Origin of the sequence: Streptomyces sp. NPDC048392 (assembly GCF_043200575.1) — a bacterium.
Classification (GTDB): Bacteria; Actinomycetota; Actinomycetes; order Streptomycetales; family Streptomycetaceae; genus Streptomyces.
Genome location: NZ_JBICYB010000008.1, coordinates 171,662 through 227,670 on the forward strand (window position 1 = coordinate 171,662; position 56,009 = coordinate 227,670).

The following is a 56,009-nucleotide window of genomic DNA, read 5'->3' on the forward strand; positions in this document are numbered from 1 at the left end:
AGGTGGCGGGCCGGTCGTACTGGACGAAGTGCGCGGCCCACATCTGGTGCTGGCCGACGCCGGCCGCGAAGATCGTGCCCTCGGGTGCCAGTTGTCCGACGCGCTCGATGACCTGCTGCGGGGAGAGCGAGCCGTCCTCGGGCTGGTCGTAGCCGAGGGGGTACGTGTCGCGCCAGCGGCTGAGGTCCTTCCACCAGGCGGTGTAGTCGCCCTTGTTGCCCTCGGCGTGCTCCTTCTGGACGGCCTGCACGAGGTCGGCGATGACCTCGCGGGCGTCGCCGACGATCGGGACGTCGGCGGTGCGGTTCTTGCCGATCTCCGCCGGGTCGATGTCGGCGTGGACGATCTTGGCGAACGGGGCGAAGCTGTCCAGCCTGCCGGTGACGCGGTCGTCGAAGCGGGCTCCGAGAGCGACGATCAGGTCGGCCTTCTGCAGCGCGGTGACGGCGGTGACCGCACCGTGCATGCCCGGCATTCCCACGTGCAGCGGGTGGCTGTCGGGGAATGCGCCGAGCGCCATCAGGGTGGTGGTGACGGGCGCTCCGGTGAGTTCGGCGAGGACCTTCAGCTCCGCGGTGGCCTGCGCCTTGAGCACGCCGCCGCCGACGTAGAGCACGGGGCGCTTCGCGGCGGTGACGAGCTTGGCCGCCTCGCGGATCTGCTTGGCGTGCGGCTTGGTGACCGGGCGGTAGCCGGGCAGGTCCATGACCGGCGGCCAGGAGAAGGTGGTCTTCTTCTGGAGGATGTCCTTGGGGATGTCGACCAGGACCGGTCCTGGGCGTCCGGTGGAGGCGATGTGGAACGCCTGCGCGATCACCCGGGGGATGTCCTCGGCCTTGGTGACCAGGAAGCTGTGTTTGGTGATCGGCATGGTGATGCCGACGATGTCCGCTTCCTGGAAGGCGTCCGTGCCGATCGAGGAGGACACCACCTGGCCGGTGATCGCGACCAGCGGCACGGAGTCCAGGTTGGCGTCGGCGATCGGGGTCACCAGGTTGGTGGCGCCGGGTCCGGAGGTCGCCATGCAGACACCGACCTTGCCGGTGGCCTGCGCGTAGCCGGTGGCCGCGTGGCCGGCGCCCTGCTCGTGGCGGACCAGGACGTGACGCACCCGGGTGGAGTCCATCAGCGGGTCGTAGGCCGGAAGGATCGTGCCACCGGGAATGCCGAATACCGTGTCGGCGCCGACCTCCTCGAGCGAGCGGATGAGGGACTGCGCACCCGTGACGTGCTCGGGGGCGGGCTGTCCTCCGGATCGGGGCCGGGGCTGCGGGTGGGCCCCGGTGGCCTGCTCGGTCATCGGCATTCTCTTCTCGATGCTGAGGGTTTTTGCGAGGTTTGTGGCGGTGTGCGGCTGCTGCTCGTCAGGTGCCCGTGCAACAAAAAACCCCTCGTGCCGTAAGGCAAGCGAGGGGAGCGCGCCGGGTGTGGGTCGCGGGGAGTCCGAGTCGGTCCGGACGTCACCAGCTTCAGCCGACGCGCTTTCCAAGTACGAGAATTCGGGTGCGCATGGCACTGACCCTCCCCCCGGCGCGCACTCACTGTCAAGTGGGTGGGACGGGAGTCTCATTATGTGAGCGGAGAGCCGTGCCGCCACTCAGGACGACCGGCAGCCCGGGGGGCATCCCGCCGCCGGCCTGACCGGCGGCGGGGCCGCCGACGGCTTTGGTGTACACCCCGGCGCCACCGGCCGCGAAGGCCGGTTCGGCCGGTCCGTGCGGCACCGGGTAGTGGCCGGTGCCGAGCGCTCTGCGCAACCGGTACTCGTCCAGCGCGCCGGAGAACGCCATGCCCTGTCCGTGCGTACAGCCCATCGCCCGCAGGGCGACGATCTGCTCGGGCAGGTCGACGCCGTCGGCCACGGACTTCAGTCCCAGGTCGGTGGCGATGCGCAGCAGACCACTGGTGATCTTGTGCAGTCGCGCGGACTCCACGACGCCCTCGATCAGACCCCGGTCGAGCTTGAGGACGTCCACGGGCAGCCTCCGCAGCGCGGTGATCGCCGCGTAGCCGCCGCCGAAGCCGTCCAGCGCGATCCGGACACCGACCCTCCGCAGGGCGTTGAGCCGGCGGTCCAGCTCGTCGAGGCCGACCCGTGGATCGATGTCCGACAGCTCGATCACAAGGGAGCCGGGTGGCAGTCCGTGCCGGGTCAGCAGGGCCTCCACGGAACCCAGCGGCATGGAGCGGTCCAGCAGGCGGCGGGCGCCGATGCGTATGGCCACGGTCACGGACAGCCCGGCCGCCGCGCGTTCGGCGGCCTGTTCGACGGCCTCGCGCAACACCCAGCGGTCCAGCTCGGCGGTCCGGTCGCCGTCCTCGGTCACCCGCAGGAACTCGGCGGGGGTGAACAGCACGCCCTGCGAGGAGCGCCATCGCGCCTGGGCGCAGACCGACGTGATCCGGCCGTCGGTGAGGGAGACCACCGGCTGGTGCAGCAGCGCGAACTCCCCGTCGTGCAGCGCGGCCCTCAACCGGGTGGCCAGCTCGGCCTTGCGTACGACGTCCTGCTGCATCTGCGGCCGGTACAGCTCGACGCGCCCCTTGCCGCCCGCCTTGGCCCGGTACATGGCGAGGTCGGCGTTGCGCAGCAACTCGCCCGCGCCCAGGCCGGGTTCGGCGAAGGCGACGCCGATGGAGGCGTTGACACGGACATCGTTGCCGTCGATGACGTAGGGCTGCGAGAGCGTCAGCCTCAGCCGGTCGGCGAGTTCCCGGATGTGACCCTCCCGGGCGGTCCGGTCCCGGGCGCCGTCCCCGACGATCAGGGCCGCGAACTCGTCGCCGCCCAGCCTGGAGGCGGTGTCCCCCTTGCGGACGGCCTCCTGGAGTCTGCGCGCGGCCTGGACGAGCAGCTCGTCCCCGGCCTGATGCCCGATGGTGTCGTTGACGCCCTTGAAGCCGTCGAGGTCGATGAAGAGCACCGCCGTACCGCGCAGGGCGGCGCCGCGGTCGGAGGCACGGCGGCCGGACAGGGCCTGCTGGACACGCCGGGTGAACAGGGCGCGGTTGGGCAGGTCGGTGAGCGGGTCGTGTTCGGCGTTGTGCTGGAGCTGCGCCTGCAGGCGCACTCTTTCGGTCACGTCCCGGCTGTTGAAGATGAGGCCGCCGTGGTGCCGGTTGACGGTCGACTCGACGTTGAGCCAGCCGCCCTCCCCGGAACGGAAGCGGCATTCGATGCGCGTGGTGGGTTCCTCGACCGGACTGGCGGCCAGGAACCGGCGCACCTCGTGCACCACGCAGCCGAGGTCCTCGGGGTGGATGAGCCCGGCCAGTTCGCTGCCCACCAGCTCCTCCGCGGGGCGTCCGTACACCCCGGCGGCGGCCGGGGAGACGTAGCGGAGGATGCCGTTGGGCGCGGCGATCATGATGACGTCGCTGGAGCCCTGCACCAGGGAACGGAAGTGGTTCTCCTTCTGGGCCAGTTCCTGGGTGAGGACGATGTTGTCGAGCAGCATGATGCCCTGCCGGACGACGAGGGCGAGCACGACGGTGCCGCCGGTCAGCAGCACCACGCGGTCGACGCTGCGGCCGTTGAGCACGTTGTAGAGGATGCCCAGGGTGCAGACCGCGGCCGCGAGGTACGGCGTGAGCGCGGCCAGGGACCCGGCGATGGGCCGGGCGGCCGGATAGCGGCCCCGTTCGCCGCCCTGCGCGGGTCCGGGCGGGCTCTCGTGCACGGCGGGGTGCGCGGGCCGGTGAGCGGTGCCGCGCTGCCCGGGCAGGTGTTCGCGCACCACGCGGGTGTGGCCGCCGGAGCCCTGCTCCTCCGACGAGGGACGCCCGCGCCTGGACGCGGCCCAGGGGGCGTACGCGAGCAGCAGGGAACCGGCGAACCAGCCCGCGTCGAGCAACTGTCCGGAGCGGTAGCTGTTGTGCAGCAGCGGCGAGGTGAACAGGGCGTCGCACATGACCGTCAGGGCGAGCGCGCCGACGGCGGTGTTGACGGCGGACCTGCACACCGGCGACCGTCTGAAGTGCAGCGCGAGCACCATGCTGACGAGGGCGATGTCGAGCAGCGGGTACGCCACCGAGAGCGCGGAGTGCGCCACGCTGGAACCGCCCTCGGCCTTCGCCGCCTGGGCGAGCGCCAGGCTCCAGGCCAGGGTCAGCAGCGAACCGCCGATCAGCCAGGCGTCCAGGCCCAGGCAGATCCAGCCGGCCTTGGTCACCGGCCGCTTGGCCAGCACCAGCAGCCCCACGATGGCGGGCGGCGCGAAGCACAGGAAGAACAGGTCCGCGTAGCTGGGGCTGGGCACCGGCTCCCGCAGCACGACCTCGTACCACCCCCAGATCAGGTTGCCCAGGGACGCCATCGCCGAGGAGAGGGCGAAGAGCAGCCAGGCGGGCCGGAAACGGACGCGGCGCCCGCGGGCGTGGAGGAAGCAGGAGACGGCGGCGGCGCCCGCGGCGGCGCTCAGCCCGAAGTCACCCATGATCTTGGCGACGTACGGCGAACCCCAGCCGAGCGCGGCACCGACGGCGTATGCCGCGCAACACAGGGCCAGCACGAGTTGGCGGACGAGGGGCGGGCCGCCGAGGGCGGCCGCCGGCCGGGGCGGCAGCGGCCCGGACGGGGGTTGGGTGCGCAGCGCTCCGTCCAGCGTGGGCGCGGGGGGCGGACTCACCGGGGCCTCCCGGTCCGCACCGCTCCCGTGTCCCGCGGGCACCGGTGGACCGACTGGGCCTGCCTCCCGCGGCCGTCCGGCCGGCGCGGGTGAGGGCCGTACCGACCGGCACGGCCACCGCGGTGGCCGTGCCGGTCCCGTCCGCGCGCGGTCGTGGTCGCGGTCGTGCGCCAGGGTCGCCGGCGGCGGCTCCGCCGCGTCGGATCGTTGGTCCATAGGCCGTGCATCGCCCGTAGCCCCCCTCACAGTCTGATCACAGTCTGAGATGTCCATCCCCGGCGCCGTACGGTGCGCGGCGCATCCCCTGTCGGACGATACACCAGTCTCGTCACTCAGGGACATAGGTTCTCTACGCTCCGTGACGACCAGCGGATATACGCGTACCCACCGCGTCCGGGGAGTTGCGGAGGGCACCCGAAACGGATTACGCGCCCGTCGTCAGGATCACGTTGCGCAGCGGCTCCTGGTTCACGAAGCGGTTCAACTGGCCCACCAGCAGCCGCTTGGCGCGCGGCAGGAAGGCGGAGGTCGGCCCGCCCGCGTGCGGGCTGACGACTATGCCGGGAGCATGCCACAGCGGATGGCCCGGCGGCAGCGGTTCGGGGTCGGTCACGTCGAGGGCCGCGGTGAGGCGTCCGCTCTCCAGTTCGGCGAGCAACGCCTTCGTGTCCACGACCGGTCCGCGCGCGACGTTGACGAGCAGGGCACCGTCCTTCATCCGGCCCAGGAACTCGGCGTCGACCAGGCCGCGGGTGGATTCGGTGAGCGGAGTGGACAGAATGACGACGTCCGCCCGCGGGAGCAGGGCGGGGAGTTCGGTGAACGGGTGCACGGGACCGCGCTCCGTGGCGCGTGCGGAGCGCGCGACGCGCACCACCGGCGCGACCTCGAACGGTACGAGCCGGTCCTCGATCGCGGCGCCGATCGACCCGTACCCGACGATCAGAACCGTCCGGTCCGCGAGCGCGGGCCGGAACCCGCCGAGCCACTCGCCGCGGTCCTGCGCCCGCACGAAGTCCGGGATGCCGCGCAGCGACGCGAGGATGAGGGCCAGGGTCAGCTCCGCGGTGCTGGCCTCGTGCACACCGCGCGCGTTGCACAGCCGTACGCCCGCGGGCAGGTGCCGCAGGCCGGGCTCCACGTGGTCGATGCCCGCGGAGAGGGTCTGGACGACCTGGACCGAGCGCATCTCCGGCAGCGGGCGTACGCCGATCCCGCTGGGCTTCATGTAGGGGACGACGTAGTACGCGCAGTCGGCCGGGTCGGCGGGGAAGGTCTCCTCACCGTTCCAGTAGCGGTAGGCGGGGCCCTCCGGGAGGCCCTCGATCTCGTCCGGTGGGATGGGCAGCCACACGTCAGCAGTCATGGTCAGGAGGCTATGTCAGGGGGCGAGGAGGCAGAGGTTAGGTTGGGTGGCCTGACGAGGGAGGGTCACGACCAGGTGGAGCGCAGGACGATCGGCGCGACGGCACTCGCGGTGGGGGCCGTCGGACTGGGGTGCATGCCGATGAACTGGGCGTACAGCGCCTCGCGGCAGCGGGGCGACGAGTCCGTCAGGGCGGTGCACCGGGCCCTCGACCTGGGTGCCTCCCTGCTGGACACGGCGGACATGTACGGCCCGTTCACCAACGAGCTGCTGCTGGGGCGGGTGTTGAGGGAGCGGCGGTCCGACGCCTTCGTGTCGACCAAGGTCGGTCTGCTGGTGGGCGAGCAGCACATCGTGGCCAACGGCCGCCCCGGATACGTGAAACGTGCCTGCGACGCCTCGCTGCGCCGGCTGCAGACCGACGTCATCGACCTCTACCAACTGCACCGGGCCGACCCCGAGATACCCGTCGAGGAGACCTGGGGCGCGATGGCCGAGCTGGTGCGGGCCGGGAAGGTGCGGGCGCTCGGGCTCTGCGCGGTCGGCGCACGCTCGGCCCGGCGGCCGGGGGCGCGGCTGCACGACGCCACGATCCGCCAGCTGGAGCGGGTGCAGCAGGTCTTCCCGGTGAGCGCGGTGCAGGCCGAGCTGTCGGTGTGGTCGCCGGAGGCGCTGCGGACGCTGCTGCCGTGGTGCGTCTCGCGCGGCGTCGGCTTCCTGGCCGCGATGCCGCTGGGCAACGGCTATCTGACCGGCACGCTGACGCCCGGCCAGGGGTTCGAACCGGAGGACCTGCGTGCGCGGCACCCCCGCTTCACCGCCGAGATGATGGCCGCCAACCAGCCGATCGTGGCCGCTCTGCGCCGCATCGCGGCCCGGCACGGCGAGGGGGTCACCGCGGCCCAGGTGGCGCTGGCCTGGGTGCTGGCGCAGGGACGGCACGTGGTGCCGGTGCCGGGCACCAAGCGGGAGCGCTGGGTGACGCAGAACGCGGGGGCGGCGGAACTGCGGCTGACCGGGCGGGATCTGGCGGAGCTACGGCAGCTGCCGCCGGCGCAGGGTTCCTGGGAGTGAGGCGCGCGGCCGTCCGCCGGACGCGCCGCCGGGTTCGGGATCCGGCGATCGGGAACCTGGAGAGGCCGTGCGGTGTATGACAGGGAGAACCCGTCTCGAACCCGCCGCGTCGAAGGGACCATGATCGTGCAACGTCGAGCCGTGCCGGCCGTGCTGGCCGCCGCTCTCCTGCTGACGGCCGGCTGCTCCTCCGGCGACGGGGACCCGCCGGCCGCGGACGGGAGCACCTCCCCGGCCGGTACGGCGGCGCAGTCGTCGCCCGCCGGGTCGCCTGCCGCGCAGGCACCGCCCGCGAAGGGCTCCGTGAAGGTGGTCCGCACGCTCACCACGGGTCTGAGGAGCCCCTGGGGGCTGGCTCCGCTGCCGGGCGGTGACCTGCTGGTCTCCTCCCGCGACGAGGCCACGGTCACGCGGATCGACGGGAAGACGGGCGGGAAGACGGAGCTGGGCGAGGTGCCCGGGGTGTCCCCGTCCGGCGAGGGCGGTCTCCTCGGTATCGCGCTCTCCCCCGACTACGCCTCGGACCACATGGTCTACGCGTACTTCACCTCGGCCTCGGACAACCGCGTCGTGCGCATGCTGTACGACGAGAAGAAGCCGTCGGGTGAGCAGCTGGGGGCGCCTGACACGGTCTTCCGGGGCATCCCCAAGGGCGTGATCCACAACGGTGGCCGGATCGCGTTCGGCCCCGACAAGATGCTCTACGCGGGCACCGGCGAGAGCGGAGACACGGGCCTGTCGCAGGACAGGGAGTCCCTCGGCGGCAAGATCCTGCGGATGACCCCGGACGGCGCCCCGGCGCCCGGCAACCCCTTCCCCGGCTCCCCCGTGTACTCGTACGGCCACCGGAACGTGCAGGGGCTGGCCTGGGACGACAAGCAGCGGCTGTTCGCCTCGGAGTTCGGGCAGGACACCTGGGACGAGCTGAACGCGATCGAGCCGGGTGACAACTACGGCTGGCCCGAGGCGGAGGGCAAGGGCGGCGGCTCCGGCTTCCACGACCCGGTCGTGCAGTGGCACACCGACGAGGCCTCCCCCAGCGGCATCGCCTACGTCGGCGGGTCCGTGTGGATGGCGGGGCTGCGCGGTGAGCGGCTGTGGCGCGTCCCGCTGGAGGGCACGGAGGCCGCGGCCGACCCGCAGGCCTTCCTGGAGGGCGAGTACGGCCGGCTGCGCACGGTGGCCCCGGCGGGCGGCGGCAGGCTGTGGCTCGTCACCAGCAACACGGACGGACGGGGCGACGCGAAGGGGGACGACGACCGGATCCTGGAGCTGGAGGTGAAGTAGACGGCGAACGACGCGGGAGGCGGCCGGAGGTGAAGCGGGCGGCCGCCTACTCGTCCTTCGGGGCCGAGGTCTGCGCCTCGTCGGATAGCGGCCGCTGGACGACGACCTTTCCCGAGGTCAGGTCTATCGGGCCGTGGCCGGGGCCGGCGTCCCCGGTGTCCTCGCGGGTGAGTTCGAGGCGGTTCTGCTCGTCGCGGGTGTGTTTGCGGCCGGGGGAGAACAGTTCTTCGAACGCGTTGAACACGGTGCCCTCCGTCGGTCGGCGTCCCTCACAGCGTAGACCTCACTGCGCGGGAGGGGACGTGAGCCGTTCGGCGGGGAACGGCGCCAGCCGGTGGGCCACCGCCGCCGCCTCGCCGCGGCCCGGAGACGCCGGGCTCGGCCGGGCGGCTGGACACGTGGACGCCGGCTCCCGCCGGGCCCGGACCGCCTGGCGGGCCGGCCGGGCCTCGTCGGCGTGGCGGATCAGTCCGGCGGAGCGGTACCGCTGGATCTCGTACTCGTACATGGTGTGCCCCTCGGTGAGAGCCGGTTGCGGCTTCGGTTTCGGCATCGCTCGCTTGCGATGCCTCAACCTTCGACTCCCAGGTGGGTCCGCCACGTCGGGTATGTTCCGCGGCTTCGGCGCCGCGCGGGGCCTTAGACGTGTGTGAGGGGCCTCAGGGCGCGCGCCGGTGGCGTGCGGATGCCCTGAGACCCCTCGTAAAGCCTGGTCAGCCGGTGGAGGGCAGTCCCAGCAGGACGTCCGTGTACTTCAGGACGGCCAGGAGCAGGCCGATGACGCCGAGGGCGACCCCCGACCACGCGACCGACTTGATCCACGGGGCCTGCGGGCGGCCGGGCGCGCCGAACGCGGGGCGGGCCAGGACGACGACGCCGACGATCAGCGCGACCAGGGCGAAGATCCCGCCCCACATCGCGGTGGCGTGCCAGGCGTTGCCGTAGCCCTTCTCGATCAGCGTGCCGACGTCGGACGACGAGGACGTCCGCAACTGGCCGATCAGCGACTCTCGGGCGGAGGCCACGGTGCCGACCCAGCTGCCGGTCAGGGAGACGATGCCCAGTCCGGCGGAGACGACGGCGCCCGCGCCCTGGCCGACGCCGGTGGAACCGGCCCCGGTCCCGCTCTCGCCGGTGCCGTCCGTGACGCCGTCGTCCGCCGTGGCGTCGGTACCGGCGTCCTCACGGACGTCGGCGGTGCCGGGGGTGCCGGTCCCGGCCGTGTCGGTCCCGGGGGTGCCGGCCCCGGCCGTCTCGGTCCCGGCCGACTCGGTCCCGGCCGACTCGGTCCCGGGGGTGCCGGTCCCGGCCGTCTCGGCGGCCTCGGTGGACCCGGCGGCCACGGTCACCTCGTCCGTGTTGTGCTCGTCGGTCTTCACGCCGGTCTCGTCCACTGTCTTCGTTCCCATGCCTCGCACCGTACGGACGCTGTCTGAGAGGTCCCTTAACGATCCTTGTGAGCGGCACGCGCGTGTGCCTCGCGTGCCTCGCGCCACTCGGGTGCGAGCACCGCCCACACCTCCATGTCCTGGCGCGTGCCCCGGTGGGGGAAGCTCTCGCGCAGCACGCCCTCACGCATCATGCCGAGTCGCCGGGCGGCGTTGACACTCGGGGTGTTCGCCGACGAGGCGTGCCACTCCACGCGGTGCATGCCGCGCTCGTCGAAGGCCCAGTCGATCAGCACGCGGGCGCCGCGGGTGACCAGACCCCGGCCCGTTCCCGCGGGTTCCAGCCAGCAGCCGATCTCACAGACGCCGGTGGCGGCGTCGAAGACGCGGTAGAGCAGGCCGCCGACGAGCTCGCCGTCCAGCCACAGCCCGTGCAGGAAGCCGCTGTCGGCGGCGTGCCGGTCGGCGTAGGCCTGGAGCACCCCGCGCGCGGAGTCGACGTCGGTGGCCTTCGCCCCGAAGGGGATGTGTTCCGTGATGAAGTCCCTGCCGCGGTCCAGGTGGGCCAGGAACTCCTCGGCGTGCCAGGTCTCCAGGGGGCGCAGTTCGGCTCCGTCGTCACCCAGTGATATCGCGTACATCCCGCTGCCGTTCCTCCTCCGCCAGGACGTCCGCCACCTCGGCGTCCGTCGCCGCGGCCAGCCTCTCATGGGCGGCCCGGCACTCGGGCGGCTCGATGCTGACGCGCGGCAGAACGGCGTCCAGGCGGCGCGGCAGCCACCAGTTGGCGTTGCCGAGCAGGTGCATCAGGGCGGGCACCAGCAGGGTGCGCAGGACGAAGGCGTCCAGGGCGACGGCGGCGGCGAGCGCGATGCCGAACATGGCGATCACCCTCTCGCCGCTGAGGACGAAGGCGAGGAAGACCGAGATCATGATGACGGCGGCGGAGTTGATCACGCGGCCGGTCTCGGCGAGTCCGACCCGGACGGCGCGGCGGTTGTCACCGGTCTCCAGCCACTCCTCGTACATCCGGCTGACGAGGAAGACCTGGTAGTCCATGGAGAGCCCGAAGAGCACCGAGACCATGACCACGGGCAGGAAGGGTTCGATCGGCCCCGCGCTGCCGAGGCCGAGCAGTTCGCTCCCCCAGCCCCACTGGAAGACCGCCACGACGACACCGAAGGCGGCGGCCACGGCGGCGACGTTCATGGCGGCGGCCTTGAGCGGGATGCCGACGGAGCGGAAGGCCAGCAGGAGCAGCAGGCAGCCCAGGCCGATGACCACGCCGACGAAGAGGGGCAGCTTGCCGACGATGACGTCGGCGAAGTCGTCGTAGCCTGCCGTCACGCCGCCCACGTGCACGTCGAGCGCGGTACCGGCCTCGGCACGCGGCAGCACCTCGGAGCGCAGCCGCTCGACCAGGTCGCTGGTCTGCCGCGACTGCGGTGCCGACTCGGGTACGACGGTGAGGTGTGCGGCGTCGCCGCCGGAGTTGTACATCACCGGTGTCACCGAGGAGACGCCCTCGGCGGTGCGCAGGGTGGCGTCGAGGCTGTCAAGGGCGAGGCGGTCCTCGGCACCGCGGACCTCGGTGACCAGGGTGAGCGGACCGTTGACGCCGGGGCCGAAGCCGTCGGCGAGGAGGTCGTAGGCCTGGCGAGTGGTCGTGCTCCTGGGGTCGTTGCCCTGGTCCGAGGTGCCCAGGCGCAGGCCCAGGGTGGGCAGTGCGAGGAGGGTGATGACGACGAGGGCGAGGGCGCCGAGCAGCTTGGGGTGGCGCTCGACGAAGGCCGACCAGCGGGCGGCGAACCCGGTCGGCACCTCGGGCTCGGGCCCGTGTTCGGCGAGCCGGCGCCGCTCGCGCCGGCTCAGGGCGCGTGGGCCGATGCAGGACAGCAGGGCCGGCAGCAGGGTCACGGAGGCCGCGACGGTGAGGATCACGGTCAGCGAGGCGGCGACGGCGACACCGTTGAGGAAGCTCAGCCGGAGGATCAGCATGCCCAGCAGGGCGATGCAAACGGTGGCACCCGCGAACACGACGGCCCGGCCGGTGGTCGCCACGGCGTCGGCGGCGGCCTCCGTCACGGACAGGCCCCGCTTCAGTCCGCGCCGGTGTCTGGTGACGATGAACAGGGCGTAGTCGATGCCGACACCGAGTCCGACGAGGGTGCCCAGCATGGGCGCGAAGTCGGCGACGGTCATGGCGTGGCCGAGGAGGGTGATGCCGGCGTAGGCGGTGCCGACGGAGACCAGCGCGGCGGCGATGGGCAGCAGGGCCGCGGCGACGGAGCCGAAGGCGAGGAACAGGACGACCGCGGCGACGGCCACGCCGACGGCCTCGGCGAGATGGCTGCCCGGGGACTCGGTGAGCGCGATGGCGCTGCCGCCCAGTTCCACCCGGAGTCCGTCGGTCTCGGCCGCCTCGGCGGCGTCGACCACGGCCCGCGCCTCGTCCTCGTCGATGTCCTGGGCGGCGTCCTCGAAGGTGACGGTGGCGTACGCGGTGCGGGCGTCCTCGCTGATCCGGGGCGAGTCGGGGTCCTCGTACGGGTTGGACACCGCGGCCACCCCGGGCAGCTCCGCGACGTGGTCCAGGGTGCGGGTCATGGCCTGTTCGACGTCGGCGGCGCGGACGGTGCCGGCCGCGGTGTGCCAGACGATCGTGTCGCTGTCGCCGCCGAGGGTGGGGAAGCCGGATTCGAGCAGCCGGGAGGCGCGGTCGGAGCCGGTGCCGGGGATCCCGTAGTCGTTGGAGTACGCGGCGCCGGTGACCGTGGCGGCCGTGGCCACTCCGCCGAAGGCCAGGAGCCAGAGCAGGACGGCTACGAGGCGACGTCGTACACACCAGCGTGCGAGGGCTGCCACGAACGTGCTCCCAGGGTGTCTGTTTGTGGATCTTTGACCGGGAACAGTCGTCCATGGTGTGAACGGCCCGCAAAGAACGCATGAGCAATGTGAAATCACTCTTGCAGGCAGAAGTGATCCTTTGCGGAATTAGTGGGGTTGTTCACAACAACGGCCCTGGGGGGACGCGTCACGGTCGACGCGTCCCCCCAGGGCCGGGGGCGTTCGGGATTCCGGAGGGTCTCAGCCCTCGGTGACGCCCAGCTTCTCCAGGATCAGCTCCTTGACGCGGGCCGCGTCCGCCTGCCCCCGGGTCGCCTTCATGACCGCGCCCACCAGGGCACCGGCCGCGGCCACCTTGCCACCGCGGATCTTGTCCGCGACGCCCGGGTTGCCGGCGATGGCCTCGTCGACGGCGGTGGTCAGCGCGCCCTCGTCGGAGACGACCTTGAGACCGCGCTTGTCGACGACCTCGTCCGGCGTGCCCTCACCGGCGAGGACGCCGAGGATGACCTGGCGGGCGAGCTTGTCGTTCAGTTCGCCCTTGGCGACCAGTTCGGCGACGCGTGCGACCTGCGTCGGCGTGATCGCCAGCACGTCGAGCGCCTTGCCCGACTCGTTGGCGCTGCGGGCCAGCTCGCCCATCCACCACTTGCGGGCGGAGGCAGCGTCGGCACCGGCGTCGATCGTGGCGACGATCGGGTCCAGCGCACCGGCGTTGAGGATGGACTGCATGTCGTTGCCGGAGATGCCCCACTCCTCCCGGAGCCGGTTGCGGCGCACCAGCGGCAGCTCGGGCAGGACGGACCGGATCTCCTCGACCCACTCGCGCGAGGGGGCCACGGGCACCAGGTCGGGCTCCGGGAAGTACCGGTAGTCCTCCGCCTCCTCCTTCACGCGGCCCGAGGTGGTGGACCCCGTGTCCTCGTGGAAGTGGCGGGTCTCCTGGATGATCGTGCCGCCGCCGTTCAGCACGGCCGCGTGGCGCTGGATCTCGAAGCGGGCGGCACGCTCCACGGACCGCAGCGAGTTGACGTTCTTGGTCTCGCTGCGGGTGCCGAACTGCTCCCGGCCGTGCGGGCGCAGCGACAGGTTCACGTCGCAGCGCATCTGCCCCATCTCCATGCGGGCCTCGGACACGCCGAGGGCACGGATGAGTTCGCGCAGCTCACGGACGTAGGCCCGGGCGACCTCGGGGGCACGCTCGCCCGCTCCCTCGATGGGCTTGGTGACGATCTCGATGAGCGGGATGCCGGCGCGGTTGTAGTCCAGGAGGGAGTGCGAGGCGCCGTGGATGCGGCCCGTCGCGCCGCCGACGTGCGTCGACTTGCCGGTGTCCTCCTCCATGTGGGCGCGCTCGATCTGGACGCGGAAGGTCTCCCCGTCCTCCAGCTGCACGTCGAGGTAGCCGTCGAAGGCGATCGGCTCGTCGTACTGGGAGGTCTGGAAGTTCTTCGGCATGTCCGGATAGAAGTAGTTCTTCCGGGCGAAGCGGCACCACTCGGCGATCTCGCAGTTCAGCGCGAGACCGATCCTGATCGCCGACTCGACGCCGGTCGCGTTGACGACCGGGAGCGCGCCGGGCATGCCGAGGCAGACGGGGCAGGTCTGGGTGTTGGGGTCGGCACCGAGCGCGGTCGAACAGCCGCAGAACATCTTGGTGTGGGTGCCGAGTTCGACATGGACCTCTAGGCCCATGACGGGGTCGTACGACGCGAGTGCGTCCTCGTACGACACCAGGTCGGTCGTGGTGGTCACGGTGTAACTTCCCTCTCAGCCCAGCAGGACGTCGTCGTCGCCGAGGCGCTTCAGCTCGCGGTAGAGGATGGCGAGGTTGGTGACGACGGCGGCGCCGGTGACGACGGCGTCGAGCAGCCGCAGCGTGTCGCTGTCGCCACGCGCCTTCTTGATCTGCTTGTAGACACCCACGGCGCCGAACGCCGAGGTGGCCATCGAGACGTACAGGCCGGACTTGGACTTCTTGAAGCCCTTGGCCTTGGTCAGCGCGCTCACAGCGACGGTGCCTCCTCGATCAGCGGGTGGCCCCACTTTTCCACGAAGGCGGCCTCGACGGCGGCGCCGACCTTGTAGAGCCGGTCGTCCTTCATGGCGGGGGCGATGATCTGCAGACCCACCGGCAGGTTGTCCTCGGGGGCGAGGCCGCAGGGCAGCGACATGGCCGCGTTGCCCGCCAGGTTGGTGGGGATGGTGCACAGGTCGGCCAGGTACATCGCCATCGGGTCGTCGGCGCGTTCGCCGATCGCGAAGGCGGTGGTCGGGGTCGTCGGGGAGACGATCACGTCGACCTGCTCGAAGGCCTTCTCGAAGTCCCGCGTGATGAGGGTGCGGACCTTCTGGGCGCTGCCGTAGTACGCGTCGTAGTACCCGCTCGACAGGGCGTACGTGCCGAGCATGATGCGGCGCTTGACCTCGGGGCCGAAGCCGGCCTCGCGGGTCAGGGAGGTGACCTCCTCGGCGGAGTGCGTGCCGTCGTCGCCGACGCGCGCGCCGTAGCGCAGGCCGTCGAAGCGGGCGAGGTTGGAGGAGCACTCGGAGGGGGCGATCAGGTAGTACGCGGAGAGCGCGAGGTCGAAGGACGGGCAGTCCAGCTCGACGATCTCGGCACCCAGCGACTTCAGCAGTTCGACGGACTCGTCGAAGCGCTGGACGACCCCGGGCTGGTAGCCCTCGCCGCGGAACTGCTTGACGACGCCGACGCGCATGCCGTCGACGCTGCCGTTGCGGGCGGCCTCGACGACCGCGGGGACCGGGGCGTCGATGGAGGTGGAGTCCATCGGGTCGTGCCCGGCGATCACCTCGTGCAGCAGGGCCGTGTCCAGGACCGTGCGGGCGCAGGGGCCGCCCTGGTCGAGGGAGGAGGAGAACGCCACCATGCCGTAGCGGGAGACGCCGCCGTAGGTCGGTTTGACGCCGACCGTGCCGGTGACGGCCGCGGGCTGGCGGATGGAGCCGCCGGTGTCGGTGCCGATGGCGAGCGGGGCCTGGAAGGCGGCGAGGGCCGCGGAGGAGCCGCCGCCGGAGCCGCCGGGGATCCTGGTGAGGTCCCAGGGGTTGCCGGTCGGGCCGTACGCGCTGTTCTCCGTGGAGGACCCCATGGCGAACTCGTCCATGTTGGTCTTGCCGAGGATGACGACGTCGGCGGCCTTGAGACGCCGGGTGACGGTCGCGTCGTACGGCGGGATCCAGCCTTCGAGGATCTTCGAGCCGACGGTGGTGGGGATGCCCTCGGTGGTGAAGATGTCCTTGAGCGCGAGGGGGACGCCGGCCAGCGGGCCGAGCTTCTCGCCGCGCTCGCGCTTCGCGTCGACGGCGCGGGCCTGGGCCAGCGCGCCCTCGCGGTCGATGTGCAGGAAGGCGTGCACCTTCTCGTCGACGGCCTCGATGCGGGCCAGGTGGGCCTCGGTGACCTGGACGGCGGTCAGCTCGCCGGAGGCGATCTTCGCGGCGATCCCGGCCGCGGTGAGCTTGATGATGTCGCTCATGGCGGTTACTCCTCCCCCAGGATCTGCGGCACCTTGAAACGCTGCTGCTCCTGGGCCGGGGCGCCGGAGAGCGCCTGCTCGGGCGTGAGCGACGGACGGACCTCGTCCGGCCGCATGACGTTCGTCAGCGGGAGCGGGTGCGAGGTCGGCGGTACGTCTTGGTCGGCGACCTCGCCGACGCGGGCGACCGCGCCGATGATGTCGTCCAGCTGTCCCGCGAAGTGCTCGAGCTCTTCGGGCTTCAGCTCCAGACGCGCCAGCCGGGCGAGGTGGGCGACCTCCTCGCGCGTGATGCCAGGCATGCGGCGTTCCTCTGGGGTGAGTGTGCGGTTGGGGCAAATCGGCTTGGGCAAGTCGGTGTGGCCCAATCCTATGGGGCCGGGCCCCGTGGCCGTTAAACGGTTTCCCCCGGGGCCGCTCCCCGGCGGCGCGCGTCCCAGGCGGTGCTGCTCAGGAAGTGGTTGTCGTAGAGGTTCTGCACCTCCAGCAGGCTCTCCCGGGTGGCCTCGCCGAGGGCGATGCGCCGCAGGTGGCGGGAGTACTCGAAGCGCTCGACGCCCGGCGCGAGGACGATGAGCAGGTCGGCGTCGGCTCCGGGCAAGGCGGCGAAGGCGTGCGGCTTGCCGGGCGGGACGACGACGAGATCACCGGGGCCGGCGGTGAGGACCTCGTCGCCGGAGAGGATGTCGGCGGCCCCGTCGAGCAGGAAGAACATCTCGGCGGAGTTGTCGTGCCTGTGCGGCGCGGCACCGTCGGCGCCCGCGGTGAGGGTGACGCGCTGGGTGGACAGGGCGCCGCCGGTCGCGCTGCTGTCCGCCAGCAGGCGCACGGTGCTGGGCGCGCGGCCGACGACTTCGGCCTCCGCCTCCCGGACGATCACGGACTCGTCGAACTTCGGAGCGAACAGCGACATGCTCGACCTCCCTGGGACGGTACGGCGCGCTCAGACCGCGAAGAGCAGTCCGGCACTGATCAGGACGACGACCGCGGTGGCGAAGTGGATCCCGAGGGCCACGGCCCTCGTGCCCCCGCGGCGCAGCACCGTGAGCGTGTCGCCGAGCGGCACGAGTGCCACGCACAGCATGAACCACGCCTCGGCACCGGCGCCCGCGAAGGCCAGCAGCGCCAGACCCACCAGGCCGAACGTGCCGTCCCGGACGCCCTTGACCGTCAGATAGGTGCCGGCGTCGCCGCCGGGGTCGGCCGGGACGCCGTAGCCGGTGGCGGCCTGGGCGGGCTGGAACAGGAAGCGGTAGCCGAGGAACACGCAGAACAGGTTGAGCACGACGGCCAGGGTGTACGCGGTGACGGTCACGACTACTCCTTGCTAGCAGTGCTAGGGTAGAGAGTGACGCTAGCAGAGCGTCGACAGAATGGCTAGCACTGCTAGAGTCGCGGTCATGACGATCCAGACGCGCCGGGAGCGCGAACGAGCGGAACGCGAGCGGCTGATCGTGACGGCCGCGCGGGACCTGGCCGAGGCGGAAGGCTGGGACGCGGTCACCACCCGTCGGCTGGCCGCCGAGATCGAGTACAGCCAGCCGGTCCTGTACAGCCACTTCAAGGGCAAGGACGCGATCATGGCGGCCGTCGCCGTGCGGGGCTGCGAGGAGCTGACGGCCGAACTGCGGGCGGCGGTCGCGGCGGCCGAGGGCGCGCGCGAGACGCTGGCGGCGGTCGGGGAGGCGTACACGTCCTTCGGCCGACGGCGGCCCGCGCTCTACGACGCGATGTTCACGCACCTGGTGGACCTGCCGTTCGCCACGCCCGAGGCTCCGGCGGCCCTCCGGGAGGCGTTCGGTGAGCTGCTGCGCGCCGTCGAACCCTTCGCCGCCGCGGGCGACGACCCGGCGCTGCTGACGGAGACGTACTGGGCGGGTCTGCACGGGCTGGTGACCCTGATGCGCAGCGGCCGGCTGCCGCAGGAGGCCCACGACCGCCGGCTGGCCCTGCTGATCGGGCGTTTCGCGCCGCGGACCACCCCGGACTGAGCGGAGCACCCGGGCTGAGCGGAACGGACTGGGCGGGCCGAACGGGCTGGACGGAACGAGCGGGCTGAACGGCCTGAACGGGCCGAACGGAACGAACGGGCTGAACCGGCCGAACGGCGGGGAAGCGCTGCGGGACCGCCTCCGCCGAACGGCGGGGAAGCGCCGCGGGACCGCCTCCGCCGTACGACTCGGGCGGCGGCCGGGTCAGTCGTCGGTCGCCACCGCGGGCAGTGCGGCGGCGGCCCGCACCCAGCCACGGGAACCCCGGGCGAGCAGCCACGCGGTGGTCTCCTCCGGGGGCATCGCGGCCGCGACCAGCCAGCCCTGTACGGCATCGCAGCCCAGGTCGCGCAGGCGCTCCCAGGTCTCGTCGTCCTCCACGCCCTCGGCGACGACGAGCAGTCCCAGCGAGTGGGCCAGGTCGACGGTGCAGCGCACGATCTCGGCGTCCTCGTTGTCGATGGCCAGCCGGGCCACGAACGAGCGGTCGATCTTCAGCTCACTGACGGGAAGCCTGCGCAGATGCACGAGGGAGGAGTAGCCGGTGCCGAAGTCGTCCAGGGACATCTTCACGCCGTGCCCGGTCAGCGCGTTGAGGGTGTCGGCCGCGCGCTGCGGGTCCTCCAGCAGGACGTGCTCCGTGATCTCGAGTTGGAGCGCTCCCGCGGGAACGCCGTGCCGGGCGAGCCTGGCGGCCACCGAGCCCGCGAAGCCGGGGGTGTGGACGTCGCGCGGGGAGACGTTGACCGCGACGGGCACGAACAGGCCCTGCGCGCGCCACCTGGCGACCTGGGCGAGCGCAGTCTCCAGCACGTACTCGGTGAGGTGGGGCATCAGGCCGGACGACTCGGCGATCGCTATGAACTCGTCCGGCGGCACCCTGCCGCGCTCGGGGTGCACCCAGCGCACCAGGGCCTCCAGGCCCGCTACCTGTCCGTCGAAGCGGACCTTGGGCTGGTAGTGCAGCTGGACCTCGTGGGCGTCCAGGGCCCGGCGCAGGTCGCCCAGCAGACCGAGGCGGTCGGGGGTGTTGGAGTCCCGCTTGGACTCGTAGACCTCCACGCCCGTACGGTCCCGCTTCGCCTGGTACATCGCCACGTCAGCGCGGCGCAGCAGCCCTTCGGCGTCCAGCGCGTGCTCGGGGAAGACGGCGACGCCTGCGCTGGCCTCCAGGACCAGTGTGAGGCCGTCCAGGTCCATCGGGGAACTGAGCGCGGCCACCAGGCTCCGGGCGATCCGGGTCGCCGACGTGGTGGAGTCGGCGACGGGCAGTAAGACGGCGAACTCGTCCCCGCCGAGCCGCGCGGCCTCCGCCCCGCGCGGCAGCGCCTGCCGCAGCCGGTCGGCGGTCTGCAACAGCAGCCGGTCACCGGCGAGGTGTCCGAGCGTGTCGTTGACCGACCGGAAACGGTCGAGGTCGAACAGCATCAGGGCGGCGCGGGCGCCGATGCGCTCGGCGTCGTCCAGCGCGGTCCAGGTCCGTTCCAGCAGCCACTGCCGGTTGGGCAGGCCGGTGAGCGGGTCGCGCAGCTGCTCCTCGGCGCGGGCGCGGGCGATCCACAGGGTGGAGTCGAGGGCGATGAGCGGGATGGCGAACAGCGGCAGCAGCAGCGGCTTGGCGACGGCGACGACGCAGATCAGCGGGGCGATGCCGAGCAGCGCGACGGCGACCAGGCCCTGTCTGACCAGGGCGGTGCGGGCGACGGTGGGCAGGTCGGGGCGCGGGGTCTGGAGGTACCACAACAGGGCACGGGTGACGGCGAGGTAGGCGACGGCGACGAGCGCCACCTTGGGCGCCGCGTACACCCCCCAGGTGTTGGGGTCCCAGGGGTGCTCCACGGACGGCACGGAACCGCAGACACCGAGGATCAGGGCACCCGCGGCGATGCCGAGGATGTCCACCGCGCCGTGCAGGACGCCCTGCCGCCAGCGGCCCCGGCGGGCTATGCCCACCAGGACGACGACCGTGAGGCTGACCATGCCGGCCGGAACCCAGCCGTACAGCAGCAGGACGGCGAGGGTGAGGGCGGCGCCGGAGCCGGTGCCGCCCCACCAGCGGGAGCGGCCGAGCATGACCAGGTGGCCGACGACGATGCCGGCCAGCACGGCCAGGGACCAGCCGGCGGTGCCGGAAGGGAAGAGGGCGTGGCCGTCGGTGAACGCCCGGTAGAAGCCGGCACCCAGCACGAAGGCGGCCGCCGCGACGATCGTCGCGGGCAACGCGGGCCAGGACAGGTGCCGTTCACCGTCCGGGGCGTACAGACCCGCGGTGGGGCCGACGGTGTGCGGCGCGTCCCGGCCCGCGCCCGTCGCGCGGGCCGGGACGCCACCATCGCGTTGCCCGAGCCACCGGTTCACGTGCCTCGCGCCCACCATGCGCCGCAGGCTCAGCCGTGAGCCCGCGGCGGCGCTCTCGGTCGGTTCCATTCCCGTCCCTCTCACAGCCGGCGGTGCCCACGCCACGCGGCCCCCGCCTCGACCACCTTCAACGGCTCCGCGTGGGAGACCCTCTCCCTGTCACTCGCGGCAGGGGGATGCCCCGACCGCAGCTGGGCACGGCGGGCGCACACCTCAACAGTAGGCCGCGGATGGCTTCCAGGGGCACTGGTCGTCGACGGTTGCCCGAATGCGCCCCGGCCACCCGTATGCATCTGATATGCGCCGATCGGGTGGCCTTCAACCGCTATTCCTCAGCCGAAAGCGCGACGCCCGCCGCCGCTTCGGCTCCCTGTTCGAGCAGGACGGCGAAACCGTCCTCGTCCAGAACCGGCACTTTGAGTTGCATCGCCTTGTCGTACTTCGAACCGGGATTGTCACCGACCACGACGAACGACGTCTTCTTGGACACCGATCCGGTCACTTTGGCGCCCCTGGTCTGGAGGGCGTCCTTGGCCCCGTCCCGGGTGAAGTTCTCCAGGGTGCCGGTGACGACGACGGTGAGTCCCTCGAGTGGGCGCGGTCCTTCGTCCTCCCCGGTCGACCGGTCCTCCAGGGGGACGCCGGCCGCCTTCCACTTGCGGACGATCTCGCGGTGCCAGTCCACGGCGAACCACTCCTTGACGGCGGTGGCGATGGTGCCGCCCACCCCGTCCGTGCTCGCCAGCTCCTCCTCGGTGGCCTGTTCGATGCGGTCGACGGAGCGGAACTCCCGCGCGAGGGCCTGTGCGGCGACGGGCCCGACGTACCGGATGGACAGGCCGTTGATGAAGCGGGCCAGCGGGCGGGCCTTGGCCTCCTCGATGTGCTTCAGCAGCGCGAGGGTGTTCTTCTTCGGCTCGCCCTCCTTGTTGGCGAAAACCGTGACGATCTTCTCCTCGCCGGTCCTGGGGTCGCGCTTGGGCAGCCCGCTGTCCGGGTCGAGGACGTACGCCTTGATGGGCAGCAGCTTCTCGACGGTGAGGCCGAAGAGGTCGCCCTCGTCCACCAGCGGCGGCTCGGACGGCTCCAGCGGGCCGGTCAGCGCGGCCGCCACGACCCCGCCGAAGTGCTCGATGTCCAGGCACTCCCGGCCTGCGAGGTAGGCGAGACGCTCGCGCAACTGGGCCGGACAGGCACGGGCGTTGGGGCACCGGAGGTCGATGTCGCCCTCCTTCATGGCCTTGAGCGGCGTCCCGCACTCGGGGCACTCGGCCGGCATCACGAACTCCCGCTCGCTGCCGTCCCTGAGGTCGGCGACCGGTCCGAGGATCTCCGGGATGACGTCACCGGCCTTGCGCAGCACCACGGTGTCGCCGATGAGCACGCCCTTGGCCTTGACGACCTCCTGGTTGTGCAGCGTGGCGAACTCCACCTCGCTGCCGGCCACCGTGACCGGCTCGACCTGTGCGTACGGCGTGACGCGGCCGGTGCGGCCGACGCCCACCTTGATGTCGACCAGCCTGGTGTTGACCTCCTCCGGCGCGTACTTGTAGGCGATGGCCCAGCGGGGCGCGCGGGCAGTGGAACCGAGCCGGCCCTGGAGGCGGATCTCGTCGAGCTTGACGACGACGCCGTCGATCTCGTGGGCCACCGAGTGCCGGTTCTCGCCGTAGTACGCGATGAACTCGCGCACACCGTCCATGCCGTCGACCACCCTGTTGTGCGCGGAGGTGGGCAGGCCCCAGGTCTTCAGCAGCTCGTACGCCTGGGAGAGGCGGGTCGGGCCCGAGTAGCCCTCCAGGGTGCCGATGCCGTGGACGACCATGTGCAGCGGGCGCGTGGCGGTGACGCGCGGGTCCTTCTGGCGGAGCGAACCGGCCGCCGCGTTGCGCGCGTTGGCGAAGGGCTTGTCCCCCGCCTCGTTCAACCGGGCGTTGAGTTCCTGGAACTTCTCCATCGGGAAGAAGACCTCACCGCGGATCTCCACGCGGTCGGGGACCTTGTCGCCCTTCAGACGCTCGGGGATCTCGGCGATGGTGCGGACGTTGGGCGTGATGTCCTCGCCGGTGCGGCCGTCGCCGCGGGTGGCGGCGCGGACCAGGCGGCCGCGCTCGTAGGTGAGGTTGACGGCGAGTCCGTCGACCTTCAGCTCGCACAGGAAGTGGTACTCCTGCTCGCCCAGCTCCCGGGCGATGCGCTCGGTCCAGGCGGCCAGTTCCTCGTCGTTGAAGGTGTTGTCGAGGGAGAGCATGCGCGAGGGGTGCTCGACGGCCGTGAACTCGGTCTCGTAGGCGCCGGCGACCTTCTGGGTAGGGGACTCGGGGGTGCGCAGCTCCGGATGACGCTCCTCCAGCTCCTCCAGGGTGCGCAGGAGCCGGTCGAACTCCGCGTCGCTGACGACGGGCGCGTCGTTCACGTAGTACCGGAAGCGGTGCTCCTCGATCCGCTCGGCGAGCTGCGCGTGCTTCTCCCGCGCCTCGGCGGGCACGCTCGTCGTCTCCGCCTGCTTGTCGCCCTGCTTGTCGCCGGCCACCGTATGGTCCTCCCGTTACTCTGGGTCGTCCGCGAGGGATCTCGCCGCCCGGACGCAGTGGGCAAGGGCGTGGCGGGCGTACTCCGGGGAGGCACCCGCGAGTCCGCACGCCGGAGTGACGGTGACCGCCTCCGCGAGCAGCTCCGGGCGCAGCCCCAGCCTGCGCCACAGCGTCCTGACACCCATGACGCTACCGGCAGGGTCCGACAATGCGGTGTCCGTGCCCGGCACGACACCGGCGAACAGCCGGGTGCCGCCCTCGACGGCCTCACCGACCGCGTCGTCGTCACGCTCGGTGAGAAGTGAGAAGTCGAAGGAGACGCCCGCGACGCCCGCCCGGCGCAGCAGCGCGAACGGCACGTCCGGTGCGCAGGAGTGGACCACGACGGGGCCGTCCCCGTGCACCCCGGCGACCTCGCGGAGGGTCGCCTCCACCACCTGGCGGTCGACGGCGCGGTGGGTGCGGTAGCCGCTGGCGCTGCGCACCCGGCCGTGCAGGACGGCGGTGAGCGACGGTTCGTCGAGCTGGAGCACGGGCCGGGCGCCGGGCACCCTGCGCCGGACCTCCGCCAGGTGCACGCGCAGGCCTTCGGCGAGGGATGCGGCGAGGTCGCGGCAGGCACCGGGGTCGGAGAGGACGGCCTCGCCGTTCCGCAGCTCCAGGGCGGCGGCGAGCGTCCAGGGGCCGGCGGCCTGGATCTTCAACGGGCCTTCGTAGCCCTGGGTGAACTCCTCCAGCGCGTCGAGGTCCTCCCCGAGCCAGGCCCGGGCCCGCCTGGTGTCCCGCCCCGGCCGGTCGCCGAGCCGCCAGCCGCTGGGCTCCACGCGCGCGTACAGCTCGACGAGCATTCCGGCGGTGCGGCCGATCATGTCCGCGCCGGGGCCGCGGGCGGGCAGCTCGGGAAGGAAGGGGAAGTCCTCGAAGGTACCGGTGGCGGTCTTGGCGGCCTCGCGGGCATCGTCCCCCGGGAGGGAGCCGACGCCGGTGGCGGGGCCGAAACGCGGGCTGGTCTGGCTGTTGTCGCTCACCCGGCCAGCCTAAGCGGGATGCCGCGCCCGGCGCCGCCCGCGGTCCGTCACCGGCCCGGGCGCACCGTCAGGTCGTTGACCTCCGCGTCCCTCGGCAGGTCCAGGGCCATCAGGACCGTCGTGGCGACGGACTCGGGGTCGATCCACTGCGCCGGGTCGTACTCCTTGCCCTCCTGCTGGTGGACCTTGGCCTGCATGGGGCTGGCGGTGCGGCCGGGGTAGACCGAGGTGACCCGGACGCCGTTCGCGTGCTCCTCCTGCCGCAGGGCGTCGGCCAGCGCCTTCAGACCGTGCTTGGAGGCGCCGTACGCGGCCCAGCCCGCGTGGGCGTTCAGGCCGGATCCGGAGTTGACGAAGAGTACCTGGCCCTGGGCGGCGCGGAGCTGGGGCAGGAGAAGGCGGGTCAGCTCGGCGGGGGCGACCAGGTTGACGTTCAGCTGGTGGTGCCAGGACTTCGGGGTGAGGTCGCCGACCGGGCCGAGGTCGACGACCCCGGCGACGTGCAGCAGCGAGTCCACCCGGTCGGGCAGCGTCTGGTGGGAGAGGGCCCAGGACAGCTTGCCCGGGTCGGCCAGGTCGCCGACCAGTGTCCTCGCGCCGGGATACGCGGCGGCCAGCTCCTTGGCGCGGCCCGCGTCGCGCGCGTGCAGCACGATCTCGTCGCCGCGTTCGTGCAGGCGGCGGGTGACGGCCGCGCCGATGCCGGAGCCCGCTCCGGTGATCACATGTGTAGCCATGCCCGCCATGCTCGCATCACCGGCGCCTCACCCGATGCCCTGGCTCTCCTCCAGGTAGGCGAGCGCGCCGACCGGCTCCTCGGCGAAGAACACCAGCTCGGTGAGGGGGCGGGGCAGGAAGCCCTCGTCCTCCATGCGGCGGAACTGCTCCTTGAGACCGTCGTAGAAGCCCGCCGTGTTGAGCAGGACCACCGGCTTGTCGGTGTGCCCGTGCTTCTTCAGCTCCAGGATCTCGGTGGCCTCGTCGAGGGTGCCGGTGCCGCCCACCATGATGACCACGGCGTCGGCCTTCTCCAGCAGCAGCCGCTTGCGTTCGGCGAGGTCGCGCGCGATCACCATCTCGTCGGCGCCCTCGCGCGCCTGGGCCGCCAGGAAGTCGGCCGAGACCCCCAGCAGCCTTCCGCCGGCCTCCTGCACGCCGTCGGCGACCACCTTCATCAGGCCGGCGTCCGAGCCGCCCCAGACCAGGGTGTGACCGCCCTTGCCGAGCAGTCCGCCGAACTCCTGCGCGGGGCGAGTGTAGCGCTCGTCGAGGTCGGCGGCGGAGAGGAAGACGCAGATGTTCATGGGTCAACGGTACGTTTCCGCCCCGGCGGGAAGAACGCGGCTACCGGTCGTGCTGTCATCAGGAGAACCGGCTACCGAGGAGAACGATCGTGACCAAGGGACACCGCATCACCGTCGAGCCGAGCGACCGGCACGTGCGCGTCGTACGGGACGGGCAGGTGCTGGCGGAGAGCGACAAGGCACTGGTCCTGCGGGAGACGGGCCTTCCCGAGCGGTACTACATCCCGCCCCAGGACGTGCGCCTCGACCTGCTGACCCCGTCCGGCACGCACACGCACTGCCCCTTCAAGGGCGACGCTTCGTACTGGTCGCTGCCGGACGCGGCGGCGGACCTGGTATGGGCGTACCCGGACCCGAGGCCGGAGGTGGCTCAGATCAAGGACCATCTCTGCTTCTACGAGGTCGAGGTGTCCTGAGCGACACGTGAGTGATCCGTGTCCTGGGCGATGAATGCCGTGCCGTAGGACAGTCTGCACAGGCATGGAGAAGAAGACCCTTTCCCCCGACGGCACGCGCATCGCGTACGGACGCTCCGGCCGGGGGCCGGCGGTGGTGCTCGTCAGCGGTGCGATGTCGACGGGTGCGACCCTCGCTCCTCTGGCCGCCGCCCTGTCGGACCGTTTCGCCGTCACCGTGTACGACCGCCGGGGCCGCGGCGAGAGCGGCGACACGGCGCCCTACGCGGTGGAGCGCGAGATCGAGGACCTGGCGGCGCTGATCGAGGCGGTGGGCGGCGAGGCGTCGTTGTGCGGCGTCTCGTCGGGCGGCGCGCTGGTGCTCCGGGCGGCGGCGAGCGGACTGCCGGTGCGCCGGGTCGCCGTGTACGAGGTGCCGTACACCGTGGACGACTCCGCCGCACCGGCCGCGGCCGAGTACACCGCGCGGCTGACGGAGGCGCTCGGGCAGGGCAGGCACGGCGACGCGGTGGAGCTGTTCCTGCGCCGTACCGGCCTGGGCGAGGACATGATCCGGGGCGCCCGGCAGTCGCCCATGTGGGCCGGGATGGAGTCGGTGGCGCCGAGTCTGGCCCACGACGACGCCGTGATGGGCGACAGCCGGGTCCCCCGGTCCACGATCGCCTCGGTCGCCGCTCCCCTGCTGGCCCTCGCGGGCGGCGCGAGCGACGCGTGGTGGCACGAGGCCGCCCGGGCGGTCGCGGAGGCCGCCCCCGACGGCACGTACGGCACCGTGGAGAGGCAGACCCACATGGCGGAGCCGGGCGTACTGGCGCCGGTGCTGGCGGAGTTCTTCGCCGGGTGATCCGGTGTGCGCGTGCCCGGCGGACGGCTCAGGCCGCGCCGGCCGCCACGCGCGTGGTGGACGCGATGGTCGCCGAGCCCACCACGCGCGTGCCGTCGTACAGCACGATCGCCTGGCCGGGGGCGACGCCGCGCACCGGCGCGGTGAAAGACACGTCCAGGGCCCCGTCGACCGGTTCGGCCCGTACCTCGGTCTCGCCGCCGTGGGCGCGGAGCTGGGCGGTGTAGGTGCCGGGGCCGGTGGGGGCGGCGCCGCACCAGCGGGGCTTGATCGCGCGCAGGGCGTCGACGTCGAGCGCCTGGGCCGGGCCGACCGTCACGGTGTTGTCCACCGGGGAGATGTCCAGCACGTAGCGGGGCTTGCCGTCGGGGGCCGGGGTGCCGATCCTGAGGCCCTTGCGCTGGCCGATGGTGTAGCCGTAGGCGCCCTCGTGGGTGCCGAGCCGGTTGCCCGCCTCGTCGACGATGTCGCCCTCGGCCTTGCCCAGGCGGTCGGCGAGGAAGCCCTGGGTGTCGCCGTCGGCGATGAAGCAGATGTCGTGCGAGTCGGGCTTCTTGGCGACGGCCAGTCCCCGGCGCTCGGCCTCCGCGCGGATCTCGTCCTTGGTGGTGAGGGTGTCGCCGAGCGGGAACATGGCGTGGGCCAGCTGCCGGTCGTCGAGCACGCCGAGGACGTAGCTCTGGTCCTTGGCCGTGTCGGAGGCGCGGTGCAGTTCGCGAACGCCGTCCTCGCGGGTGATCACCTTCGCGTAGTGGCCGGTGCAGACGGCGTCGAAGCCGAGGGCCAGCGCCTTGTCGAGCAGCGCGGCGAACTTGATCTTCTCGTTGCAGCGCAGGCACGGGTTCGGGGTGCGGCCGGCCTCGTACTCGGCGACGAAGTCCTCGACCACGTCCTCCCGGAAGCGGTCGGCGAGGTCCCACACGTAGAACGGGATGCCGATGACGTCGGCGGCGCGGCGGGCGTCCCGTGAGTCCTCGATGGTGCAACAGCCCCGCGCACCCGTCCGGAAGGACTGCGGGTTCGCGGAGAGCGCCAGATGGACGCCGGTCACGTCGTGCCCCGCCTCGGCCGCGCGGGCGGCGGCGACGGCGGAGTCGACTCCGCCCGACATGGCGGCGAGGACACGGAGGGGACGGGTGCGCTGCGGGGTCTCAGTCATAACCCCTCCAGGGTACGGGGACGCGGGAACCGGAGCGCGCGGGTATGCGTTGAAGATCGCATGGGGGCGAAGAAGGGATCCACGGGCGGGGCCGCGAGCGGCGGGTCCGCGGACGGCGACCGGCGCATAGGCCGCCGTGCGCTGCTCGTCGGTACCGCGGTGGCGGCCGCGGGCACGGCCGCGCTGGCCCGCGACGAGCTGGCCCGCTTGTGGTGGCGGATGCCGGGCGTCGAGCGGCCCCGCGAGGAGGGCGCGGTCGACTACGCGGGCGCCCGGTGGGTGGCGGCGTCGGAGGCGAACTGGCGGCGGGCGGACCGGCCGGACGACTTCGGCATCGACATGGTGGTCGTCCATGTCACGCAGGGCAGCTTCGACAGCGCGGTGCGAGCCTTCCAGGACCCGGGGCACAAGGCGGCCGCGCACTACGTAGTGGGGCAGGACGGGCGCGTCACCCAGATGATCCGCGAGCTGGACGTGGCGTACCACGCGGGCAACCGCGACTACAACGAACGCAGTGTCGGCATCGAGCACGAGGGGTTCGTGGACCGCCCGCAGGACTTCACCGACGCGATGTACACCGTCTCCGCGCGGCTGACGGCGGGGATCTGTGCGCGGTACGGGATACCCGTGGACCGCGAGCACGTGATCGGCCACGTGGAGGTGCCGGGCACCGACCACACCGACCCCGGGCCGCACTGGGACTGGGACCGGTACCTGAAGCTGGTGCGGCGGGCGGCCACGAGCGGTCCGTCCGGCGGTCCGTCGAGCAGTCCCCCGCCCTCCGCCGTCTAGGCCGGTTCCGCGAGGCGGGTCGCGCCAGGCCCTGTCCTCGAACTCGCGTCGCCGCCCGGAGGGCGGCCCCGCGGCGTCGGGTGCGTGCTCTCGGCGTGCCGGGTCCCGGGCCTCGTACCGGATGTACCCGGGTCGGGGCCCGCCACGGCGAGAGTGCTGCATGACGCCGCCGGGCAGACGGGAGTCCGACGACAGGGCTCAGGTCAGCCCCGCCGCCCTGGCGCGTTCCACCGCGGGGCCGATCGCCTTGGCGAGTGCCTCCACGTCGGCCTCGGTCGAGGTGTGGCCGAGCGAGAAGCGCAGGGTGCCCCGGGCCAGGTCGGGGTCGCTCCCGGTGGCCAGCAGGACGTGGCTGGGCTGGGCGACGCCCGCGGTGCAGGCGGAGCCGGTGGAGCACTCGATGCCCTGTGCGTCGAGCAGCAGGAGGAGCGAGTCGCCCTCGCAGCCCGGGAAGGTGAAGTGGGCGTTGGCGGGAAGGCGCCCCTGAGGTGTCGGGTCGCCGCCGAGGATCGCGTCCGGGACGGCCGTACGGACGGCGTCGACCAGGTCGTCGCGCAGGGCGCCGATCTCGCGGGCGAACCGCTCGCGCCGCTCGGCGGCGAGACGGCCGGCGACCGCGAAGGAGGCCACGGCGGGGACGTCGAGGGTGCCGGAGCGCACGTGGCGTTCCTGGCCGCCGCCGTGCAGGACGGGCACCGGCGTGTACTCCCGGCCGAGGAGCAGCGCGCCGATGCCGTAGGGCCCGCCGATCTTGTGGCCGGAAACGGTCATCGCGGCGAGCCCGGAGTCGGCGAAGTCGACGGGGAGCTGGCCGAAGGCCTGGACCGCGTCGGCGTGCAGGGGCACGTCGAACTCGGCGGCCACGTCGGCGAGTTCCCGGACCGGCATGATCGTACCGATCTCGTTGTTGGCCCACATGACGGTGGCGAGGGCGACGTCGCCGGGGTCGCGGGCGATGGCCGCGCGCAGCGTCTCGGGGTGGACGCGGCCGTGGGCGTCGACGGTCAGGTACTCGACGGTGGCGCCCTCGTGTTCGCCGAGCCAGTGGACGGCGTCCAGGACGGCGTGGTGCTCGACGGGGCTGGCCAGGACCCTGGTGCGGGCCGGGACGGCGTCGCGGCGGGCCCAGTACAGGCCCTTGACGGCGAGGTTGTCGGCCTCGGTGCCGCCGGAGGTGAGGACCACTTCGCTGGGGCGGGCGCCGAGCGCCTCGGCGAGGGTCTCGCGGGCCTCCTCGACGGTGCGCCGCGCCCGGCGGCCGGACGCGTGGAGGGAGGAGGCGTTGCCGGTGACGCCCAGGTGCGCGGTGAGTGCCTCGACCGCCTCGGGAAGCATCGGGGTGGTCGCGGCGTGGTCGAGGTAAGCCATGGTGCGGCCGATTCTACGGGGCGGTTCCGCCCGGCCTCGGACCAAGGCCGGCCTCGTCGCGGAACGGCCCGGACGAGGCGGTGCGGTGGCTCACAGGCTCCACGACATCGTGTTGTCCGCGGACATGAACACCACCAGGACCAGCAGGTCGGCGACGCCCAGGCCGAGCCCGAGCAGGGCCCGGCCGCGGCGGGCCGTGCCGCGCCACAGGGCGATGCTCGCGAGGGCGATGGCGACCGGGCCCAGGAAGACGTTGAGGACGAGCAGACCGAGCAGACCGAGGACGAAGGCGGCGACGGCCATGCCGTCGGTGTCGTGGATGCCGGTGCGGCGGGTGGGGCGCTTGGCGTCGGGGGTGCGGTGGGCCGGTGCGGTGAGCTGCATGACGTTCTCCCTGCCGTGCGTCGGTGGAGGCGGGTCAGTGGGCGGAGGTGCTCCGTCGGCGGCCGTGCCGCTCGCGGAGGGCGAAGATGCCGAGCCAGACGGCGATGACCAGGCCGGCCGCGACCGAGAAGGCGAGCGGCGCGTGGGCGACGGTGCCCATGACCACCCCGAGGAGCAGGAGTGCGACGACGAGAAACAGCATGGAGCGGGTCCTCCGGATCTTCCGGGCTTCGGTGAACGCTTGTGGTTACAGTTGTTCACTGACTTTTCAGTCTAACGCGCCGTACGGCTTTTCAATTCCAGAGAACAGTTGTTAACTGCATGGCATGAGTCACACCTCCGGCGTTCGGCAGGCGCAGAAGCAGAAGACCCGGCAGGCGCTCCTGGACGCGGCGCTCGGCCTGCTGGAGGAGCAGAGCCTGAGCAGCCTGGGCCTGCGCGAGGTCACCCGCGCCGTGGGCGTCGCCCCGACCGCCTTCTACCGGCACTTCCACTCCACGGCGGATCTCGGTGTGGCGCTGGTCGAGGAGGCGCTGGGCAGCCTCCACCCGATGATCCGGACCACGATGTCACCGGCCGAGGACGACGACGAACGCATCGCTCGCGCGGTCGAGTTGATCGCCGGTCACGTGGCCGCGCACCCGGCCCACGTCCGCTTCGTCGCGCGGGAGCGGCACGGCGGGGTGCAGCCGGTGCGCCGGGCGATACGGGAGCAACTGGCGCGGTTCGCCGAGGAGGTGCAGGCCGAGCTGGCCACGGACGCGTCGGCGGCGGGCTGGAGCGAGACCGACCTGCGCATGCTGGCGGGCCTCTACGTCGACCAGATGCTGATCACGGCGTCCCTCTTCCTGGAGACGCTGGACGCCCCGGAAGACGAGCGCCGCCGGGCCGTCGAGACGGCACGGCGGCAACTGCGGCTGATCAGCGTCGGCCGCACGCACTGGCTGGACTGAGGCGCCTCCGGGTCAGCCCAGCCGGACCCGGGCCAGCTGGCGGGACTGCGCGACCAGCCGGTCTGCGCTGTCCCAGACCTCGGCATCCTCCTCCAGGAAGCCGCCGGCGAGGTTGCGGGTGGTGATGGAGACCCGCAGCGGGCCCGGCGCCGGACGGCAGCGCACGTGCGCGGTCAGCTCGACCGTCGGCACCCAGCCCTTGAGTCCCAGCTCGAAGGCGGTCGGCGGCAGCGCGTCCACGGCGAGGAGCAGCGAGAGCGGGTCGGCGTCGCGGCCGTCGGCGAGCCCGAACCAGGCCCGCATCTCACCCCGGCCCGAGGGCCGCCCCAGCGCCCACCCCAGCGTGGCGGGGTCCAGCTTCAGGCTCAGCCGGTCGGTGATGGCCGAGCTGCCCTCGACGGGGACGGGGCCGTCGGCCGGGCCGAAGCACTGGTCCATCGGCGGGATCGCGGGCGGCTTCGCCGAGGTGCGGACGTCGTCGGGCAGCGCGTCGAGGTCGCCGTAGGAGGCGAGGACGCGGATGCGCTCGACTTCGTTGCCCTCGTCGTCGTACTGGAAGAGGGAGGCCTGGCCGGTGGACAGGGAGCGCCCCGTGCGGACGGTCTCGGTGCGCACGACCGCCGGGCCGGGCCGGGAGGCGGTGAGGTAGTGCGCCGAGACGGTGAAGGGGTCGGGGTGCGGGAGCGCGTCGCCGAGGGCCCGGCCCAGGACGGCCAGCAGGTAGCCGCCGTTGACGGCGCTGACGATCGTCAAGCCGGCCGACAGGTCGATGTCGTAGACGCCGGGGGCGCGCCGGGTGGCGGCGGTGTCCCGGTCGAACTCGCTGTCGCCGATGGTGGCCCGCGTGGCCGCTGCGGAGGCTGCTTCTGGCATGACTGCACGGTACAACAGGAAAATACTAAGCGGTAGCTTTTCCTGTCCACTCCCGTGCACGCAGATACACCTCCAGTTGCGCCGACCCGGCCACCGTCGCCCGCCCCCGGACGGACACCCGGCCGCGCCACTCGCCCAGGGCGGCCTCCAGCGGCTCCACGCCCCCGGCCGACCACGCCTGGGCGAGGACGGACGCGATCCGCTCAGTCCCCTTCCACCACCGTCGACCGCCGGTTCCAGGCGCGCGGCGCCCGCCAGTGGAAGCGCAGGGCGAGCAGCCGCAGCACGAAGGCCGTGACGACCGCGAGTGCGCTGGTGAACGGGGTGAGCGCCTCGTAGCGGATGCACAGGGCGACCATCGCGGAGCCGACGATCGCCGGGACGGCGTACAGGTCACGGTCCCAGCGCAGCAGTGAGGGCACCTCGTTGGCGAGCACGTCGCGCAGGACGCCGCCGCCCACCGCGGTGGCCAGGCCCAGGCAGGCCGAGGCGGTCAGGCCGAGCCCGTAGTCGTACGCCTTGGTGGTGCCGGCGACGCAGAACAGGCCGAGCCCGGCCGCGTCGAAGATGTTCACGCCGCTCTGGAGGCGCTCCACGTGGGGGTGGAGGAAGAAGACCAGCAGCGTCGCGAAGAGGGGGGTGAGGAAGTACCCGAGATCGGTGAAGGCGGCGGGCGGCACCGCGCCGATGACCAGGTCCCGGAACATTCCGCCGCCCAGCGCGGTGACCTCGGCGAGCACGGCGATGCCGAAGACGTCGAAGTTCTTGCGTACGGCCAGCAGGGCGCCGGAGATGGCGAAGACGAAGATGCCGATCAGGTCGAGCGTGTGCTGGACGGTGGGGCTGAAGAGTTGCTCGTACACCCTTCCATTCTTACCTGCCGAAGAGCCCCCGCCTTACAAACGAAGGCAGGGGCTCACTGGCGGCCGAGGTCACTTCTCCTTGGCGGAAGGCTCCTCGTCGGCGTCCTCGGCGGTGGGCTTTTCACCGGCGTCACCGGCGTCGCCGGCGTCACCACCGTCGCCGTCCGCCGTGTCCGGGAAATCCGCGGTGTCCGGGGCATCCGCCGTGTCCGGGGCATCCGCCTCGGCGCTCTCCGCATCCTCGGCCGGGGCTTCGGCCTCGGCCTCGGCGGCCACTGCCGCCGACGTCGCCGCCGACTCCGCCAGGGCGTCCTCCGCAACCAGCTCCGCCGCCTGCTTGGCGTCGGAGAGCAGGACGACGTCCTGCGGGGCCTGGTCCTCGAAGTTCTCCGGGTGGTGGCAGGCCACCTGCTGACCGGGGCGGAGTTCCTTCAGCGGCGGCTCGGTGGTCGTGCAGATCTGCGTCGCCTTCCAGCACCGGGTGTGGAACCGGCAGCCGCTCGGCGGTGCGATCGGCGAGGGGACGTCGCCCTGGAGCAGGATGCGGTCGCTCTTGGCCGACTTGCGCGCCGGGTCCGGGATCGGGACGGCCGACATCAGCGCCTTGGTGTACGGGTGCATCGGCGTCTTGTAGAGCAGGTCGCGGTCGGCCAGCTCCATGATCTTGCCGAGGTACATCACCGCGATGCGGTCCGAGACGTGCCGGACGACGGACAGGTCGTGCGCGATGATCACGTACGTCAGGCCCAGCTCGCTCTGCAGGTCGTCGAGCAGGTTGACGACCTGGGCCTGGATCGACACGTCGAGCGCGGAGACCGGCTCGTCGGCCACGACCAGCTTCGGGTTGAGCGCGAGCGCGCGGGCGATGCCGATGCGCTGGCGCTGGCCGCCGGAGAACTCGTGCGGGTAGCGGTTGTAGTGCTCGGGGTTGAGACCGACCACCGACAGCAGCCGCTGCACCTCCTTCTTGACCCCGCCCTCGGGCCGGACGCCCTGGAGCCTGAAGGGGGCGCTGACGATCGTGCCGATGGTGTGGCGCGGGTTCAGCGAGGAGTACGGGTCCTGGAAGATCATCTGCACGTCGCGGCGCAGCGGACGCATGCCGCCGACCCCGAGGTGGGTGATGTCCTTGCCCTGGAACTCGACCTTGCCCGCGGTCGGTTCGAGAAGCCGGGTGATCAGCCGGCCCATGGTCGACTTGCCGCAGCCGGACTCGCCCACGACACCCAGCGTCTCGCCGGCCCTGACCTCGAAGTCGATACCGTCGACGGCGCGGACCGCGCCGACCTGGCGCTGCAGCAGGCCCTTCCTGATCGGGAAGTGCTTCTGCAGCCCGGTCACCTTGAGCAGGGCCTCACCGGGGGCGGCGTCCTTGGTGAGAGTGGCGGTCCCGGCGGACTCGCCCTCGGTGCCGTCGCTCTGCGCGGGGATGGCCACTGCTTCGTCCTCGGCCCTGCGCTTGGTTTCGTCCTTGGCTTCGTCGCTCACAGCTTCGGCGCAATCTCTTCGATCCAGATACGCTCCCGCTGCTCCTGCGACATGTGGCAGGCGGCCCAGTGCTCGCTGCCGACCTCGGTCAGCTCGGGACGGACCGTGCGGGTGACGTCGTCCTTGGGCACGTCGGCGTACGGGCAGCGCGGGTTGAAGGCGCAGCCGGACGGGAGGTTGATGAGGGAGGGCGGCGAGCCCTTGACCGGGATGAGGCGTTCCTGCTGGTCGCGGTCGAGCCGCGGCATCGAGCCGAGCAGGCCCCAGGTGTAGGGGTGCCGGGGCTCGTAGAACACCTTCTGAGCCGGACCGCGCTCGACGCACCGGCCGCCGTACATCACCAGGAGGTCGTCGGCCAGTTCGGCGACGACGCCCAGGTCGTGGGTGATGATGACGACCGCGGAGCCGAACTCCTTCTGCAGATCCCGGATGAGGTCGAGGATCTGCGCCTGGACGGTCACGTCCAGGGCGGTGGTCGGCTCGTCCGCGATGAGCAGCTCGGGGTTGTTGACCAGCGACATCGCGATCATCGCGCGCTGTCGCATACCGCCGGAGAACTCGTGCGGGTAGCTGTCCACCCGCTTGTCCGGCTGCGGGATGCCGACCCGGTCGAGCATCTCCACGGCACGGCGCCTGGCGGTCTTCTTGTCCACCTTGTGGTGGATGCGGTACGCCTCCACGATCTGCTGCCCGATCGTGAAGTACGGGTGCAGCGCGGACAGCGGATCCTGGAAGATCATCGCCATCTCGCGGCCACGCAGCTTGCGGACGTGGTCCGGGTCGGCGGACAGCAGCTCGGTGCCGTCCAGCCAGATCTCGCCGGATATCCGGGCCTTGCGCTTGCCGTACTGGCCGGCGGTGTGCAGGCCCATGATGCCGAGCGAGGTCACCGACTTGCCGGAGCCGGACTCGCCCACGATGCCGAGGGTCTTGCCCTTCTCCAGCTGGAAGGAGAGCCCGTCGACGGACTTCACCAGGCCGTCGTCGGTCGGGAAGTGGACCTTGAGGTCGCGTACGTCCAGGAAGGAGGTCGGCGCGGGCGAGCTGCCGGTGGGCTCGCCCACCGCGGCCCCGCTCTTGCTCAGTTCGGTCATGCGAGCCTCACTCGGGGGTCGATCACGGCGTACAGGATGTCCACCACGAGGTTGGCGATCAGCACCGCGAGAGAAGTGATCAGGACGACGCCCAGGATGAAGGGCAGGTCGTGGTTCTTGATCGCGTCCAGCACCTTCTGGCCGAGGCCGGGGAGGCTGAACGTGGTCTCGGTCAGGATCGCACCGCCCATCAGGGCGCCGAGGTCCATGCCGAGCATGGTGAGCAGGGGGGTCAGCGTCGACCGCATCGCGTGCTTGCTGATGACGACCTGTTCCTTGAGCCCCTTGGCCCGCGCGGTGCGGATGTAGTCCTCGCCGAGGATCTCCAGCATGGTGGCGCGGGTGATCCGGGCGTACATCGCCGCGTACAGGAAGGCCAGGGTGACCCAGGGCAGGATCATGCCGCCGAACCATCCGCCGAAGCTCTCGTCGAGCGGTACGAACTCACCGTTGATCCAGCCCAGGCCGTAGGAGAAGACCGCCAGGCTGAGCAGACCGGTGAAGTAGATGGGGAGGGAGACACCCGCCAGGGCGACGACCATCGCACCGCGGTCCCACAGCGAACCGCGCTTGAGGGCGGAGAGCACACCGGCGGCCACGCCGAAGATCAGCCACAGCACGGCGGCGCCGAGCGCGAGAGCCAGGGTCACCGGGAAACGCTCGGTCAGCACCGGCCAGACGGACTGCTCGGTCTTGAAGGAGTAGCCGAAGCAGGGCGCGGAGCAGTGGGTCACGTCACCGCCGGACGCGTAGGTGCGACCCGCGAAGATGCCCTTGAAGAACTCCCAGGCCTGGACGAGGACCGGGTCGCCCAGACCCAGCTTCTCCCGCACACCCTCGACGGCGGCGGGGTCCGCCTGCTTGCCGACGAAGTTCAGGGCGATGTCGACCCCGGCCCACTTGGGGACGAGGAAGAAGATGCAGAAGACCACCAGGATGATGACCACGAGCATCACTGCGGCGGCGAACAGCCGCCTGATGAGGTAAGCGAGCACGGGTTGCGGCCCGCTGCGTACCGCGGGCCGCCGGTGGGGGTCCGCCCATGCCTTGTGGGCTGTGGGGGACTTCCGGCGGCCCGCGGTCACGCCGCGCCGGCCTTCACCTGCCTTTCGTGCCGTACGGCGGGTGTACCGGTTACTTCTTGGGGTTCTTCAGGCCGAGGTTGACGAAGTCGTACATGCCGCTGTAAGCGTCGGTGGTGTAGATGTTCGCCACGTTGCTGGAGCGCCAGTTGATGAACTTCTCGAAGACGAAGGGCAGGTAGTACGCGCCCTCCATCACCTTGTGGTTGATCTCCGTGGCGATCTTCGTCTTACCCGCGTCGTCCAGCTCGGTCAGGTAGTCGGCGAAGAGACCGTCGATCTTCTTGTCGTCGATCATCGCGAAGTTGTTGTTCGCGCTGTCGAGGATGTAGTCGCTGTGCCACAGCGGCAGACCGTAGCCCTGCACGGACGGGAAGTCCGGGCCCCAGCCCATGATGATGATGCCGTAGCCCTTCTTGTGCACGTTCGAGGGGCTGCCGATGACGCTGGCGTACTGCGAACCGTCGTACTGGTCGATCTCGACGTCGATGCCGACCTTCTTCAGCGACGCCTGGAGGGACTCGGCGGTGGCCACCTCGACCGGCTTGTTGTTGCGGACGGCGATGGTGGTCTTGAAGCCGTTCGGCTTGCCGCAGGCCTTCAGCTCTTCCTTGGCCTTGTCGGCGTTGCCGTTCTTGTTGGCGCCGGCCATCTCGTACGGGTCGTACTTCTGGCCCTCGGCGCCCGGGACGGCGGGCGGCAGCATGTTGGTGCCGATGTCGCCACCGGCGACCGGGCCGCCGCGCGCGGTCTGCAGGGAGACGTGGTCGGCCCCGTAGAGCACGGCCTTGCGGCAGTGGATGTTGTCGAACGGCTTCACGTTCTGCGGGAACACCGCGTACCGGATGTAACCCGAGACCGGGTTGTCCAGGTTGGCCTTGTGCTCCTTCAGGGCGGTGGTGCGGCCCTGCGGGGACAGGCCGGTCTGGGCCAGGTCGATGTCGTAGTCGCCGGCGATCAGACGGGCGTCCAGGTCGTTGGCGTTGGTGAAGAACTTGATCGTGATCTTGTCCGGGTACGCCTTGCGGACCGGGTCCGACGCCTGCTTCCACTCGGTGTTGCGGACCAGGGTCAGGTCCTTGCCGGGGTTGTAGGACTCGAACTTGTACGGGCCCGAGGAGAACGGGTGCAGGCCGTACTTGGACTTGGTGTCCTTGTCCTGGCGGACCGGGGACGCCGAGGTCAGCGCGAGCATCTCCTCGAAGTCCGAGTTGGCCTGCGGCAGGTGGAAGACGATGGTCTTGTCGTCCGGCGTCTCGATGGCCTTCAGGCCCAGCTTGTCCTTGGACTTGTCCTTGTACGGGCCGTGGTACTCGTCCTTCGGGTCGAGCACCTCCTTGAGGTACGTCGGGCCGCCGGACAGCACGTCCTGCGCCCAGACGCGCTCGATGCCGTACTTGACGTCCTTGGAGGTGACCGGCTTGCCGTCCTCCCAGGTGACGCCGTCACGCAGGGTGTACGTGTAGGTCTTGCCGTCGTCCGAGACCTTGGCGACGTCGGTGGCGAGGTCGGGGGTGACCTCGGCACCGGTCTTGCCCGGCTCCGTCTTGTTCGTGACGAGCTGACGGCTGTAGTAGCGGGAGAAGTTCCACATGAAGCCGTAGTAGCCGCGCGTGGTGTCCCACGAGTCGGCGTCCTGCGTGCTGGCGAACTTCAGCGTCCCGCCCTTCTTGGCCTCGGAGGCCTGGGCGACCTTGTTGTTGGCTGCGTCGAAGCCGGCCGCGCCGTTCTTCGAACCGCCGCCGCTGTCGTCATCGCCGCCGCCGCCGCCGCACGCCGCCGTGGTCAGCAGCGCGGCGACCACTGCGGCAGCGGCCAAAGCCTGCTTGCGCCGCCCTGAGGTGCGTTGGGTAGTCACGATCTCGGATCCTCCGGATTAGATGAGAGACGCCGTGCAGGTGCCACGGGTCGCTTTGCGGTACGGCAGGGTCAGCGGGAGCCCTTCGGGTCCAGCGCGTCACGCACGCCGTCGCCGAAGAGGTTGAAGGCAAGAACGGTGATGAAGATCGCCACACCGGGGACGACCATGTACATGGTGTCCGACTTGTAGTAGTCGATCGCGCTCGAGAGCATCTGCCCCCAGGACGACGTCGGCGGCTTGACGCCCACGCCCAGGAAGCTGAGCGCCGCCTCGGTGAGGATGTTGGTGGGGATCATCATCGTGGTGTAGACGATGATCGGCGCCACCAGGTTGGGGAGCAGTTCCTTGAAAAGGATGTAGAACCGTCCGGCTCCCAGCGACCGGGCCGCTTCCACGTACTCCCGTTCACGCATGGACAGGGTCTGGCCGCGGACCACGCGACCGATGTAGGGCCAGCCGAAGAAGCCGATGACCACGATCATCATGAGCAGCCGCACCCCCGTGCCGCTCAGGCCCAGCATCGAGTCCGGCAGCACGGAGACCAGCGCGATGATGAACAGGAGCTGCGGGAAGGCCAGCAGGCCGTCCATGATCCGGCTGACGAGCGAGTCGACCCAGCCGCCGAAGAAGCCGGCCAGGACACCGAGGACGGTGCCGATGACCACGGCGACCATCGCGGACAGGAAACCGACGAGCAGCGAGATCCGCGCGCCGTGGACGATGCGGGCGAAGATGTCACGGCCGTTGACCGGCTCCACGCCGAGCCAGTGGTCGCCGCTGATGCCGCCCAGGGAACCCGTGGGGGTACCGAACAGCGGGTCGATCATGTCCTCGTTGTACGCGTTGGGCTCCTGCCCGTACAGCGAGGTGATCAGGGGCGCGAACACGGCGACCACGATGAGGAGCAGCACCACGATGCCGCCCGCGAGGGCCAGCCTGTCCCTCTTCAGGCGCTCCCAGGCGATCCGGCCCAGGGAGCGCCCTTGTACCGACTTGGCCTCGGCGTCGGCGACCGCCGCTTCCTCTGCCGCACTCGGGGCCGCTTCCGCGGTCGGCTCGTGCAATGGTGCCGTCATCTGGCAGGGACCCCTCTCAACCGGCGGTAGCCGGCCCGCACTTGCCGCTGTAGCGGCGTGATTCAGTCCGTCGTACAAAGAGGCGAGCATCAACCCCTTGTTTCGGGAGTCTTCAATGCTTTGGCGATCTGTAGCCAGACTTGACGGGGAATGGATGCTCAACCGTGATGCGGTTTGAGGTGTTCCGTTATCCGGACAGTGGGTAACGGGGGTCGGACGCGGGCGAGTTGGGACATCGGAGACAAAGCGGCGTTTTGCGTCGTCATCTACGCGCGCAGATCGCCTTCGTCGGCCCGGCCGGGGAGTCGACGCGGCCGTCAGTAACGGCTACCGGCCGGAGGGTATCCGTACCCGCCCGCCGGTGCCTGGGCGGGGGCGGCCGCGTGGGCCTCGCGGTCGTAGAACGGACGGGCGTTGGCGCGCAGCCACAGGGCGACCGGATCGTGGGCGTCGGTCATCGCCACCGTCGACACCGGCAGTCCGTCCGGTACCGCGCCGACGGACTGCTGCATCATCGCGCGGACCGCGTCCACGGCCGGCGGGGAGGTGTCGTACACGTCGAGACCGATGGCGAGATACGGCGCCCCCAGCGCCGGCTGCACCCAGGCGCGGCGCAGCGCGCGGACCGCCGGGGTGCGGTGGGCGTTCTGCGCGAGCAGGGCGTAGAACTGCGGGACCTCGATGGCCGGTTCGGACAGGCGCAGGGGTCCGGCGGGCTGCCGGTCCAGGCCGGAGGCGATGCGGCGCAGGTCCAGCCAGGGGATGCCGACGCCGCCGCCGGGCGCGTGCGGGTTGAGCCAGAGGCCGTAGTGGTCCGGATAGAGGGCGCGGGCGGCCTCCAGGCCGTCGACCACCTCGTACGAGCGGTTCCAGCCGCTGGCCGACAGCTCCTGGGCGGAGGTGACGCAGGGGGCGTAACCGTAGCCGTCGACCTCCATGTTCCCGTACTGGGCGTCGGGGGAGCCGGCCTGGCCGTGCCACAGCAGCATCCAGACCTGCCCGGAGGTGGGGGTGGCGAGTGCGCGCAGCAGGGCCTCGTAGGCGTCGTAGCGCCCGGGCGTCACCTGGCGCAGCATGTGCTCGACCTGCCCGGTCGTGGTGCCGCTGGCGCTCACGCGTATCGCCCCTTCGAGAAGTCCCGGTCGTGGAACCAGCTTAAGGCTCCGCGGGGCGGGGGGCGCCTATCAGCTCGGGGGACTGCCGTCCCGCGGCCGCGGCGCCCGCCTTGGCTCGTCGCTGCCACGCGGCGCAGCCCACACGCCGCGGCCTCGCAACCCCTGAAGGGCGCTCCGTCGACCTGCGTTCACAAGTCCCGGGCGTAGAACGGGCGGACCTGCTCGCGCATCCAGTCGCAGACCGGGTCCTGGGCCGCCTCCAGGAGGACCAGGTTGACCTGCCACTTCAGGGGGGACGCGGCCAGGGCACGGCCCAGGGCGTCCAGGGGGAGGGCGCGGGCGTCGCCCTCCCAGTGGGAGAGTTCGACGCCGACGAACAGGACCGGGTCGGCGGTCTCGATGGCGGCCAGGCAGCGGCGCGCGCTGCGCACGACGCCGGTGGCGGCGAACTCGGCGGAGGCCGCCGCCAGGAAGTCCACCGGGTCGTCCTGCCAGTCCGGCTCGAAGAGGCGGACCCGGCCGCCGGACGCGGGCCCGTCCAGCGGAGTCTGCCCGGCCCGGCACAGCTCGGCCACGGCCGGCGGCGGCAGCGGGACGCCCACCACGCCCTCCGGGTTCACGGCGATGCCGACCTGCGGGGGCAGGCCGCGGGCGAACTCGGCGGCGGGGGCGACGGTGTACGCCATCCGCGCCCCGGCGACCCGGCGGAGCTGCTCCTCGGAGCTGAACACCGGCACGTACGCCTGGCCGTCGATCTCCAGCGAGGGGAGGTCCAGGGGGCCGCTGTGCGGGCCGCCGCCGTTGGGCAGCGGGACCCAGACGAAGCTGCGGCCGAGGACCTCCACGATCCGGCCGCCGGCGCCGGGCACGCCGAGGGCGGCGGACAGCACCTCCTCCAGCTCGTTGCCGGGCCACCCGCCGTGCGGGTGGGGGTGCGTCTGTGCCGGGAAACCGGCGGAGAAGTCCGCCGGGAGGTCCCCTGGGAAGTCCATCTGCCTACCGCCTGCCTGGTACCGCTGTCCGTGGCCGAAAGGCTAACCCGTTCGGCCCAGCGGCCTACGGGGTGTCACCCGGTGAAGGCGATCCGGTGGAGGGCGTCGGCCGCCGCCCGGTCCAGGACGACCGCCGAGGCGCAGCCGGCGGGCAGGGTCCCTTCGGTCACCGCGCGCAGCAGGCGGGAGTTGGCCGAGCGGTGCCGCAGGAACGCGTACCGCGAGACGCCCCGGCCCCGCTCGCGCTGGCCGGCCAGGGCCTCGTCGGCGGCGACGTCGAGCAGCAGCAGGTGCAGGGTGCCGTCCCGGCGGCGGGCCTCGCGGGCCAGCCAGCCTCGCACCCAGGCCTGGGTGCCGCAGTCGTGGACGACGACCCCCTCCCCGGAGCGCAGCGCGCGGCGCAGTCCGGCGTAGTGGTCGAGGCGGACCAGCGGGCGGTAGAGCCCGTACGGCAGGAAGCGCGGCATGCGGCGGTCCCAGCGGTCGCGGGTGTCCTGGGAGTCGATGCGCCGGCCGCGCACGGTGCGCTCCATCAGCGTGGACTTCCCGCTGCCGGGCAGGCCGGTGATCACCACCAGGTCCCGGGGGCCGAAGAGGAGGGCGTGCGGGCTGCGGCCGTCGCGGTCCCGGAGGTCGCGGACGACGGGCGCGGGCAGTTCGGCGCACGCCTCCGGGGCCGGAGCGGCGGGCTGCCCGGGCAGCGCGAGTCCCGAGGTGGTGGCGTACGCCGTGGTCCTGTTCACCGTGATCGTCCTCCCCTGGGGCGGTTCACGAGTTCCCATCCCCGTCGAGTGTAAAGAAAAGGTAATGCGCGGGTCTCGCGTTTTCGTTCGCTTACTGCCACAAGCCGGTTACAGATCACGGTCTGCCATGGACCGACCCGGCGTGCAATGATGGCGGCGCCAACTGCATACCGGCCGTTTGAATCCGCGCGGGAGAGTCCCCGGCCGTCGCCGGGGCGCCGAAGGAGCAAGTCCCTCCCTTGAATCTCTCAGGCCCCGTTACCGCGCGGGCGAGGCACATCTGAAAAGCGGACCGCCCCCGACGGCGGTCCCACCCAAGGTGCAAGCCGCTGATCGCCGTACTCCGGTGGCCGCGGCGAACCTCTCAGGTTCCGATGACAGATGGGGAGGATCGACCTCGCCACGTCCTGTCCTGGGAGACGACCGACCGATGAGCAGTACCGAACTCCGCCGTACCGCGCTCGATGCCACGCATCGCGCGCTCGGCGCGACGATGACCGACTTCGCCGGCTGGGACATGCCCCTGCGCTACGGCTCCGAGCGCGAGGAGCACGTCGCGGTGCGCACCCGGGCGGGTCTTTTCGACCTCTCGCACATGGGTGAGATCACCGTCACCGGGCCGCAGGCCGCCGAGCTGCTGAACTACGCGCTGGTCGGCAACATCGGCAGCGTGCGGCCGGGCCGGGCCCGCTACACCATGATCTGCCGGGAGGACGGCGGCATCCTGGACGATCTGATCGTCTACCGGCTGGGCGACGCCGAGGCCGCGTCCGCTCACTACATGGTGGTCGCCAACGCCTCCAACGCCCAGGTGGTGCTCGACGCGCTCACCGAGCGGGCGGCCGGCTTCGACGCCGAGGTGCGCGACGACCGCGACGCCTACGCGCTGCTGGCCGTGCAGGGTCCCGAGTCCCCCGGCATCCTCAAGAGCCTCACCGACGCCGACCTGGACGGCCTGAAGTACTACGCCGGCCTGCCCGGCACCGTCGCCGGTGTCCCGGCGCTCGTCGCGCGCACCGGCTACACCGGCGAGGACGGCTTCGAGCTGTTCGTGAAGCCGGAGCACGCCGTCGAGCTGTGGGAGGCGCTGACCCGGGCGGGCGAGGGCGTCGGTCTGGTCGCGTGCGGCCTGTCCTGCCGGGACACGCTCCGCCTGGAGGCGGGCATGCCGCTGTACGGGAACGAGCTGACGACCGCGCTGACGCCGTTCGACGCCGGTCTCGGCCGGGTGGTGAAGTTCGAGAAGGAGGGCGACTTCGTCGGGCGCGCCGCGCTGACCGGGGCCGCTTCCCGGGCGGAGCGGAACCCGCCCCGCGTCCTGGTCGGCCTGGTCGCCGAGGGCCGCCGGGTGCCGCGCGCCGGGTACCCGGTCGTCGCCGGTGGCGAGGTGATCGGCGAGGTCACCTCCGGCGCCCCGTCCCCGACGCTGGGCAAGCCGATCGCCATGGCGTACGTCGACCCCGCGCACGCGGCACCGGGCACCGCGGGTGTCGGTGTGGACATCCGGGGCAGCCACGAGCCGTACGAGGTCGTGGCGCTGCCGTTCTACAAGCGCCGGAAGTAGACACTGGGCGGCGGGTCCCTGCCGGCCCGCGCGCCCTCTCGCTGCTCACCAGCGGCGGTTCCGGCGGCCCCTTTCGTCATGCGCTTCACCTCCCTTCACCCCCTTCACCAGCCACTTCCTCGCGTACAGGAGAATTCAGGCCATGAGCAACCCCCAGCAGCTGCGCTACAGCAAGGAGCACGAGTGGCTGTCGGGCGCCGAGGACGGCGCCTCGACGGTCGGCATCACGGAGCACGCGGCCAACGCGCTCGGTGACGTCGTCTTCGTCCAGCTCCCCGAGGTCGGCGACTCGGTGACCGCGGGTGAGACCTGCGGCGAACTGGAGTCGACCAAGTCGGTCTCCGACCTGTACTCCCCCGTCTCCGGTGAGGTCACCGAGATCAACGAGGACGTCGTCAACGACCCGTCGCTGGTGAACAGCGCCCCCTTCGAGGGTGGCTGGCTGTTCAAGGTGCGCGTCACGGAGGAGCCGGCCGACCTGCTCTCCGCCGACGACTACACCGCATTCGCCGGCGCCTGAGGAGACACGGACGCATGTCGCTTCTGAACACCCCCCTGCACGAGCTCGACCCCGACGTCGCCGCCGCCGTCGACGCCGAGCTGGACCGCCAGCAGTCCACCCTCGAGATGATCGCCTCGGAGAACTTCGCCCCGGTCGCGGTCATGGAGGCCCAGGGCTCGGTCCTCACCAACAAGTACGCCGAGGGCTACCCCGGCCGCCGCTACTACGGCGGCTGCGAGCACGTCGACGTGATCGAGCAGATCGCCATCGACCGGGTCAAGGCCCTCTTCGGCGCCGAGCACGCCAACGTCCAGCCGCACTCGGGCGCCCAGGCCAACGCGGCCGCCATGTTCGCGCTGCTCAAGCCCGGCGACACGATCATGGGTCTGAACCTCGCCCACGGCGGGCACCTGACCCACGGCATGAAGATCAACTTCTCCGGCAAGCTGTACAACGTCGTCCCCTACCACGTCGGCGACGACGGCCGGGTCGACATGGCCGAGGTGGAGCGCCTCGCCAAGGAGAGCAAGCCGAAGCTGATCGTGGCCGGCTGGTCGGCCTACCCCCGTCAGCTCGACTTCGCCGCGTTCCGCAAGGTCGCCGACGAGGTCGGCGCGTACCTGATGGTCGACATGGCGCACTTCGCCGGTCTGGTCGCGGCGGGCCTGCACCCGAACCCGGTGCCGCACGCCCACGTGGTCACCACCACCACCCACAAGACGCTGGGCGGCCCCCGCGGCGGTGTGATCCTCTCCACGGCCGAGCTGGCCAAGAAGATCAACTCCGCCGTCTTCCCCGGTCAGCAGGGTGGCCCGCTGGAGCACGTGGTGGCCGCCAAGGCCGTCGCCTTCAAGGTTGCCGCGAGCGAGGACTTCAAGGAGCGCCAGGGCCGTACGCTGGAGGGTGCCCGCATCCTGGCCGAGCGCCTGGTGCGGGACGACGCGAAGGCGGCGGGCGTCTCCGTCCTCACCGGCGGCACGGACGTCCACCTGGTCCTGGTGGACCTGCGCGACTCCGAGCTGGACGGTCAGCAGGCCGAGGACCGTCTCCACGAGGTCGGCATCACGGTCAACCGCAATGCCGTCCCGAACGACCCGCGTCCGCCGATGGTGACCTCCGGGCTGCGCATCGGTACGCCGGCCCTGGCGACCCGAGGCTTCACGGCCGAGGACTTCGCCGAGGTCGCGGACGTGATCGCCGAGGCGCTGAAGCCGTCGTACGACGCCGAAGCCCTCAAGGCCCGGGTGAAGACCCTGGCCGGCACCCACCCGCTGTACCCGGGTCTCGACAAGTAGACACCGCGCCCTGGGGTGGGGCGCCGCGACCGCCACAAGCGGCGGGGCGCCCCACCCGCAGCGTCCCCTCCGCACCACCCCCGTTCTGAGGAGTCCCCCGTGGCCATCTCGGTCTTCGACCTGTTCTCGATCGGCATCGGCCCGTCGAGCTCGCACACGGTCGGCCCGATGCGCGCGGCGCGCATGTTCGCCCGCCGCCTGCGCAACGAGGAGCTGCTGGACTCCGTCACCTCGGTCCGCGCCGAGCTGTACGGCTCCCTCGGCGCCACCGGCCACGGTCACGGCACCCCCAAGGCCGTGCTGCTCGGCCTGGAGGGCGACTCACCGCGCACGGTGGACGTGGAGAGCGCCGACGACCGCGTCGGGACGATCAGGTCCTCGGGCCGACTCCGCCTCCTCGGCGAGCACGAGATCGCCTTCTCCTACGACGACGACATGGTCCTGCACCGCCGCGAGACCCTCCCGTACCACGCCAACGGCATGACCCTGTGGGCGCACGACGCGCAGGGCACCGAGGTGCTGACCAAGACCTACTACTCGGTCGGCGGCGGCTTCGTCGTCGACGAGGACGCGGTGGGCGCCGACCGCATCGTGCTCGACGACACGGTGCTCAAGTACCCCTTCCGCACCGGCGACGAGCTGATGCGCCTGGCCCGGGAGACGGGCCTGTCCATCTCCGCCCTGATGCTGGAGAACGAGCGGGCCTGGCGCGACGAGGACGAGATCCGCGAGGGCCTGCTGGAGATCTGGCGGGTGATGCGGGCCTGTGTGGACCGCGGCATGACCCGCGAGGGCATCCTGCCGGGCGGCCTGAAGGTGCGCCGCCGCGCCGCGAACACCGCGCGCAAGCTGCGCTCCGAGGGCGACCCGCAGGCCCTGGCCATGGAGTGGATCACCCTCTACGCCATGGCCGTGAACGAGGAGAACGCGGCCGGCGGCCGGGTCGTCACCGCCCCCACGAACGGCGCGGCCGGCATCATCCCGGCGGTCCTGCACTACTACATGAACTTCGTCCCCGGCGCCGACGAGGACGGCGTGGTCCGCTTCCTCCTGGCCGCCGGCGCGATCGGCATGCTCTTCAAGGAGAACGCCTCCATCTCCGGCGCCGAGGTCGGCTGCCAGGGCGAGGTCGGCTCCGCCTGCTCCATGGCGGCCGGCGCGCTCGCCGAGGTGCTCGGCGGCTCCCCCGAGCAGGTGGAGAACGCCGCCGAGATCGGCATGGAGCACAACCTCGGCCTCACCTGCGACCCGGTCGGCGGCCTCGTCCAGATCCCGTGCATCGAGCGCAACGGCATGGCCGCGGTCAAGGCGGTCACGGCGGCCCGGATGGCGATGCGCGGCGACGGGTCCCACAAGGTGTCCCTCGACAAGGTCATCAAGACCATGAAGGACACCGGGGCCGACATGTCGGTCAAGTACAAGGAGACGGCGCGCGGCGGGCTGGCGGTGAACATCATCGAGTGCTGACCGGGCAGGCCCCGACCAGCGCGCCCCGCACGCGTTCGGACGTCGCCTCCTCGGGCATCCGGAGGCACCGCAGTTCGACGGTCTCCGAGCCGCCCGCCGCATCCTCGCCGACTGCCTCAACGGTCCACGCGTGCTCATCCTGACCACCTTCGACCTCGACGACTTCGTCCGCGCCGCCCTGGCCACGCGTGACGGCCGGGATCCTGGCCACCGTCGCGATCGCGACTCGTCTCGTTCAGCCGGCCCGGGGCTGAACGCCGGGAACTGCCGCTGGACACAGGTGAATCCCTGGTAGCGGAGACTTCGACCACACGGGCAGGCTGAAGTGAACGGCAGGTCGTGCCGGGTCGGCCTGGGCCGGCGATCCGCCAGGTCGCGACCGGCCCGGTGCCGCCGCGGATCACCGCGGCAGTCGCCGCCCCTCGTCGAGGTCGATCTCACGCGCACGGACTCGGCCTGCCACCCGGGCGCGATGGCTGTCACGCGCCGTCAGATCTCCCACTCCCCGCCCCTTGCCCGGCATGGGAGGCGGCCCCCGCGACCGTCCAGAGCGCCATGCCCCACAGGGAGAGCGCGGAAGTCAGGCCCACCACGAGGCGAACGGTCTCGTCCGGGCCGTTCGTGAGCCAGACGGTCGTTCCCGCCGCCCCCGAAGCGATCAGCGGCCCCGCCGGCATGCGCAGTCGGGGTTGCTCGAACACCGCCGCCAACGGCAGGAAGTGCAGCCCCACCACGACCGCGACCAGCGGGGGAACCAGCACCGGCACCCCGACGCGGAGGCAGACCGCGACGATGGCGATGATCAGCAGCCACTGCAGCCCGTTGATCTGGTTGAACCGCCTGCGTCGGCCAACGGGAAACGGTCCCCCCGCCGACGCGGGAAGGAAACGGCGCGCGGCGAGCATCAGCCCCGCCGTGACGGCACAGCCGACCACGGCCAGCGTCGGCCGCACCAACCCGTCGAAGGCGCTCGAGCCCAGCAGCCACCAGCCGAGCCCGAACACCGCGAAAAACCCTACCCCTGACTTGAACATGACCGAGACCCTAGGTCCTGTCGTCAACTCGCGTCCTCGCCCGGAGGGCGGCCCCGCGGCGTCGGGTGCGTGCTCTCGGCGTGCCGGGTCCCGGGCCTCGTACCGGATGTACCCGGGTCAGGGCCGGTACGGCGAGAGTGCGTGCATGACGCCGCGGGGCAGACGGGAGTTCGCTCGGGACAGCCGTCCGTGTCCCGGTGGATGAGCGTCGCAGACGGATCGGGGTCGTAGGCCTGTGCGGGCACCGCGTCCCCAGCGGCGCGACCGCCGCCTCGCCCCGCCCCCCCGCGGTGAGACCGGCCGTCGCCCTGCTCCTCGCACTCGTCGCGGTCCTCCCGTTGCACGGCCCCGGCAGGGCGGTGACCCGGTGCGTGCCGCCGGCCGGTTCGCCGGCGGCACGACTGGTTCTCGGCGGGAGGTGGACGGCGGGGAGCCTCGAAGTTCCGGGGGTCGCGGACTGCCGGGCGGAAACTACCGGTTCAGATGCCGCAGTTGGGGGCCGACCAGTAGGGCGACGGATCGAAGGCCACGTGGGTGTGGTCGCTGTGGCCCGGGTAGCCCGGGCCGAGGATCTCCGAGAAGCCGTGGGTCCTGGCCTGCTGGGCGAGCCGGCAGAAGCTCGGCGAGCCGGTCAGGTCGGCGGCGTCACCGTAGAGGTGGCGGCTGGTGGAGGAGCCGCCGACGGCACTGTTGCACGCGCGGGAGCGGAAGCCGCTGGAGACCGTGATCGGCACGTCACCGAGGGCGTGCCGCATCGCCTCCAGCTTCCACATCGTCTTCAGCGCGTTGGACTTGGCGGTGGCGGCGGAGACCGCACCGCCGGACCAGTCGGAGTTGCACTTGTTGAGTTCCGCGTAGCTGAAGTGGACGGGCGTGCAGTCCGCGTCCTGGAGGGCGTAGATCTTGCTGAAGGTCGCGGGGCCCGCGACGCCGTCCGCGCCCAGCCCGTACGCCGCCTGGAACTTCCTGACGGCGGCGGCGGTCCGCGCACCGTACTGGCCGTCGTAGGAGAGCCGCTCGCCGGAGGTCACCCAGCCGGCGACCCGGATCTGGAGCTGGGTCACGTCACTGCCGGAGGACCCCTGGGAGAGGGTGCGGTTCCAGGTGTAGCAGGAGTCGGCGTGCGCGGTGCCCGCGGTGGCTCCCATCCCGGCCACCGCACCAGCCATGAGCATGACAAAAGAAAGGAGAAGACGTGACACGCGTCTGAACATCCCGGCCTCCAGACCATTGAGTCGACCTTGACCTGGAGTCCAGCGTGGGGCAACGCGCTACGCGCGTCAATGGCGCCCCGGCGAAGCGAAATCGGCAATTCCGCTTCCGGCGGGGAGCGCCCGTGCCATCGTGGAGGCAGCGACTCCCGTCCCCCCCACAGCCTCTCAGGGAGGCCCCATGCTGCGTGGCATCGACGTCAGCGCGTACCAGTCCTCCGCCTACAGCACGGCCGGCCTGTCCTTCGTCTTCGTCAAGGCGACGGAGGGCCGTTCGTACGTCAACCCGAAGCTGGCCGCCCAGACGAGGCGGGCCCGGGACGCCGGACTGGTCGTCGGCTTCTACCACTTCCTGTGGCCGGGCAACCTCACCGCCCAGGCCGAGTACTTCGTCTCCCACGCCCCCGAGAGGAAGGGCGACGTCCTCGCCGTCGACTGGGAGACGACGGGCGAGGGCACCCACGCGAGCAACGCGGAGAAGGACGGTTTCATCAGGAAGGTGAAGGCCCTGCGGCCGGACAACAGGGTGATCCTCTATGCGAACAGGCACTACTGGCTGAACGTCGACACCACCTCGTACGCCGGTGACGGCCTCTGGATCGCCGACTACGTGTCCGCCGGCAAGCCTCGCATCCGGGCCGACTGGCGCTTCCACCAGTACACCGACGACCCGGTCGACACCAACGTCGCGGACTTCGCGAGCAAGGCCGCGCTCAAGGAGTGGGCCCGGCCCTGAGCCGGGGCGGGGTCAGCCCCGGAAGTCCGCCGGCCGCTCGGGGGACGCCTCCGCCAGCGCCTCGGTGACGCCCTCGACGCCCGCACGCAGGCCGTAGACGGGGGTGCCGGGCTGCTGGCGCCAGGAGTCGTCGATGCCGCCCGAGTCGACGGTGTCGAAGCCGAGTTCGTCGATCAGGGCACGGACCTTCGCCTTGGCCGCCCCGTCGTCGCCTGCGACCGGGAGCGCCATGCGGTCGGGCGCGCCGGCCGGGCGGGCGCGGTCGAGGATGTCCTGGGCGTAGGTGCCGTTGAAGGCCTTGATCACCGGGTGTCCGAGGTGGCCCTCGGTCCAGCGGCTCTCGGTGCGTCCCTCGTCCTCGATGCCCGCGATCCTGCCGTCGCGCTGGGGGTAGTAGTTGCCGGTGTCGATGACCGCGACGCCGTCGGCCGCCCCGTCGAGGACGCCGGACGGCAGGTCCGGGACCCGCTTCAGCGGGACGGTGACGACCACGATCTCGGCGCCGCGCGCCGCGTCCTTCGCCGGCACCGGGGTGGCGCCGGTCTCCTCGGCCAGTGCGGTGAGCGTGTGCGGTCCGCGGGAGTTGGCGACGGAGACGTCGTGTCCGAGGGCGGTGAGCCGCCGGGTGAGGTTGCCGCCGATGTTGCCCGCGCCGATGATGCCGATCTTCATGATGCTGACTCGCCTGGCCCTTCGAAGGTCGTGTCCTGCCGTGAGCAACGGCAACCTCCGGGCCGGGCGGGCTATTCCGCCCCGGACCCGTCTTCACTCCCCCGCAGTAACGCGCCCACGACGGGCGGGGCGCCCACCGGGCGACCGGCGGACGCGCCCTGCCACGGCGTCCTCACTTGTCCAGGTGGGCCCAGAACTCGTCGAACGACAGCTGCTTGTCGCCGTCGAGGTCGCGGCCGGCGATGATCGCCTCGGCCACCGACTCGGTGACGTTCCAGTCGCCGCCCTGCGCCAGCGCGGTCTTGAACTCGGCCGCGGTGATGAGGCCGTCGCCGTCCGTGTCGATCCGTTCGAACTGCTTGCGTGCTTCCTCGATGTCCGCCACCGATCCACCCCTCGTGTCGTGCATGGGTCCTTCTGACGCAGGTCAGACTAGCTGCCCGCCCGGACCCCCAGCGCGGCGACCACCCGTGCGGACTCCTCCCGGTGGGCGGGCAGCGGCCCGGTGCCCCGCGCCGTGGCCAGGAGCTCGCGGTGGCGGGCGCCCCGGTCGCTGACTCCGGTGGTCCGCGCCGGTTCGCCGACGACCGTGAGGCCGGTGCCGTCGTCGGTCGGGTCTGGGAGTCTGTGCCTTCCAGTGGGTGGAGACTCAAGGAGCGCGGAGTGACAAGGAGCGCGGAGTGACGCAGAGCCTGCGGGACATCCTGGACGCGGCGGCTCGGGGGGTGTTTCCGCCGACGGACGGTGCGACGAGCGTCGTGGCCCAGCACGGCGGCCGGGACGCGGGGGTCGTCGCCTTCACGGCGCACTCGGTCGTCTTCACCGACGAGGACGAGGGCTGGGTGCGCAGGACGCTGGGCGGGCTGCGCTGCGACCCGCTCGCCGCGACGATGAACGCCCGGTTCCTGACGGCCTTCGCGGAGCGCACGGGACGGACGACCGACACGATCGACGTGCTGCTGACCGGTGCTCCGCTCCCGGGACGCCCGGAGGTCACGCTGACGGAGGTCGCCGATCCCGGGCATCCCCGGGTGGTCGCGGCCCGGCGGCGGCGCGACGGGGTGCGGGTGTGGGCGGCCGAAGGCGGGGTGCTGGTGCTGGGCCGCGGGGTGGCCGGGCGGCTGGAGGCCGCCGTGGAGGTGGCGGAGGGTGCCCGGCACCGGGGGCTGGGGCGGCGGCTCGTGACGGCGGCGCGGCAGCTTGCCGGGGGTGAGCCGGTGTGGGCGCAGGTCTCGGCGGGGAACGCCCGCAGTCTGCGGGCGTTCCAGTCGGCGGGTTACCGTGCGGTGGGCTCGGAGGCGCTGTTCCTCCTGCCCCGAGCGGCCGGTGTCAGTGCCAGGGCCGGTAGTGCGGGTTGCTCTCGCAGTCGCTCATGATCTCGGTCTTGGTCTGCTTGTCGACCGGGCAGACACCGATGATGTACTTCCGCTGGATGCCGCCGGGGAAGGCGACCTCGACCTGGTCGGCCCACCGGTGGGTGTCGCCGATGGTCTCGTTGACGTCGATGCCGCCGGGGGCGTCGATGTAGTAGTTGTAGCCGGACTTGTACCAGGTCTTGTACAGATCGTGGTCGTAGCTCGTCGAGACGAACGGCGAGGGCTGGTTGACCAGCACGTACTTCTCGACGTCGTACTGGCCGTTGTAGACGTCCTTGGCGTGGAAGCCCTCTTCGAAGACGGTCTGCGGGCCGCGGCTGTCGCTGCGGTAGAGGGTGCCGCAGGTGGTGCGCCAGACCGGCTCGGGGGTGATGCGGTCGACGTCGACGCCCGGATCGGCGGCGGCCCTGGTCTTGTCGTCGAACCGGGGGCAGGACGGGGCGGCCTTGGCCGGGGACGTCGTCACGGTCGCCGACCCGGGCAGGGTGGCGGCCGAGGTGGCGAGGACGGCGGAGAGCGACAGGACGGCGGCGGCGGTCCGGCGGCGCGGGCGAGTGGTGATCATGCGGCTACGATCCCGGCTCCGGAGCGGCGCGTTCCGGATTCTCACCCGTAGGTGGCGTGTCCGGCGAAGGAGGTTGCTCCCGGCGCCGGATGGGCTCTCACCGGTCGACGACCCGGATCTCGAACCAGGTGGTCTTGCCGCGCGGCAACAGGTCGACGCCCCACCGGTCACACAGCTTGTCGACGAGGAAGAGGCCGCGCCCGCTGATGTCCGTCTCCTGCACGGGCATCAGGCAGGGCAGCCCCCGGGAGGGGTCGCGGACCTCGACGCGGATCCAGCCGGGACGGCGGCGCATGCGGAGGCCGAAGACGCGGGCGCCGGTGTGGCGTACGGCGTTGCCGACCAGCTCGGAGACGAGCAGGACGGTGTCCTCCGTGACCTTGGGGCCTAGCTTCCACTGGCGCAGGGCGACGACCTGGGCCAGCCGGCGGGCGGTGGCGGCGGACTCGGGGCGGGAGGGCAACGGAACCTCGCGCTCCGTCGGGTTGCCGAACAGTTCCAGCGCCTTGAGCGCGCGTTCGTCCTCGACCGCAGGCGACCAGCGCGCCGCGGTCGCCCGTGCGGCTCCCCGCGGCAGTTCCGTACCATCCAGCCCCGCCATGCCCCCATCATGGCCGTCCCCGGAGGGCGCCGGGGCCGTTCCCGGGGAATACGCCCTTGCGGGGGCCGGACCGGACGGTGGTCGATCGGCATATGCCACAGGCAGTTCGGAGCCGGGAGCGACCCCCCTGACCTGCGCGGACGGCTCGGCCGGAGACAAGCGACGGACTCCCTCGACAAGGCACGCTTAATGGTGCGTTAAGGCTGCCATAAACCGCCCCGTCGAGGGACCCGTATCAGACATCGCGTCAATTGCGAGTACGACGAGGCGACTTCGGGTGAACCTCGCACACCGCCCCGCACTCCCGCCGGGAGGGGGAGCGTCAGAGGAACTTCGCCTTCCCGGGGCCCTCTTCCACGAAGCTGCGCATCCCGCGTTCGCGGTCCTCCGTGGCGAACAGGCCCGCGAACCAGTTCCGCTCGACGGCGAGACCGGTCTCGATGTCCGTCTCCAGGCCCGTGTCGATCGCCTCCTTCGCCGCCCGCAGCGCGATGGCGGGCCCCTTCGCGAGCCGCGCGGCCCAGGCGTGCGCCTGCGCGTAGACCTCGGCGGCCGGTACGACCCGGTCCACCAGGCCGAGCGCTAGGGCCTCGTCGGCCCGCACCTGACGGCCGGTGAAGATCAGGTCCTTGGCCTTGGACGGGCCGACCAGCCGGGACAGCCGCTGGGTGCCGCCGGCACCGGGGATCAGGCCGAGCAGGATCTCGGGCTGGCCCAGCTTGGCGTTCTCCCCGGCGATGCGGAAGTCGGCGCACAGGGCGAGTTCGCAGCCGCCGCCCAGCGCGTAGCCGGTCACCGCCGCGACCACCGGCTTGGGGATGCGGGCCACCGCCGTGAAGGAGTCCTGCAGGGCACGGGCCCGCAGGATCATCGCCGCGTGGTCCATCACCTGCATCTCCTTGATGTCCGCGCCCGCCGCGAACACCTTCTCGCCGCCGTGGATCACCACGGCGCGTACGTCCTCGCGCCGGGTGACCTCCTCGGCCAGCTCCTTCAGCCGGTCCTGAGTGGCGACGTCCAGCGCGTTCATGGGCGGGCGGTCCAGTCGCAGCGTGCCGACGCCGTCCGCGACTTCGAGGATTACGGTCATGCCCAGCAGGTTAACGGGGATCAACGGCTACCGGGGCGGTGCGGTGGCTCACACCCGGCCGGGGGCCCGGGAGGCCCGCCCCCCGGGCAGGCACAGCACGGGGGCCAATGGGAAAGGCCCCGGTGCCGTACCTCGCGACGAGGACCGGCACCGGGGCCTTACGCGGATGGGGGCTCAGGCCTTCCACTTCTCCCAGGACATGTTCCAGCCGTTGAGGCCGTTGTCGGGGGCGATGGTCGCGTCCTCGGAGTTCTGGACCACGACGACGTCGCCGACGATCGAGTGCTCGAAGAACCAGGCGGCCGGCGCCTGCTCGTCCCAGCCGCCGCGCACGTCGCGCAGGCCGACGCAGCCGTGGCTGGAGTTGCGGTTGCCGAAGGCGTCGCCGCCCCAGTAGTTGCCGTGGATGAAGGTGCCGGAGGTGGACAGCCGCATGGCGTGCGGGACGTCCTTGATGTCGTACTCGCCGCCGTAGCCCACGGTCTCGCCGTTCATCCGGGTCACCGCGAGCCGCTCGGTGATGACCATCCGGCCGTTCCAGGTCTCGTAGCCGGGGGCGCCGGTGGTGACCGGGACGGTCTTGAGGGTCCTGCCGTCCCGCACGACCTTCATCGTGTGCTTCTTGGCGTCCACGACGGAGACCTGGCTGCGGCCGACGGTGAAGGAGACGGTCTTGGCCTGCTTGCCGTAGACGTCCTCGCGGCCCTCGACGCCGTCGAGGTTCAGGTCGACGGTGACCTTGGTGCCGGCCTTCCAGTACTTCTCGGGACGGAAGTCGAGGCGGTCGTTGCCGAACCAGTGGCCCGCGACCTCGACGGCCGGCTCGGTCCTGACGGTGATGGCCTTCTCGACGTCCTCCGGGTTGGTGATGCCCCGGGTGAAGCGGATCGAGAACGGCATGCCGACGCCGACCTTCGAACCGTCCTCCGGGGTGAAGGCGCCGATGAAGGTGTTCTTCGGCGTCAGGGTGGTGAAGCGGGAGTCCTCGGCGGCCGTGCGGCCCTCGGAGTCCTTGGCGACCGCGTGCACGGTGTACGCCGTGGCGGCGGCCAGATGGGTGGACGGCGTCCAGGTGGCGCCGTCCCCGGATATCTCGCCGTCGACCTTCGCGCCCTCGGCGTCCTTGACCACGACCTCCGTGAGCCTGCCCTTCGCGGCGCCGACCTTCACGGCGCCGCTGGTGTCGACGGCCTTCGCCCCGTTCCCGGGGGTGATGGTGACGACGGCCTCGGACTGCTTGCTCTGTGCCGCGGTGGAGTCCTTGACCTTCTCCCCCTTGCCGTCCCCGGCCCCCGGGCCCGAGCCGCCCCCACCGCACGCGGTGACGGTCAGTATCAGCACCCCGAGTACCGCCCCCGCTATCGGACGCACGTTCAACTTGTCTCCCCTCCCCGGGCCTGGACCGGCCCGCGCCCCAGTGCGCTCGCGCACGCACCGGCGCATCGTAACCGCAGGCCAGGGGGTGAAGGGCCAGGTGAATTGTCACCG

At 71.7% G+C, this 56,009-nt stretch carries 55 protein-coding genes and 1 riboswitch (1 of these 56 cut by a window edge); of the genes, 13 read left to right on the plus strand and 42 right to left on the minus strand.

Features of this window, described 5'->3' with window-relative positions:
- The 3 genes from ACGFYH_RS14610 to ACGFYH_RS14620 all read right to left on the minus strand — a co-directional run.
- Positions 1-1,300 carry the 5' portion of an acetolactate synthase large subunit gene (locus ACGFYH_RS14610; RefSeq protein WP_393803471.1) on the minus strand. Its footprint begins 545 nt before the window's first position, so the window shows 1,300 of its 1,845 coding nt (coding positions 1-1,300); it begins with the start codon at positions 1,298-1,300; its stop codon lies beyond the left edge, outside the window.
- Positions 1,301-1,544: 244 nt separating this feature from the next.
- Positions 1,545-4,628, minus strand: coding sequence for a putative bifunctional diguanylate cyclase/phosphodiesterase (locus tag ACGFYH_RS14615; protein ID WP_393803472.1), 3,084 nt, complete (start codon positions 4,626-4,628; stop codon positions 1,545-1,547).
- Between the two features lie 424 nt (positions 4,629-5,052).
- Complete coding sequence (locus ACGFYH_RS14620; protein WP_393803473.1) at positions 5,053-5,994, minus strand: 2-hydroxyacid dehydrogenase; 942 nt, start codon at positions 5,992-5,994, stop codon at positions 5,053-5,055.
- A 75-nt stretch (positions 5,995-6,069) separates the two neighbouring features.
- Between ACGFYH_RS14620 and ACGFYH_RS14625 the strand changes: the two genes are divergently transcribed.
- Positions 6,070-7,068 carry an aldo/keto reductase gene (locus ACGFYH_RS14625; RefSeq protein WP_393803474.1) on the plus strand — a complete coding sequence of 333 codons (999 nt, stop codon included), beginning with the start codon at positions 6,070-6,072 and terminating at the stop codon, positions 7,066-7,068.
- A 120-nt stretch (positions 7,069-7,188) separates the two neighbouring features.
- Entirely contained in the window at positions 7,189-8,355 is a 1,167-nt protein-coding gene (locus ACGFYH_RS14630; RefSeq protein ID WP_393803475.1) for a PQQ-dependent sugar dehydrogenase, read from the plus strand.
- A 46-nt stretch (positions 8,356-8,401) separates the two neighbouring features.
- Here the strand turns inward: ACGFYH_RS14630 and ACGFYH_RS14635 are convergent, their stop codons facing one another.
- The 11 genes from ACGFYH_RS14635 to ACGFYH_RS14685 all read right to left on the minus strand — a co-directional run bounded on the left by ACGFYH_RS14635 (position 8,402) and on the right by ACGFYH_RS14685 (position 17,405).
- Positions 8,402-8,599, minus strand: a complete 198-nt coding sequence (locus ACGFYH_RS14635; protein WP_393803476.1) for a DUF6191 domain-containing protein — start codon at positions 8,597-8,599, stop codon at positions 8,402-8,404.
- 39 nt (positions 8,600-8,638) lie between these two features.
- The gene (locus tag ACGFYH_RS14640) at positions 8,639-8,908 is read right to left on the minus strand and encodes a hypothetical protein (protein ID WP_393803477.1); all 270 of its coding nucleotides are present in this window, start codon (positions 8,906-8,908) and stop codon (positions 8,639-8,641) included.
- A gap of 160 nt (positions 8,909-9,068) precedes the next feature.
- Positions 9,069-9,764, minus strand: coding sequence for a hypothetical protein (locus tag ACGFYH_RS14645; protein WP_393803478.1), 696 nt, complete (start codon positions 9,762-9,764; stop codon positions 9,069-9,071).
- A 35-nt stretch (positions 9,765-9,799) separates the two neighbouring features.
- Positions 9,800-10,384 carry a GNAT family N-acetyltransferase gene (locus ACGFYH_RS14650; RefSeq protein ID WP_393803479.1) on the minus strand — a complete coding sequence of 195 codons (585 nt, stop codon included), beginning with the start codon at positions 10,382-10,384 and terminating at the stop codon, positions 9,800-9,802.
- Positions 10,362-12,608 carry an MMPL family transporter gene (locus tag ACGFYH_RS14655; RefSeq protein WP_393803480.1) on the minus strand — a complete coding sequence of 749 codons (2,247 nt, stop codon included), beginning with the start codon at positions 12,606-12,608 and terminating at the stop codon, positions 10,362-10,364. The genes ACGFYH_RS14650 and ACGFYH_RS14655 overlap by 23 nt, the downstream gene beginning before the upstream one ends.
- Before the next feature lie 222 nt (positions 12,609-12,830).
- Positions 12,831-14,345, minus strand: a complete 1,515-nt coding sequence (gene gatB, locus ACGFYH_RS14660; RefSeq protein WP_393803481.1) for an Asp-tRNA(Asn)/Glu-tRNA(Gln) amidotransferase subunit GatB — start codon at positions 14,343-14,345, stop codon at positions 12,831-12,833.
- A gap of 15 nt (positions 14,346-14,360) precedes the next feature.
- Complete coding sequence (locus tag ACGFYH_RS14665) at positions 14,361-14,600, minus strand: hypothetical protein (protein ID WP_393803482.1); 240 nt, start codon at positions 14,598-14,600, stop codon at positions 14,361-14,363.
- Complete coding sequence (gene gatA / locus ACGFYH_RS14670) at positions 14,597-16,090, minus strand: Asp-tRNA(Asn)/Glu-tRNA(Gln) amidotransferase subunit GatA (RefSeq protein ID WP_393803483.1); 1,494 nt, start codon at positions 16,088-16,090, stop codon at positions 14,597-14,599. Before gatA ends, ACGFYH_RS14665 begins: the two co-directional genes overlap by 4 nt.
- A gap of 5 nt (positions 16,091-16,095) precedes the next feature.
- Complete coding sequence (gatC, locus tag ACGFYH_RS14675) at positions 16,096-16,392, minus strand: Asp-tRNA(Asn)/Glu-tRNA(Gln) amidotransferase subunit GatC (protein WP_393803484.1); 297 nt, start codon at positions 16,390-16,392, stop codon at positions 16,096-16,098.
- Between the two features lie 92 nt (positions 16,393-16,484).
- On the minus strand, positions 16,485-17,003 hold the full coding sequence (locus ACGFYH_RS14680) for a cupin domain-containing protein (protein WP_393803485.1): 519 nt from the start codon (positions 17,001-17,003) through the stop codon (positions 16,485-16,487).
- 30 nt (positions 17,004-17,033) lie between these two features.
- Positions 17,034-17,405, minus strand: a complete 372-nt coding sequence (locus tag ACGFYH_RS14685) for a DUF4267 domain-containing protein (RefSeq protein ID WP_393803486.1) — start codon at positions 17,403-17,405, stop codon at positions 17,034-17,036.
- A gap of 85 nt (positions 17,406-17,490) precedes the next feature.
- Between ACGFYH_RS14685 and ACGFYH_RS14690 the strand changes: the two genes are divergently transcribed.
- Positions 17,491-18,081 carry a TetR/AcrR family transcriptional regulator gene (locus tag ACGFYH_RS14690; RefSeq protein ID WP_393803487.1) on the plus strand — a complete coding sequence of 197 codons (591 nt, stop codon included), beginning with the start codon at positions 17,491-17,493 and terminating at the stop codon, positions 18,079-18,081.
- Positions 18,082-18,285: 204 nt separating this feature from the next.
- Here the strand turns inward: ACGFYH_RS14690 and ACGFYH_RS14695 are convergent, their stop codons facing one another.
- The 5 genes from ACGFYH_RS14695 to ACGFYH_RS14715 all read right to left on the minus strand — a co-directional run bounded on the left by ACGFYH_RS14695 (position 18,286) and on the right by ACGFYH_RS14715 (position 25,305).
- On the minus strand, positions 18,286-20,508 hold the full coding sequence (locus tag ACGFYH_RS14695) for a putative bifunctional diguanylate cyclase/phosphodiesterase (RefSeq protein ID WP_393803488.1): 2,223 nt from the start codon (positions 20,506-20,508) through the stop codon (positions 18,286-18,288).
- Positions 20,509-20,764: 256 nt separating this feature from the next.
- Positions 20,765-22,972: an NAD-dependent DNA ligase LigA gene (ligA, locus tag ACGFYH_RS14700; protein ID WP_393803489.1), complete on the minus strand. Its 2,208-nt coding sequence runs from the start codon at positions 22,970-22,972 to the stop codon at positions 20,765-20,767.
- Between the two features lie 15 nt (positions 22,973-22,987).
- Positions 22,988-24,001 (minus strand): methionine synthase, encoded by a 1,014-nt coding sequence (locus ACGFYH_RS14705; protein ID WP_393803490.1) that lies wholly within the window; start codon positions 23,999-24,001, stop codon positions 22,988-22,990.
- 47 nt (positions 24,002-24,048) lie between these two features.
- Positions 24,049-24,738: an SDR family oxidoreductase gene (locus tag ACGFYH_RS14710; protein ID WP_393803491.1), complete on the minus strand. Its 690-nt coding sequence runs from the start codon at positions 24,736-24,738 to the stop codon at positions 24,049-24,051.
- A gap of 27 nt (positions 24,739-24,765) precedes the next feature.
- Positions 24,766-25,305: a TIGR00730 family Rossman fold protein gene (locus tag ACGFYH_RS14715; RefSeq protein ID WP_393803492.1), complete on the minus strand. Its 540-nt coding sequence runs from the start codon at positions 25,303-25,305 to the stop codon at positions 24,766-24,768.
- Between the two features lie 89 nt (positions 25,306-25,394).
- Between ACGFYH_RS14715 and ACGFYH_RS14720 the strand changes: the two genes are divergently transcribed.
- Together ACGFYH_RS14720 and ACGFYH_RS14725 are read left to right on the plus strand one after the other, a co-directional pair.
- A complete protein-coding gene (locus ACGFYH_RS14720) occupies positions 25,395-25,721 on the plus strand; it encodes a DUF427 domain-containing protein (RefSeq protein WP_393803493.1) in 327 nt (108 codons plus the stop codon).
- Between the two features lie 64 nt (positions 25,722-25,785).
- Entirely contained in the window at positions 25,786-26,565 is a 780-nt protein-coding gene (locus ACGFYH_RS14725) for an alpha/beta fold hydrolase (protein ID WP_393803494.1), read from the plus strand.
- A 28-nt stretch (positions 26,566-26,593) separates the two neighbouring features.
- Here ACGFYH_RS14725 and mnmA read toward each other — a convergent pair whose 3' ends face one another.
- A complete protein-coding gene (gene mnmA, locus ACGFYH_RS14730) occupies positions 26,594-27,724 on the minus strand; it encodes a tRNA 2-thiouridine(34) synthase MnmA (RefSeq protein WP_393803495.1) in 1,131 nt (376 codons plus the stop codon).
- 60 nt (positions 27,725-27,784) lie between these two features.
- Between mnmA and ACGFYH_RS14735 the strand changes: the two genes are divergently transcribed.
- Complete coding sequence (locus tag ACGFYH_RS14735; RefSeq protein WP_393803496.1) at positions 27,785-28,516, plus strand: N-acetylmuramoyl-L-alanine amidase; 732 nt, start codon at positions 27,785-27,787, stop codon at positions 28,514-28,516.
- Between the two features lie 198 nt (positions 28,517-28,714).
- On the opposite strand, the gene ACGFYH_RS14740 is transcribed toward ACGFYH_RS14735, so the two are convergent.
- The 3 genes from ACGFYH_RS14740 to ACGFYH_RS14750 form a co-directional block, all read right to left on the minus strand.
- Entirely contained in the window at positions 28,715-29,884 is a 1,170-nt protein-coding gene (locus ACGFYH_RS14740; protein WP_393803497.1) for a cysteine desulfurase family protein, read from the minus strand.
- Positions 29,885-29,974: 90 nt separating this feature from the next.
- A complete protein-coding gene (locus ACGFYH_RS14745; protein WP_393803498.1) occupies positions 29,975-30,268 on the minus strand; it encodes a DUF4190 domain-containing protein in 294 nt (97 codons plus the stop codon).
- Between the two features lie 34 nt (positions 30,269-30,302).
- Positions 30,303-30,470: a hypothetical protein gene (locus tag ACGFYH_RS14750; protein WP_393803499.1), complete on the minus strand. Its 168-nt coding sequence runs from the start codon at positions 30,468-30,470 to the stop codon at positions 30,303-30,305.
- Between the two features lie 124 nt (positions 30,471-30,594).
- On the opposite strand from ACGFYH_RS14750, the gene ACGFYH_RS14755 reads away from it, so the two are divergent.
- Positions 30,595-31,221, plus strand: coding sequence for a TetR family transcriptional regulator (locus tag ACGFYH_RS14755; protein ID WP_393803500.1), 627 nt, complete (start codon positions 30,595-30,597; stop codon positions 31,219-31,221).
- A gap of 12 nt (positions 31,222-31,233) precedes the next feature.
- Here ACGFYH_RS14755 and ACGFYH_RS14760 read toward each other — a convergent pair whose 3' ends face one another.
- The 10 genes from ACGFYH_RS14760 to ACGFYH_RS14805 form a co-directional block, all read right to left on the minus strand.
- Positions 31,234-32,094 carry a thioesterase family protein gene (locus ACGFYH_RS14760; RefSeq protein ID WP_393803501.1) on the minus strand — a complete coding sequence of 287 codons (861 nt, stop codon included), beginning with the start codon at positions 32,092-32,094 and terminating at the stop codon, positions 31,234-31,236.
- A 203-nt stretch (positions 32,095-32,297) separates the two neighbouring features.
- Positions 32,298-32,957 (minus strand): trimeric intracellular cation channel family protein, encoded by a 660-nt coding sequence (locus tag ACGFYH_RS14765; RefSeq protein ID WP_393803502.1) that lies wholly within the window; start codon positions 32,955-32,957, stop codon positions 32,298-32,300.
- A gap of 69 nt (positions 32,958-33,026) precedes the next feature.
- Complete coding sequence (locus ACGFYH_RS14770; RefSeq protein ID WP_393803538.1) at positions 33,027-34,394, minus strand: ABC transporter ATP-binding protein; 1,368 nt, start codon at positions 34,392-34,394, stop codon at positions 33,027-33,029.
- 47 nt (positions 34,395-34,441) lie between these two features.
- Complete coding sequence (locus tag ACGFYH_RS14775) at positions 34,442-35,539, minus strand: ABC transporter ATP-binding protein (protein ID WP_393803503.1); 1,098 nt, start codon at positions 35,537-35,539, stop codon at positions 34,442-34,444.
- Positions 35,536-36,534 carry an ABC transporter permease gene (locus tag ACGFYH_RS14780; protein WP_393803504.1) on the minus strand — a complete coding sequence of 333 codons (999 nt, stop codon included), beginning with the start codon at positions 36,532-36,534 and terminating at the stop codon, positions 35,536-35,538. Before ACGFYH_RS14780 ends, ACGFYH_RS14775 begins: the two co-directional genes overlap by 4 nt.
- A 139-nt stretch (positions 36,535-36,673) precedes the next feature.
- Complete coding sequence (locus ACGFYH_RS14785) at positions 36,674-38,479, minus strand: ABC transporter substrate-binding protein (RefSeq protein ID WP_393803505.1); 1,806 nt, start codon at positions 38,477-38,479, stop codon at positions 36,674-36,676.
- A 71-nt stretch (positions 38,480-38,550) separates the two neighbouring features.
- Entirely contained in the window at positions 38,551-39,558 is a 1,008-nt protein-coding gene (locus ACGFYH_RS14790) for an ABC transporter permease (RefSeq protein ID WP_393803506.1), read from the minus strand.
- A gap of 317 nt (positions 39,559-39,875) precedes the next feature.
- Positions 39,876-40,673 carry an enhanced serine sensitivity protein SseB C-terminal domain-containing protein gene (locus ACGFYH_RS14795; RefSeq protein ID WP_393803507.1) on the minus strand — a complete coding sequence of 266 codons (798 nt, stop codon included), beginning with the start codon at positions 40,671-40,673 and terminating at the stop codon, positions 39,876-39,878.
- A 188-nt stretch (positions 40,674-40,861) separates the two neighbouring features.
- Positions 40,862-41,665 (minus strand): enhanced serine sensitivity protein SseB, encoded by an 804-nt coding sequence (locus tag ACGFYH_RS14800; RefSeq protein ID WP_393803508.1) that lies wholly within the window; start codon positions 41,663-41,665, stop codon positions 40,862-40,864.
- Positions 41,666-41,739: 74 nt separating this feature from the next.
- Positions 41,740-42,408 (minus strand): AAA family ATPase, encoded by a 669-nt coding sequence (locus tag ACGFYH_RS14805; RefSeq protein ID WP_393803539.1) that lies wholly within the window; start codon positions 42,406-42,408, stop codon positions 41,740-41,742.
- A 179-nt stretch (positions 42,409-42,587) separates the two neighbouring features.
- Positions 42,588-42,682, plus strand: a riboswitch (glycine riboswitch).
- A 156-nt stretch (positions 42,683-42,838) separates the two neighbouring features.
- Here ACGFYH_RS14805 and gcvT point away from each other — a divergent pair.
- From gcvT to ACGFYH_RS14825, 4 genes are all read left to right on the plus strand, one after another.
- Complete coding sequence (gene gcvT, locus ACGFYH_RS14810) at positions 42,839-43,972, plus strand: glycine cleavage system aminomethyltransferase GcvT (RefSeq protein ID WP_393803509.1); 1,134 nt, start codon at positions 42,839-42,841, stop codon at positions 43,970-43,972.
- Positions 43,973-44,114: 142 nt separating this feature from the next.
- Positions 44,115-44,492, plus strand: a complete 378-nt coding sequence (gene gcvH / locus ACGFYH_RS14815; protein ID WP_393803510.1) for a glycine cleavage system protein GcvH — start codon at positions 44,115-44,117, stop codon at positions 44,490-44,492.
- 14 nt (positions 44,493-44,506) lie between these two features.
- Entirely contained in the window at positions 44,507-45,769 is a 1,263-nt protein-coding gene (glyA, locus tag ACGFYH_RS14820) for a serine hydroxymethyltransferase (protein WP_393803511.1), read from the plus strand.
- A 99-nt stretch (positions 45,770-45,868) separates the two neighbouring features.
- Complete coding sequence (locus ACGFYH_RS14825) at positions 45,869-47,236, plus strand: L-serine ammonia-lyase (protein ID WP_393803512.1); 1,368 nt, start codon at positions 45,869-45,871, stop codon at positions 47,234-47,236.
- Here ACGFYH_RS14825 and ACGFYH_RS14830 read toward each other — a convergent pair.
- The 3 genes from ACGFYH_RS14830 to ACGFYH_RS14840 all read right to left on the minus strand — a co-directional run bounded on the left by ACGFYH_RS14830 (position 47,223) and on the right by ACGFYH_RS14840 (position 49,484).
- Positions 47,223-47,447, minus strand: coding sequence for a hypothetical protein (locus ACGFYH_RS14830; RefSeq protein WP_393803513.1), 225 nt, complete (start codon positions 47,445-47,447; stop codon positions 47,223-47,225). The two genes, ACGFYH_RS14825 and ACGFYH_RS14830, sit on opposite strands and share 14 nt — an antisense overlap.
- Before the next feature lie 268 nt (positions 47,448-47,715).
- Positions 47,716-48,270 (minus strand): hypothetical protein, encoded by a 555-nt coding sequence (locus ACGFYH_RS14835; RefSeq protein ID WP_393803514.1) that lies wholly within the window; start codon positions 48,268-48,270, stop codon positions 47,716-47,718.
- Between the two features lie 479 nt (positions 48,271-48,749).
- Complete coding sequence (locus tag ACGFYH_RS14840) at positions 48,750-49,484, minus strand: D-Ala-D-Ala carboxypeptidase family metallohydrolase (protein WP_393803515.1); 735 nt, start codon at positions 49,482-49,484, stop codon at positions 48,750-48,752.
- Positions 49,485-49,662: 178 nt separating this feature from the next.
- On the opposite strand from ACGFYH_RS14840, the gene ACGFYH_RS14845 reads away from it, so the two are divergent.
- Entirely contained in the window at positions 49,663-50,217 is a 555-nt protein-coding gene (locus tag ACGFYH_RS14845; RefSeq protein WP_393803516.1) for a glycoside hydrolase family 25 protein, read from the plus strand.
- 12 nt (positions 50,218-50,229) lie between these two features.
- On the opposite strand, the gene ACGFYH_RS14850 is transcribed toward ACGFYH_RS14845, so the two are convergent.
- Both ACGFYH_RS14850 and ACGFYH_RS14855 read right to left on the minus strand, forming a co-directional pair.
- Complete coding sequence (locus ACGFYH_RS14850; RefSeq protein ID WP_393803517.1) at positions 50,230-50,937, minus strand: NADPH-dependent F420 reductase; 708 nt, start codon at positions 50,935-50,937, stop codon at positions 50,230-50,232.
- A 124-nt stretch (positions 50,938-51,061) separates the two neighbouring features.
- Positions 51,062-51,274 (minus strand): EF-hand domain-containing protein, encoded by a 213-nt coding sequence (locus tag ACGFYH_RS14855; RefSeq protein WP_393803540.1) that lies wholly within the window; start codon positions 51,272-51,274, stop codon positions 51,062-51,064.
- Between the two features lie 295 nt (positions 51,275-51,569).
- Between ACGFYH_RS14855 and ACGFYH_RS14860 the strand changes: the two genes are divergently transcribed.
- Positions 51,570-52,265: a GNAT family N-acetyltransferase gene (locus ACGFYH_RS14860; protein ID WP_393803518.1), complete on the plus strand. Its 696-nt coding sequence runs from the start codon at positions 51,570-51,572 to the stop codon at positions 52,263-52,265.
- Here the strand turns inward: ACGFYH_RS14860 and ACGFYH_RS14865 are convergent.
- From ACGFYH_RS14865 to ACGFYH_RS14880, 4 genes are all read right to left on the minus strand, one after another.
- On the minus strand, positions 52,219-52,830 hold the full coding sequence (locus ACGFYH_RS14865; protein WP_393803519.1) for an ADP-ribosyltransferase: 612 nt from the start codon (positions 52,828-52,830) through the stop codon (positions 52,219-52,221). The two genes, ACGFYH_RS14860 and ACGFYH_RS14865, sit on opposite strands and share 47 nt — an antisense overlap.
- Positions 52,831-52,927: 97 nt before the next feature.
- Positions 52,928-53,431: an ATP-binding protein gene (locus ACGFYH_RS14870; RefSeq protein ID WP_393803520.1), complete on the minus strand. Its 504-nt coding sequence runs from the start codon at positions 53,429-53,431 to the stop codon at positions 52,928-52,930.
- Positions 53,432-53,753: 322 nt separating this feature from the next.
- The gene (locus ACGFYH_RS14875) at positions 53,754-54,521 is read right to left on the minus strand and encodes an enoyl-CoA hydratase/isomerase family protein (RefSeq protein WP_393803521.1); all 768 of its coding nucleotides are present in this window, start codon (positions 54,519-54,521) and stop codon (positions 53,754-53,756) included.
- Between the two features lie 174 nt (positions 54,522-54,695).
- A complete protein-coding gene (locus tag ACGFYH_RS14880) occupies positions 54,696-55,898 on the minus strand; it encodes an Ig-like domain-containing protein (RefSeq protein ID WP_393803522.1) in 1,203 nt (400 codons plus the stop codon).
- Positions 55,899-56,009: the final 111 nt, after the last annotated feature.

Coding starts and splice junctions, on each gene's coding strand:
- ACGFYH_RS14875 (WP_393803521.1), bottom strand. CDS start 54,521: ATGACCGTAATCCTCGAAGTCGCGGACGGCGTCGGCACGCTGCGACTG.
- ACGFYH_RS14865 (WP_393803519.1), bottom strand. CDS start 52,830: ATGATCACCACTCGCCCGCGCCGCCGGACCGCCGCCGCCGTCCTGTCG.
- ACGFYH_RS14680 (WP_393803485.1), bottom strand. CDS start 17,003: ATGTCGCTGTTCGCTCCGAAGTTCGACGAGTCCGTGATCGTCCGGGAG.
- gcvT (WP_393803509.1), top strand. CDS start 42,839: ATGAGCAGTACCGAACTCCGCCGTACCGCGCTCGATGCCACGCATCGC.
- ACGFYH_RS14735 (WP_393803496.1), top strand. CDS start 27,785: ATGGGGGCGAAGAAGGGATCCACGGGCGGGGCCGCGAGCGGCGGGTCC.
- ACGFYH_RS14840 (WP_393803515.1), bottom strand. CDS start 49,484: ATGTTCAGACGCGTGTCACGTCTTCTCCTTTCTTTTGTCATGCTCATG.
- gatA (WP_393803483.1), bottom strand. CDS start 16,090: ATGAGCGACATCATCAAGCTCACCGCGGCCGGGATCGCCGCGAAGATC.
- ACGFYH_RS14650 (WP_393803479.1), bottom strand. CDS start 10,384: ATGTACGCGATATCACTGGGTGACGACGGAGCCGAACTGCGCCCCCTG.
- ACGFYH_RS14715 (WP_393803492.1), bottom strand. CDS start 25,305: ATGAACATCTGCGTCTTCCTCTCCGCCGCCGACCTCGACGAGCGCTAC.
- ACGFYH_RS14695 (WP_393803488.1), bottom strand. CDS start 20,508: ATGGAACCGACCGAGAGCGCCGCCGCGGGCTCACGGCTGAGCCTGCGG.
- ACGFYH_RS14760 (WP_393803501.1), bottom strand. CDS start 32,094: ATGCCAGAAGCAGCCTCCGCAGCGGCCACGCGGGCCACCATCGGCGAC.
- ACGFYH_RS14800 (WP_393803508.1), bottom strand. CDS start 41,665: ATGGACTTCCCAGGGGACCTCCCGGCGGACTTCTCCGCCGGTTTCCCG.
- ACGFYH_RS14645 (WP_393803478.1), bottom strand. CDS start 9,764: ATGGGAACGAAGACAGTGGACGAGACCGGCGTGAAGACCGACGAGCAC.
- ACGFYH_RS14750 (WP_393803499.1), bottom strand. CDS start 30,470: ATGCTGTTTCTCGTCGTCGCACTCCTGCTCCTCGGGGTGGTCATGGGC.
- ACGFYH_RS14740 (WP_393803497.1), bottom strand. CDS start 29,884: ATGGCTTACCTCGACCACGCCGCGACCACCCCGATGCTTCCCGAGGCG.
- ACGFYH_RS14630 (WP_393803475.1), top strand. CDS start 7,189: ATGATCGTGCAACGTCGAGCCGTGCCGGCCGTGCTGGCCGCCGCTCTC.
- mnmA (WP_393803495.1), bottom strand. CDS start 27,724: ATGACTGAGACCCCGCAGCGCACCCGTCCCCTCCGTGTCCTCGCCGCC.
- gatC (WP_393803484.1), bottom strand. CDS start 16,392: ATGCCTGGCATCACGCGCGAGGAGGTCGCCCACCTCGCCCGGCTGGCG.
- ACGFYH_RS14870 (WP_393803520.1), bottom strand. CDS start 53,431: ATGGCGGGGCTGGATGGTACGGAACTGCCGCGGGGAGCCGCACGGGCG.
- ACGFYH_RS14845 (WP_393803516.1), top strand. CDS start 49,663: ATGCTGCGTGGCATCGACGTCAGCGCGTACCAGTCCTCCGCCTACAGC.
- ACGFYH_RS14835 (WP_393803514.1), bottom strand. CDS start 48,270: ATGTTCAAGTCAGGGGTAGGGTTTTTCGCGGTGTTCGGGCTCGGCTGG.
- ACGFYH_RS14790 (WP_393803506.1), bottom strand. CDS start 39,558: ATGACGGCACCATTGCACGAGCCGACCGCGGAAGCGGCCCCGAGTGCG.
- ACGFYH_RS14640 (WP_393803477.1), bottom strand. CDS start 8,908: ATGCCGAAACCGAAGCCGCAACCGGCTCTCACCGAGGGGCACACCATG.
- gcvH (WP_393803510.1), top strand. CDS start 44,115: ATGAGCAACCCCCAGCAGCTGCGCTACAGCAAGGAGCACGAGTGGCTG.
- ACGFYH_RS14745 (WP_393803498.1), bottom strand. CDS start 30,268: ATGCAGCTCACCGCACCGGCCCACCGCACCCCCGACGCCAAGCGCCCC.
- glyA (WP_393803511.1), top strand. CDS start 44,507: ATGTCGCTTCTGAACACCCCCCTGCACGAGCTCGACCCCGACGTCGCC.
- ACGFYH_RS14725 (WP_393803494.1), top strand. CDS start 25,786: ATGGAGAAGAAGACCCTTTCCCCCGACGGCACGCGCATCGCGTACGGA.
- ACGFYH_RS14755 (WP_393803500.1), top strand. CDS start 30,595: ATGAGTCACACCTCCGGCGTTCGGCAGGCGCAGAAGCAGAAGACCCGG.
- ACGFYH_RS14690 (WP_393803487.1), top strand. CDS start 17,491: ATGACGATCCAGACGCGCCGGGAGCGCGAACGAGCGGAACGCGAGCGG.
- ACGFYH_RS14710 (WP_393803491.1), bottom strand. CDS start 24,738: ATGGCTACACATGTGATCACCGGAGCGGGCTCCGGCATCGGCGCGGCC.
- ACGFYH_RS14620 (WP_393803473.1), bottom strand. CDS start 5,994: ATGACTGCTGACGTGTGGCTGCCCATCCCACCGGACGAGATCGAGGGC.
- ACGFYH_RS14775 (WP_393803503.1), bottom strand. CDS start 35,539: ATGACCGAACTGAGCAAGAGCGGGGCCGCGGTGGGCGAGCCCACCGGC.